The 55,411-nt window shown below is 38.9% G+C and carries 49 protein-coding genes and 1 other annotated feature; of the genes, 16 read left to right on the top strand and 33 right to left on the bottom strand.

What is annotated here, in order from left to right; translation table 11 throughout:
- The first annotated feature begins 165 nt into the window (after positions 1-165).
- From JZO83_RS07590 to JZO83_RS07575, 4 genes are all read left to right on the top strand, one after another.
- Positions 166-2,460: a glycoside hydrolase family 65 protein gene (locus JZO83_RS07590; RefSeq protein ID WP_207115407.1), complete on the top strand. Its 2,295-nt coding sequence runs from the start codon at positions 166-168 to the stop codon at positions 2,458-2,460.
- Positions 2,453-3,118, top strand: a complete 666-nt coding sequence (gene pgmB, locus JZO83_RS07585; RefSeq protein WP_207115406.1) for a beta-phosphoglucomutase — start codon at positions 2,453-2,455, stop codon at positions 3,116-3,118. The genes JZO83_RS07590 and pgmB overlap by 8 nt, the downstream gene beginning before the upstream one ends.
- Positions 3,111-4,121, top strand: a complete 1,011-nt coding sequence (locus tag JZO83_RS07580) for an aldose epimerase family protein (RefSeq protein ID WP_206855771.1) — start codon at positions 3,111-3,113, stop codon at positions 4,119-4,121. The genes pgmB and JZO83_RS07580 overlap by 8 nt, the downstream gene beginning before the upstream one ends.
- Before the next feature lie 74 nt (positions 4,122-4,195).
- Entirely contained in the window at positions 4,196-5,212 is a 1,017-nt protein-coding gene (locus JZO83_RS07575; protein ID WP_207115405.1) for a LacI family DNA-binding transcriptional regulator, read from the top strand.
- A 174-nt stretch (positions 5,213-5,386) separates the two neighbouring features.
- Here the strand turns inward: JZO83_RS07575 and tyrP are convergent, their stop codons facing one another.
- The 3 genes from tyrP to tyrS form a co-directional block, all read right to left on the bottom strand.
- Positions 5,387-6,805: a tyrosine-tyramine antiporter gene (gene tyrP, locus JZO83_RS07570; protein WP_206855765.1), complete on the bottom strand. Its 1,419-nt coding sequence runs from the start codon at positions 6,803-6,805 to the stop codon at positions 5,387-5,389.
- A gap of 245 nt (positions 6,806-7,050) precedes the next feature.
- A complete protein-coding gene (tdc, locus tag JZO83_RS07565; protein WP_207115404.1) occupies positions 7,051-8,925 on the bottom strand; it encodes a tyrosine decarboxylase in 1,875 nt (624 codons plus the stop codon).
- A 291-nt stretch (positions 8,926-9,216) separates the two neighbouring features.
- Positions 9,217-10,473, bottom strand: coding sequence for a tyrosine--tRNA ligase (tyrS, locus tag JZO83_RS07560; protein ID WP_010736393.1), 1,257 nt, complete (start codon positions 10,471-10,473; stop codon positions 9,217-9,219).
- Positions 10,474-10,556: 83 nt separating this feature from the next.
- Positions 10,557-10,760, bottom strand: a binding site (T-box leader).
- A gap of 293 nt (positions 10,761-11,053) precedes the next feature.
- Here tyrS and JZO83_RS07555 point away from each other — a divergent pair.
- Complete coding sequence (locus JZO83_RS07555; RefSeq protein WP_242542504.1) at positions 11,054-12,211, top strand: hypothetical protein; 1,158 nt, start codon at positions 11,054-11,056, stop codon at positions 12,209-12,211.
- Between the two features lie 262 nt (positions 12,212-12,473).
- Here JZO83_RS07555 and JZO83_RS07550 read toward each other — a convergent pair whose 3' ends face one another.
- The 4 genes from JZO83_RS07550 to dhaM form a co-directional block, all read right to left on the bottom strand.
- Positions 12,474-13,232, bottom strand: coding sequence for a Fic family protein (locus JZO83_RS07550; protein WP_207115403.1), 759 nt, complete (start codon positions 13,230-13,232; stop codon positions 12,474-12,476).
- Between the two features lie 648 nt (positions 13,233-13,880).
- On the bottom strand, positions 13,881-14,480 hold the full coding sequence (gene dhaL / locus JZO83_RS07545) for a dihydroxyacetone kinase subunit DhaL (RefSeq protein ID WP_206855758.1): 600 nt from the start codon (positions 14,478-14,480) through the stop codon (positions 13,881-13,883).
- Between the two features lie 13 nt (positions 14,481-14,493).
- Positions 14,494-15,477, bottom strand: a complete 984-nt coding sequence (gene dhaK / locus JZO83_RS07540) for a dihydroxyacetone kinase subunit DhaK (protein WP_206855756.1) — start codon at positions 15,475-15,477, stop codon at positions 14,494-14,496.
- Position 15,478: 1 nt separating this feature from the next.
- Complete coding sequence (dhaM, locus tag JZO83_RS07535) at positions 15,479-15,877, bottom strand: dihydroxyacetone kinase phosphoryl donor subunit DhaM (protein ID WP_207115402.1); 399 nt, start codon at positions 15,875-15,877, stop codon at positions 15,479-15,481.
- Positions 15,878-16,075: 198 nt separating this feature from the next.
- On the opposite strand from dhaM, the gene JZO83_RS07530 reads away from it, so the two are divergent.
- Positions 16,076-16,396 carry a heavy metal-binding domain-containing protein gene (locus tag JZO83_RS07530; protein WP_207115401.1) on the top strand — a complete coding sequence of 107 codons (321 nt, stop codon included), beginning with the start codon at positions 16,076-16,078 and terminating at the stop codon, positions 16,394-16,396.
- A 144-nt stretch (positions 16,397-16,540) separates the two neighbouring features.
- Here JZO83_RS07530 and nagE read toward each other — a convergent pair whose 3' ends face one another.
- The 4 genes from nagE to JZO83_RS07510 all read right to left on the bottom strand — a co-directional run bounded on the left by nagE (position 16,541) and on the right by JZO83_RS07510 (position 21,738).
- On the bottom strand, positions 16,541-18,532 hold the full coding sequence (nagE, locus tag JZO83_RS07525) for an N-acetylglucosamine-specific PTS transporter subunit IIBC (RefSeq protein ID WP_207115400.1): 1,992 nt from the start codon (positions 18,530-18,532) through the stop codon (positions 16,541-16,543).
- 320 nt (positions 18,533-18,852) lie between these two features.
- On the bottom strand, positions 18,853-19,644 hold the full coding sequence (locus tag JZO83_RS07520; protein WP_207115399.1) for an LPXTG cell wall anchor domain-containing protein: 792 nt from the start codon (positions 19,642-19,644) through the stop codon (positions 18,853-18,855).
- 125 nt (positions 19,645-19,769) lie between these two features.
- Positions 19,770-21,425: an FAD-dependent oxidoreductase gene (locus tag JZO83_RS07515; RefSeq protein ID WP_207115398.1), complete on the bottom strand. Its 1,656-nt coding sequence runs from the start codon at positions 21,423-21,425 to the stop codon at positions 19,770-19,772.
- A 1-nt stretch (position 21,426) separates the two neighbouring features.
- A complete protein-coding gene (locus JZO83_RS07510; protein ID WP_207115397.1) occupies positions 21,427-21,738 on the bottom strand; it encodes a rhodanese-like domain-containing protein in 312 nt (103 codons plus the stop codon).
- A 170-nt stretch (positions 21,739-21,908) separates the two neighbouring features.
- Between JZO83_RS07510 and JZO83_RS07505 the strand changes: the two genes are divergently transcribed.
- Entirely contained in the window at positions 21,909-22,169 is a 261-nt protein-coding gene (locus tag JZO83_RS07505) for a metal-sensitive transcriptional regulator (RefSeq protein WP_207115396.1), read from the top strand.
- Between the two features lie 100 nt (positions 22,170-22,269).
- Here the strand turns inward: JZO83_RS07505 and JZO83_RS07500 are convergent, their stop codons facing one another.
- A complete protein-coding gene (locus tag JZO83_RS07500; protein WP_206855734.1) occupies positions 22,270-23,079 on the bottom strand; it encodes a Cof-type HAD-IIB family hydrolase in 810 nt (269 codons plus the stop codon).
- A gap of 76 nt (positions 23,080-23,155) precedes the next feature.
- Here JZO83_RS07500 and JZO83_RS07495 point away from each other — a divergent pair, with 76 nt between their 5' ends.
- A complete protein-coding gene (locus JZO83_RS07495) occupies positions 23,156-24,103 on the top strand; it encodes a LacI family DNA-binding transcriptional regulator (protein WP_207115409.1) in 948 nt (315 codons plus the stop codon).
- 304 nt (positions 24,104-24,407) lie between these two features.
- Here the strand turns inward: JZO83_RS07495 and JZO83_RS07490 are convergent, their stop codons facing one another.
- From JZO83_RS07490 to JZO83_RS07480, 3 genes are all read right to left on the bottom strand, one after another.
- The gene (locus JZO83_RS07490; RefSeq protein WP_206855731.1) at positions 24,408-24,779 is read right to left on the bottom strand and encodes a hypothetical protein; all 372 of its coding nucleotides are present in this window, start codon (positions 24,777-24,779) and stop codon (positions 24,408-24,410) included.
- A 374-nt stretch (positions 24,780-25,153) separates the two neighbouring features.
- Complete coding sequence (locus tag JZO83_RS07485; RefSeq protein ID WP_207115395.1) at positions 25,154-25,708, bottom strand: CDP-alcohol phosphatidyltransferase family protein; 555 nt, start codon at positions 25,706-25,708, stop codon at positions 25,154-25,156.
- Between the two features lie 118 nt (positions 25,709-25,826).
- Positions 25,827-27,743: an endonuclease MutS2 gene (locus JZO83_RS07480; protein ID WP_207115394.1), complete on the bottom strand. Its 1,917-nt coding sequence runs from the start codon at positions 27,741-27,743 to the stop codon at positions 25,827-25,829.
- Positions 27,744-28,159: 416 nt separating this feature from the next.
- On the opposite strand from JZO83_RS07480, the gene JZO83_RS07475 reads away from it, so the two are divergent.
- Positions 28,160-28,537 (top strand): DUF1093 domain-containing protein, encoded by a 378-nt coding sequence (locus JZO83_RS07475; protein WP_206855711.1) that lies wholly within the window; start codon positions 28,160-28,162, stop codon positions 28,535-28,537.
- A gap of 84 nt (positions 28,538-28,621) precedes the next feature.
- Here the strand turns inward: JZO83_RS07475 and JZO83_RS07470 are convergent, their stop codons facing one another.
- Positions 28,622-29,602, bottom strand: coding sequence for a helix-turn-helix transcriptional regulator (locus JZO83_RS07470; protein WP_206855708.1), 981 nt, complete (start codon positions 29,600-29,602; stop codon positions 28,622-28,624).
- A gap of 119 nt (positions 29,603-29,721) precedes the next feature.
- On the opposite strand from JZO83_RS07470, the gene JZO83_RS07465 reads away from it, so the two are divergent.
- The 6 genes from JZO83_RS07465 to fucO all read left to right on the top strand — a co-directional run bounded on the left by JZO83_RS07465 (position 29,722) and on the right by fucO (position 36,539).
- On the top strand, positions 29,722-30,900 hold the full coding sequence (locus JZO83_RS07465; protein ID WP_207115393.1) for an MFS transporter: 1,179 nt from the start codon (positions 29,722-29,724) through the stop codon (positions 30,898-30,900).
- Between the two features lie 34 nt (positions 30,901-30,934).
- Positions 30,935-32,389 carry a rhamnulokinase gene (gene rhaB / locus JZO83_RS07460; RefSeq protein ID WP_207115392.1) on the top strand — a complete coding sequence of 485 codons (1,455 nt, stop codon included), beginning with the start codon at positions 30,935-30,937 and terminating at the stop codon, positions 32,387-32,389.
- A gap of 16 nt (positions 32,390-32,405) precedes the next feature.
- Positions 32,406-33,662, top strand: coding sequence for an L-rhamnose isomerase (gene rhaA, locus JZO83_RS07455; RefSeq protein ID WP_207115391.1), 1,257 nt, complete (start codon positions 32,406-32,408; stop codon positions 33,660-33,662).
- A 236-nt stretch (positions 33,663-33,898) separates the two neighbouring features.
- The gene (gene rhaD / locus JZO83_RS07450) at positions 33,899-34,723 is read left to right on the top strand and encodes a rhamnulose-1-phosphate aldolase (protein WP_207115390.1); all 825 of its coding nucleotides are present in this window, start codon (positions 33,899-33,901) and stop codon (positions 34,721-34,723) included.
- Positions 34,724-34,740: 17 nt separating this feature from the next.
- Complete coding sequence (locus JZO83_RS07445) at positions 34,741-35,382, top strand: sugar O-acetyltransferase (protein ID WP_207115389.1); 642 nt, start codon at positions 34,741-34,743, stop codon at positions 35,380-35,382.
- A 5-nt stretch (positions 35,383-35,387) separates the two neighbouring features.
- Positions 35,388-36,539, top strand: coding sequence for a lactaldehyde reductase (gene fucO, locus JZO83_RS07440; protein ID WP_207115388.1), 1,152 nt, complete (start codon positions 35,388-35,390; stop codon positions 36,537-36,539).
- 104 nt (positions 36,540-36,643) lie between these two features.
- Here the strand turns inward: fucO and JZO83_RS07435 are convergent, their stop codons facing one another.
- The 9 genes from JZO83_RS07435 to JZO83_RS07395 form a co-directional block, all read right to left on the bottom strand.
- Positions 36,644-37,360: an MIP/aquaporin family protein gene (locus JZO83_RS07435; RefSeq protein WP_010736418.1), complete on the bottom strand. Its 717-nt coding sequence runs from the start codon at positions 37,358-37,360 to the stop codon at positions 36,644-36,646.
- 1 nt (position 37,361) lies between these two features.
- Positions 37,362-39,185 carry a type 1 glycerol-3-phosphate oxidase gene (gene glpO / locus JZO83_RS07430; RefSeq protein WP_207115387.1) on the bottom strand — a complete coding sequence of 608 codons (1,824 nt, stop codon included), beginning with the start codon at positions 39,183-39,185 and terminating at the stop codon, positions 37,362-37,364.
- Between the two features lie 16 nt (positions 39,186-39,201).
- Complete coding sequence (gene glpK, locus JZO83_RS07425; RefSeq protein ID WP_207115386.1) at positions 39,202-40,698, bottom strand: glycerol kinase GlpK; 1,497 nt, start codon at positions 40,696-40,698, stop codon at positions 39,202-39,204.
- A 115-nt stretch (positions 40,699-40,813) separates the two neighbouring features.
- Complete coding sequence (locus tag JZO83_RS07420) at positions 40,814-42,274, bottom strand: helix-turn-helix domain-containing protein (RefSeq protein WP_207115385.1); 1,461 nt, start codon at positions 42,272-42,274, stop codon at positions 40,814-40,816.
- Complete coding sequence (locus tag JZO83_RS07415; protein WP_207115384.1) at positions 42,264-43,562, bottom strand: FAD-dependent oxidoreductase; 1,299 nt, start codon at positions 43,560-43,562, stop codon at positions 42,264-42,266. The genes JZO83_RS07420 and JZO83_RS07415 overlap by 11 nt, the downstream gene beginning before the upstream one ends.
- A gap of 130 nt (positions 43,563-43,692) precedes the next feature.
- Positions 43,693-43,965, bottom strand: a complete 273-nt coding sequence (locus tag JZO83_RS07410; protein ID WP_206855682.1) for a hypothetical protein — start codon at positions 43,963-43,965, stop codon at positions 43,693-43,695.
- A 37-nt stretch (positions 43,966-44,002) separates the two neighbouring features.
- The gene (locus tag JZO83_RS07405) at positions 44,003-44,320 is read right to left on the bottom strand and encodes a hypothetical protein (RefSeq protein WP_207115383.1); all 318 of its coding nucleotides are present in this window, start codon (positions 44,318-44,320) and stop codon (positions 44,003-44,005) included.
- 414 nt (positions 44,321-44,734) lie between these two features.
- Positions 44,735-45,082, bottom strand: coding sequence for a type II toxin-antitoxin system PemK/MazF family toxin (locus tag JZO83_RS07400; RefSeq protein WP_207115382.1), 348 nt, complete (start codon positions 45,080-45,082; stop codon positions 44,735-44,737).
- Positions 45,069-45,353 carry a type II toxin-antitoxin system RelB/DinJ family antitoxin gene (locus tag JZO83_RS07395; protein ID WP_206855675.1) on the bottom strand — a complete coding sequence of 95 codons (285 nt, stop codon included), beginning with the start codon at positions 45,351-45,353 and terminating at the stop codon, positions 45,069-45,071. Before JZO83_RS07395 ends, JZO83_RS07400 begins: the two co-directional genes overlap by 14 nt.
- Before the next feature lie 538 nt (positions 45,354-45,891).
- On the opposite strand from JZO83_RS07395, the gene JZO83_RS07390 reads away from it, so the two are divergent.
- The gene (locus JZO83_RS07390; RefSeq protein WP_207115381.1) at positions 45,892-46,491 is read left to right on the top strand and encodes a hypothetical protein; all 600 of its coding nucleotides are present in this window, start codon (positions 45,892-45,894) and stop codon (positions 46,489-46,491) included.
- Between the two features lie 299 nt (positions 46,492-46,790).
- Here JZO83_RS07390 and JZO83_RS07385 read toward each other — a convergent pair whose 3' ends face one another.
- From JZO83_RS07385 to JZO83_RS07350, 8 genes are all read right to left on the bottom strand, one after another.
- Positions 46,791-47,561 carry a Fic family protein gene (locus tag JZO83_RS07385; RefSeq protein WP_207115380.1) on the bottom strand — a complete coding sequence of 257 codons (771 nt, stop codon included), beginning with the start codon at positions 47,559-47,561 and terminating at the stop codon, positions 46,791-46,793.
- A 135-nt stretch (positions 47,562-47,696) separates the two neighbouring features.
- The gene (locus JZO83_RS07380) at positions 47,697-48,557 is read right to left on the bottom strand and encodes an aldo/keto reductase (RefSeq protein ID WP_207115408.1); all 861 of its coding nucleotides are present in this window, start codon (positions 48,555-48,557) and stop codon (positions 47,697-47,699) included.
- Positions 48,558-48,583: 26 nt separating this feature from the next.
- Entirely contained in the window at positions 48,584-49,261 is a 678-nt protein-coding gene (locus tag JZO83_RS07375; RefSeq protein WP_206855672.1) for a type 1 glutamine amidotransferase domain-containing protein, read from the bottom strand.
- Positions 49,262-49,277: 16 nt separating this feature from the next.
- Positions 49,278-50,384 carry an NADH-dependent flavin oxidoreductase gene (locus tag JZO83_RS07370; protein WP_207115379.1) on the bottom strand — a complete coding sequence of 369 codons (1,107 nt, stop codon included), beginning with the start codon at positions 50,382-50,384 and terminating at the stop codon, positions 49,278-49,280.
- A gap of 95 nt (positions 50,385-50,479) precedes the next feature.
- Positions 50,480-50,914 carry a MarR family transcriptional regulator gene (locus tag JZO83_RS07365; protein WP_206855670.1) on the bottom strand — a complete coding sequence of 145 codons (435 nt, stop codon included), beginning with the start codon at positions 50,912-50,914 and terminating at the stop codon, positions 50,480-50,482.
- A gap of 355 nt (positions 50,915-51,269) precedes the next feature.
- A complete protein-coding gene (locus tag JZO83_RS07360; protein WP_207115378.1) occupies positions 51,270-52,889 on the bottom strand; it encodes an alpha-glucosidase in 1,620 nt (539 codons plus the stop codon).
- Between the two features lie 466 nt (positions 52,890-53,355).
- Positions 53,356-54,162 carry a DUF5677 domain-containing protein gene (locus tag JZO83_RS07355; protein WP_207115377.1) on the bottom strand — a complete coding sequence of 269 codons (807 nt, stop codon included), beginning with the start codon at positions 54,160-54,162 and terminating at the stop codon, positions 53,356-53,358.
- A 53-nt stretch (positions 54,163-54,215) separates the two neighbouring features.
- On the bottom strand, positions 54,216-55,411 hold a 1,196-nt coding region (locus JZO83_RS07350; RefSeq protein ID WP_207115376.1), incomplete at its 5' end, for a hypothetical protein.

The following is a 55,411-nucleotide window of genomic DNA, read 5'->3' as shown; positions in this document are numbered from 1 at the left end:
ACAATATAGTATAGACTCTTTATCAATAATAATATATTCACGATATTTTTTTCTTGCTAGTCATTTCTCAACAAAAAGATTCTCGATTTCTCACTTTGCTATTGACTAACGCAACCGGTTGCGTTTATTATAAACCTAAGAAATGAAACATTTAGGAGGAGAATCATGAAACAAATCAAACGCTTATTCCAAATCGATCCTTGGAAAATCAGTACGACAACATTAGATAAAGAAAATTTACGTTTGCAAGAGTCCTTGACAAGTATTGGAAACGGCTACATGGGGATGCGTGGGAATTTTGAAGAAACGTACTCTGGCGATCATCATCAAGGTACCTATTTAGCGGGCATCTGGTATCCCGACAAAACTCGTGTTGGTTGGTGGAAAAACGGCTATCCTGAATACTTCGGAAAAGTGATCAACGCTGTCAACTTTATTGCGATGGACATTTACATCAACGACCAACTGATTGATTTAGCTTCTCTTGATCCAGAGGATTTTCATTGGGAATTAGATATGAAAAACGGGGTCTTATCTCGTCATTTTACGATCACCACAGCAACGAATAAAGTTCGGTTCTCATTTGAGCGTTTCTTGAGTATCGTCAAAAACGAAGCAGCTTATATCCGTGTAACTGTAGAACTACTTGCCGGCACTGGCAATGTAAAATTTGTTTCCAAACTTGATGGGAATGTTCAAAATGAAGATAGTAACTACGATGAACATTTCTGGAATCAAATCGACCGCAGCACAAAAGATTCAATCGGTTATTTGACAACCAAAACGATTCCTAACGCTTTTGATATTGAACAATTCACTGTCACTGCTGGCATGCGTCATTTGATCAACGGTGAAGAAACGATACCTGTATTTGAAGAAAAGACATTAGCGTTACAAGGCGTCTTCTCATTTGACCTAACGCTAAATGAACCGATCGTCATGGACAAAGAAGTCGTGATTTTGACAAGTCGTGATATCCCTGAAGCACAACAAGCCTCAACACTTATAGAAGAATTCAAACAGTTGACTACCCATTACGATGCAGCCAAAGAAGAACAAACTGCCGCTTGGGCAAAACGTTGGGAATTAGCGGATGTAGTCATAGAGGGTGATGACGAAGCGCAACAAGGGATTCGTTTCAACCTTTTCCAATTATTCTCTACTTATTATGGTGAAGATGAGCGCTTGAATATTGGACCAAAAGGCTTTACTGGTGAAAAATACGGCGGTGCCACTTATTGGGATACAGAAGCTTATGCCGTGCCACTTTATCTTGCATTAGCTGACCCAGAAGTGACGAAAAATTTATTGAAATACCGTCATAATCAATTGCCACAAGCTATTCATAATGCCCAACAACAAGGATTAAAAGGTGCCCTTTATCCAATGGTGACCTTTACTGGTGTCGAATGCCACAATGAGTGGGAAATCACCTTTGAAGAAATCCACCGGAACGGTGCAATTGCTTATGCGATTTACAACTATACAAATTATACTGGCGACACGTCTTATCTGAAAAAAGAAGGGCTTGAAGTATTGGCTGAAATCGCTCGTTTCTGGGCAGACCGTGTCCATTACTCAAAACGCCAAAACAAATATATGATCCACGGCGTGACTGGTCCAAATGAATACGAAAACAACATCAATAATAACTGGTATACGAATACGATTGCTGCTTGGGTCCTCCGTTATACACGAGAAAACTATTTAGCTTATAAAGAAGAAGCAACGATCGAGATCACTGAAGAAGAATTAAATCAATGGGCAGATATCGTTGAGAATATGTACTACCCTGTTGACGAAGAGCAAGGTATTTTTGTTCAACATGATACATTCCTAGATAAAGATTTGATGCCGGTTTCGGATTTACCGCTCAGCGAATTGCCATTGAATCAAAAATGGTCTTGGGATAAAATCTTGCGTTCTTGCTTTATTAAACAAGCGGATGTTTTACAAGGCATCTACTTCTTCAATGAAGAATTTACAACAGAGGAAAAACGACGAAACTTTGATTTCTATGAGCCAATGACTGTCCATGAGTCTTCCCTTTCCCCAAGTATCCATGCGATTTTAGCTGCTGAACTTGGTTTGGAAGAAAAAGCAGTTGAAATGTATCAACGTACTGCTCGTTTAGATTTGGATAACTATAATAACGACACGGAAGATGGCTTGCACATTACTTCGATGACAGGTAGCTGGTTAGCAATCGTCCAAGGCTTTGCTCAAATGAAAACTGCCCATGGCGAATTATCTTTTGCTCCGTTTTTACCAAACACATGGAATGCCTATTCTTTCCATATCAACTATCGTGGTCGTTTGATTTTTGTTGCTGTTTCTGACGAACAAGTAACCTTCACATTACTAAATGGTGAAGCACTAGAATTAAGTGTTTACGGACAAAAACAAGCGTTGACTGATCAATTGACGATCCCATTGAGAAAGGAAGATGCACATGTTTAAGGGTGTTCTATTCGATTTAGATGGTGTCATCACCGACACAGCAGAGTTCCATTATCGCGCTTGGAAAAAACTTGGTGAAGAAATCGGGGTTTCAATCGACCGCAACTTCAACGAACAATTGAAAGGCGTTAGCCGGGAAGATTCATTGACGTTACTTCTTGCCTATGGTAAGAAAGAAAATGATTTCTCAAACGAAGAATTCGCTGATTTAGCTAAGCGTAAAAATGAGTACTATCTAGAAATGATCCAAGAAATCACACCATCAGACGTATTTCCGGGTATCGTTTCCTTATTAACGGAATTAAAAGAAGCGGACATCAAGATCGCCTTAGCTTCCGCAAGCAAAAACGGCCCATTGTTGCTGAATAAAATGCAATTGACTGACTACTTTGATGCAATTGCCGACCCTGGCAAAGTAGCAAGTGGCAAACCCGCCCCTGATATCTTTTTATTAGCAGCAAAAGAAATCGGCTTAGCTGCTACTGAGTGTGTAGGTATCGAAGATGCAAAAGCAGGCATCCAAGCAATCATCGCAAGCGGTGCCTATCCTGTAGGCATTGGGCGCAAGGAAGATCTTGGGGAGGAAATTCCGATCGTCGCTGATACGTCTGCGTTAACACTCGACTATCTGCAACAAGTTTGGCGTAAAGATGTCTGAACCAAGCATCTCTGTTCTCCCCATCAAACAAACAAACCTAAAAAAAATCACATTGAAGAACGACGAGCTAGAAGTCGTTCTTCTCAATTATGGTGCTCGTTTACACCAAGTGTTCACACCCGACAGGAATGGTCTCAAGGAAAATGTCTTACTCTCTTACGACAATCTCCAAGATGTTTTATCCGATCAAAGTTTTTTTGGTGCAACTGTTGGTCCAGTGGCAGGTAGGATCAGAAATGGCGAATGGGAAACGCATCAACTCGAAAAAAATAATGGGCATCATCATATCCATGGCGGAACAAACGGTTGGTCCTTTCAATTTTGGGAGGTAGAAGTATTCAAATCACCTCAAGCAGTTGGTGTCGTCTTTTATTTAAAAGACACTTCTTCAGGTTATCCAGGACCAATCACCGCTACTGTCACTTATCAGTTAGAGGGCAACAAATTAGTGATGATCACTAAGGCGAATAGCGTCGTTGAAACGATTTGTAATCCTACAAATCACGCCTATTTCAATCTATCAGGTAATGGAAAGCGAGATATTGATACGCATCAACTTCAAATCCAATTAGATAGCCTGTTACTTCTTGATCATGATAACTTACCTACAGGAGAAACAATCGCTAAAGAGGACTTACCCATCGATTTCCATAAATCGAATCCCTTAACGGAAATTTTGTCTAAGTATCCTATGGGGCTTGATGATGTCTTTTTATTGAATTCACCGAAACTAACAAAAAATAGTTTAACATTATCAGAAGAAACTTCCGGTCGCCAAATGAATATAGCAACTACGAACAAAAGTATGGTATTATTTTCTACAACTGGATTCGATGAAGAGCTACAAATCAATGGCAAAAAAATGCACTCTAATTTTGGTTTAGCCATCGAACCACAAGAAATACCAGATATCGTTCACTTTCCGGCGTTTGGCTCGATTACACTACGTCCTGGACAAGAACGTATCAGCCAAACAACTTATGAATTCAGTACATTCACTTGACCATTTTTGCTTTATTTGATTTTAAGAAGCCAACCAAGACGATGAACGATGAAAAAAGAAAGGTGATTTAATTTATGTCAATTACAGTGAAAGATGTTGCAAAAAAAGCAGGTGTAGCGACATCGACTGTTTCTCGCGTGATCAACGATCATCCAAGCATTTCTGAAACAACGAAAAAGAAAGTACGAAAAATCATGGATGAGCTAGGATATGTGCCAAATATCACGGCGAGAAATCTTGGTAAACGTATATCAAGCGCTGTAGGTGTCATTCTTCCACCACTCGATTCAAAAGAGCGTCTTGGCAACCCGTTTTATCTTGAGATCATGGAAGCAATCAACGAAGAAGCTCGTCATCACGGCGTGACAACAGCTATCGCTACAGCCAAAAGTTTCGACCTCTTGTTAGAGAACGTTCAGCGAATGCATTTGCAAAAACAAGTCGATGGCTTTATCCTTGTTTATTCGGATAGCGAAGACCCAGTCATCGATTATCTCTATGAACAACAGATTCCGTTCACGCTGATCGGACAACCGTATCATCATGAGAACGAAATCATCTACATTGACAATGACAATCAATTGTTAGGAAAACAAGCAACTGAATTCTTGATTGATAATGGTCATAAAAACATTCTTTTCGTGACTAATACCACCCACGAAAGTTTATATTTTGAACGCTATTTCGGGTATCAAAAAGCCATGATGTTAGCGGGGTTGAATGCCCAGCCAAGTGTCACTTTGGAACAAGCCGAAGATTACTTGGCGTTTGATTCGATTTTGAAAAATACGAAAGCGACAGCATTAGTTGTCATCGATGATATTTTCGCGCTGCGCACGATGCAACTCGCTCAAATGTATGGCTATGTCATCCCGGAAACCCTTTCGATGATCAGCTTCAATAACTCGATTTTTTCTACTTTGATGCACCCTTATTTAACGAGTATCGACATCGATATCTCTGAGTTAGGGCGAGTCGCAATGCAAAAATTACAAGAACTGATCCATGAAGAAGTGAGCAATGGCGTGCGCTTAGTGATCCCCCATCGTTTGATCAAACGAGAAACTGTTGTTCCATTGAAAGAAAAATAGGTCATTCATTCCTAGGAAGATCAAACAAAAATAGAGCATTAGAACACGTCTACTTAGCCAAAAGTTGAGACGTCTCTATTTTTTGCTCTTGATTTTTTAAGAAAAACAACACCTACGAAGAAAAAAGTTCTTCATAGGTGTTGTTTTATATTCTCTAAGAGATCGTTTTTCCTGTTATTCTTTTAAGTCTGTTTCAACTTCAGTCAACCAGGTTGCTTTCTTCACGCGATTGATGATCAACGGAATAACGAACATCACGATCGCAATGGCCCCAACAAGCAATGCATCCGCTAATGTTGAAGTTCCTAATGTTGAAACAACAACGGCGATGATTGCCAGCATCAACATACAGCTAACAAGCCAAGCAAAGCCATTTCCTTTTTTACCGATTCGATAAGGACGTGCCAATTCTGGATGGCTAGTTCTCATTTTTAATAATGATACGGCAATCAAGAAATAAACAATGCAATAAATCACGGTTGTTGCATTTGTTAATGTAAGAAAGACCGCACTTACATCATCCATTATGCCATATAGCAATGCAAAGAGTGAGATAACTACTGATTGTGTCAATACAACATTTCTCGAAACACCATATTCGTTTTCTTTATGGAAACCAAATTTTGGTGGTAAGAACCCTTCACGAGCCACTTGGATGATCGTTTTCGAAGGTCCAGTTACCCAAGCAGATAATTGTAAAAGAACACCAATAAAGACCATAAAGCTGAAGATATTACCAATGATCGTTGGCAATCCTAAAATATCACAATAGATCAATACTGGTTGTGTGATATTTGCCAATTCCATCGTTCCTTCTGGTACGACATTTGCGACAAACAAAGCGTTGATGACATTCAATAAGACAAGTCCGATCAATGCAATGAAGACCCCTTTAGTATAGTTCTTCGTTGCATCTTTCAAACGAGGCATATAGACTGAACTCATTTCGATCCCTACAAAGATAAATGTGATCCCTGCCAAATATTTCAACGAATCACTGTGTTGTAGATCAGGCAATGCTTTCGACCATGAGAAATCTCCTAGATAGCCATTTGAAACAAGTCCCACTTTGAAAAACGCTAAGATCCCCAAAACAAACATGATCACAACAGGAATATATACCCCTAGCCAAACACCAATGTTCCCGCCGACTTTCGCCATGTCAAACTTCAAGTTGAGCAAGGTGATGATCCAGTAGATGACCAAGATACAACCTAAAACAAAGTAGTGATTATTTCCAAGAGACGCATTTCCAAATGTATTTCCTAATAATGGCCCTAAGGTAGAAGCGACCATTACCATTCCCGGAAACATTTGCACCCATAGCAACCAAGCAACGACAAAACCCCATTTACTACCTAGTGCTGTTTTTACCCAAAGTTGTGGGCCTCCTTCTTGTGGAAGCATCGTTGATAATTCACCAGAAATCATTGAAATAGGTCCAGCAAAAAACAAGACGGCAAAAATAGTGTAAAAAATCAATGTCCAACCAACAGCTGACAACGTTGGGATACTACGAACAGTGGCACATAGCGCCATAGTCAAACCAATAAATGTTCCTAGCCCCATTTTACTTACTTGAGCTTTACTCAATTTTGACACTCTCCTTATTAATGATTAAATAGGCGTGTCTTTGAAACTTTTTCATTAATAGCAAATAAAAGCAAACGTACGGACAACTTGTGCTTTGAGTATTTTTGCTTGGATCATCAAGCTTCAAAGGCACTCCAACATGAAATAAATGAGTTGAGAGAGGAAGCTCATCCTTCGTTCTTTTTGAACGAGAGATGAGCGCTCATTTCGACTCCCTTTCTCCTCACTCATCCAAAGATTTACGTTTATTTTGTTTCGTTTGCCACTAACTGATCTGCATAGATTTTTTCTAGTTTACTTTGAAGTGCTGCTTTGATTTTTTCTGCATATTCTTCAAAATGTTCTGCTTTATTCATATATGGCGTCATGACACTAGCACGTAAGACTGTGACTTTTCCAGCGCGTTCCCATTCTTCTTCTGTAAATCCTAATTGTTTTACAAATTGTAATGGGCTATTGCCATAATCTGGAATCGCAAAGTCTGTATGAGAGGTCAAGAATTCATTGCCATAGATGCTTCCTTTGACATAAGAAGAATAATCATACACATCATGGTTCAATTGATTCATTGCTACCAGATCATCATTGCCTTTTTCTTTGAATACATAATCGACCATATTGAAATCTGGATAAGTCAATGGATGAACTTCGATTTCTTTATCGCCCACTTTGAATGTTAAATTATTCAAGAAATTGAAGAAACGATGTGCACCTTCGATCGATGCCCCCATCAATTTACCGTAACCAGTCACATTCAATGGTAGTACATGATGTGCTGCCCAAACACTTGCGGCAGTTGCTCCCGCTTTTGATCCTTCTAAGATATAAGCACCAAGTAACGCTGGGATATCTGCTCCTTTTTCAAATACATACGTTGCAAAGTAAGAGATCACATCGCGCATACGAATGTCTTTGATTACGATTCCTCCAGCAGAGTAAGGAACATAGCCCATTTTATGTGGATCGATCGTTACTGATTCTGCTTCTTCAATTGCTTGATACGCATGATGCACTTCTTTTAAAAGATAGTCTTTATTTTCTGTGAAGACATGATGTTTTGCGTGTACTTCTTTCAATTGATCAAATGGAATGAACTCATTGTTTTCATCAAGGAAGATCGCACGTCCGTAACCACCGTAAGCTGCATCTACGTGTAGATAGAAATAAATACCTTCTTTTTCTAGTGCGCGACGTAATTCAACGATTTTGTCGATTTCATCGATTGCACCTTCTTCGGTAGAACCAACGACACCAACGACACCTAAAACTGGTGTTTGTTCAGCAGCCAATTCACGAATGATCGCTTCAAGTTCATTGATATCCATGCGGTAGTTGTGATCGACAGGCACTGGGATCACTTGATCTAGACCGACACCAATGATGTCTGCTGCTTTCAACCAAGAGTAGTGTTTTGTTTGTGGTACTAACCATTTACCTAATTGTTGCAGATGTTTCCCACTGCGTGCAGAATGTGCTTTGATCTCATCGATTTTTTCTGGCACTTGATCTAATAGATCGATGATTTCACGCGTTGAAAGATTCATCAATTCCCAGTCTGTTTTTCCGGAAACCAATTCAGGTGTCACTTCTTTCATCGCAAGTGGCAATGATTTGATGTTACGTGCATACCATAGACCTTCCAAGTTAGCTAATGAACCATCTGCGACGATGTGTCCCCAGCCATTTTTGTACCCCATCAATGTAGCAAATTCCATTCCTACTTCTTCTTCCATTTGACTCGTTGCTGGAGAAGATTCATAAGCGACATTATTTCCGTTCCATAACATCGCAAAATTATAAGCCAATAATGATGGCATCAATGTTTCAGAGTTCATATGTCCCCAATAACGTCCTGCATTATGCCATGGGACAGAGTGCGTACGCATCCGCGTAGAGATTTCTGCTAACACGTCTTTTGTTTTGTTGATCGTGTGAGCGAAGCTTTCACTGCTTTTTTCTTCCGGCGTAATGATCGGCATATCTTGTGGCATATAATTTTGACGCCATCCTAAGTGTTCGTCCACTAATTCATTTAACAAAGCTTTATAGATTTGGCCATTCTCTGCTTTGTCTCCAATGAATAGTGCATTTAAATTTAAATCATTTACATTTGATTCCATGAAGAAACCCTCCTAAAAATAATTATTTAAATTTTGTCGAGGCTTAGGTTACACCTGTTTTTTATTTCTGTAAATATCATTTTTTCTATTTTCCTCATTTCATTTTAATGTTTTTAATTGTTTGAATTGTTGGTACAATTGATAAAAATTAAAAAAAGGAGGGAATTTACAAATGTAAATTCTCTCCTTTTGATTGTATTAACGACAATCGGCGTAACTATTAGGATAAGTTTCAAAAATTGGAATTTTGTAATGGAATAGACCTTTTACAAGGCAAAAAATTACTAAATTCTAATCAACTACTTTGGCCAAAAAGTAGCGTTTTTTCCCTTTTCTGATCACTACGAATTTACCATCAAATTCTGTAGCTGGATCAATGACAAAATTTAAATCGGTTACGCGATCACCGTTAATACTTATAGCTCCGTTCGATACATCTTCACGTGCTTGACGTTTTGATGGCTCGATCTTTGTGGAAACAAGTAATTCCACGATATTTTCAGGGGTACTTGAAATCTCGACATTCGGCATATTTCCAAAGCCTTGTTCGATTTCTGAAGCGTTTAGTTCTTTGATATTTCCAGAGAATAATGCAGCTGTGATTTTTTGCGCTTCTTGCAAATCTTCTTCGCTGTGGACAAAACGTGTCACTTCTTCGGCTAAACGGCGTTGTGCCTCACGTTTCTCAGGTTCTGTCTCCACTTTTTTCGCTAATTCATTGATTTCTTCTTGTGATAAGAAAGTGAAGAATTTCAAGTATTTTACAACATCACGATCATCTTGGTTCAACCAGAATTGGTAGAATTCGTAAGGTGATGTTTTTTCAGGATCTAGCCAGATCGCACCGCCGGCAGTTTTCCCAAACTTCGTGCCATCCGCTTTTAGCATCAATGGGATCGTCAATCCAAAGGCTTCTGCTTCTGGTCCTTCCAATTTACGGATCAAATCTAAACCAGCAGTGATGTTCCCCCATTGGTCAGCTCCACCGATCTGTAACTGCACGTCGTACGTTCTGTGCAAGTGTAAGAAATCGATCGATTGCAAGATTTGGTAAGTGAATTCTGTGAATGAAATACCGACTTCCAAACGACTTGCTACGATATCTTTTGCTAACATCGTATTGATGTTGAAGTTTTTTCCGTAGTCTCTTAAAAATTCCAGTAAAGAGATATTTGATAACCAGTCATAGTTATTCACGAATGTGATATTTGCATCTTTCCCAAACAATTTACGCATTTGGTTCGATAAAGCATCTACATTGTGCTGTACTTGTTCCATCGTTTGTAACACACGTTCGCTCGTACGGCCACTTGGGTCACCGATGGTTCCAGTTCCCCCACCGATCAAGATATATGGATGATGTCCTGCTAATTGGAATCTTTTCATCATCATAAATGGGATCAAATGACCAATATGCATCGAATCGCCTGTTGGATCAACCCCGCAATAAAGGGAAATACTCTTTTCTTCAACAAGTTCACGAAGTCTTTCTTCGTTCGTTTGTTGGTTAATGGCATCACGCCACGTTAATTCATCAATAATATTCATCGAATCACCCTCCATAATTTTTTATCAAAGCAGAAGATCTGCTCGTTGTTTGATTGAATAAAAAAAGTCCCTTGACTAATCAGTCAAGGGACGAAAATTCGCGGTACCACCCAAATTATATGTTTGCTTCCAAAACATATCTCTCAAACATTTAACGCTGTCGCGTGGCATCAAGCCATAGACTCCTAAAATGTAATTCGCGTTAAAGCATGTACTAGTTCGCAGCAACCACTAGTTTTCTGAAACATTGGCTTTAATCACTACTTCGTTTTATTCATCGTCTAATTCTTTATTCATCTATCTATTATCTTAGAACGCACTGTTTTTTTTGTCAACCAAAAAATTTTTTGATTTTTCAAACTAAAAAAAATGAGACACGGGCATACTTGTTGAATGGATAAAAACCTTGATCCTCGCATCAGGGATGAATGATCCATTATTTCTGTCTGCATTGCTAAGCAGCGATTTTTCTGTGGGTGCCACTTTTTCTTTAATTCTATAATTATCGTTTCGTCGATAACTCGAACAGCTGTTATATTGTACTTGTTATACAATTATTTTTTAGAAAGAAGGTAAAGAAATGAAATCCATTGTTTTGAAAACCGCATTATCCGCTGGTGTTTTTTTGTGTGCAATCTCTTGCTTGGGTGTCTCTCAACCTGTCGGTGCTGTACAAATGCAGCCAACAGTTAGCGACACAGATTTTATCGGAGCTTATGCAATCAGTGCATCTAATGTTGAATTAGCAGTAGGTGAAACATCTAACGAACAGATTTTAATCGCCTCTCATGCACGGATCACCAATTCGATTGGCGTAGAGATCACGCCAATCATCAAAACAAGTAATGTACAAGATCGCCCTGGTATCTACCGAGTGACGATTGGCACGACGAATATCTCTTCAGTAGAAAAAGTAATCACTATCACAGTAGGCGACACTCTTGAAGATTGCCCGAGTTACGGTATTTATCAATTAACTGCTGAAGACGCAACTGTTCCTGTCGAGAACACAGACGAAGCGTCGATTCTTCAAGCAGCAAGAGCTCAAGCAACGACATCTTCCGGATATCCAGTAGACGTTGTTATCAAGAAATCAAATGTAGTGAGCAATACCCCCGGTACGTATCAAATCGTTTTAGGAATCAAAGAAGAACCAAAAATCCGTAAAACGATCCAAGTCACCGTGACAGACAATAAAGGCGAGGAGGAGGAGGAAGATCTTTACTTTGTTTACGCCTCTGACGCTACTGTCTCGATCGACCAACTAGACCAACAATCCCTGATCAGCATGACAAACGCCAAGGCAACTGATATTTTAGGGAATCCCTTGCCTGTAGAAATCAAATATTCCACGATCAAATTTGAACCAGGAAATTATACGGTTACTTTCGGTCTAAAAGGTGACTCAACATTCGTTACTAAAACTGTTAATATTACAGTCACTTCTGACAATTATGTTCCTTCCATGTTTTTCCTACAAGCATTCGATGCTACTGTTCAGTTGGGTGAAACGGATGACTCATCGTTGATCCAAGCAACTGGCGCAACTGCGACAACTATCCTTGGTCAAAAAGCGAACGTCTACGTGAAACGTTCCACGATTGAAGCAAACAAAACCGGCAATTTCGCTGTGACTTTTGGTGTAACAGAAGATCCAAGAGTTGAAAAAACGGTAACGGTCTCCGTCGTGAATGAAATCAACTGTCCAGGAATAGGTGGCGGCACTGGGAATATTTAGGTATCAGCAACTAGTTTAACAATCAGAGGATCGGACATAATCCATAAATGGTATCTGCTAAAAATCGCCTTCAAAACGTAAAAATTAGTTTTGAAGGCGATCTTTTTGTATCGAACATTCTAGTGAATTTTTCCTCCCATAAAGATAAAAAGAGCAGCTGAGACAAAAGTAAAATTCACTTTTGACGTATACTCCAAAACCGAATAAACGGTGGGAGCAGAAGTAACCTCTTAGAAAGAGCACACTCTTTCCTATCCAACTTTTATAACTCTAAGTCGTGATCTTGTACTTTTTCTTTTGCAATGAATTGTTCTTGTCGTTTTTCTTCCTTAGCCATTTGTTCAAAGGCATACTTCGTTAACCCTTTAACGTTTTGTTCAGCTAATAACTCCAAATATTGGCCCTTATCTTCCGTTTGAATCACTAAAGGCGGAAATCCCTCTTTTAGTAAAGAATAATTCATGATTAATCGGCCGGCGCGTCCATTCCCATCACTAAATGGGTGTATACGTTCAAACTGGATGTGAGAATCTAAAATTGCTTCTAGTTGTTCACCTTCGGTCGTTGCAGTATCTAAACGATAATTCAGATTATCAACAAGTTGTTGCATTAACAACGGCGTTTCCTGTGGTGAAGCCGTGTTAAAATCTGCACCTAATATTGCATTTTCATTCGATTTGAATCGACCACGATCAACAATCAGTTTATCCATCAACCGTTCATGGATATCCTTGATCAAAGATACTGATAACTTTTCTTTTTCTTGTACTTTTTCAAGCATTAACGCAAAAGCACCTCTATGGTTCTCAATCTCATACAACTCTCGTAGTGAAGTTCTTTCTGGAACCGTATTATACAAAATGATAGAAACAGTCTGTGGTAACGATATGGTGTTTCCTTCAATAGCACTTGAATGATAAGCGAGTCGTACTAAAATATCATCTAAGTATTCTGAAGGGAATTGTTGGTTATGGAATTGATTACGTGCGATAGAATACTCATCATAAAAATTGTACGTCATTTTCTCACCTCTTACTCTCTTTCTAAGGTACATGTTACTAGCATATATTTTTTTATTTAGGCGAATTTTCTTTTACTCCTGAGTATGACGTTCGCTTTAGCCTATGTCATTTTTTTACTCTAATCATGATCATTGTTACATGTGCATCGTAACAGATGGCTTCAAGCCTTACAGTTTTGCTTGTGGTGCTAACTCACTCTCTTTAAATCAAACACCTTCACAGCGGAATTGCAGCACCATACTCAACATCACTGTAATTATAACATTTATTTTGACGGCTTTCGAGTGACCAATGATCACCCTCAGACCGAACGGCATCCATCTTCCAACTAGAGAGGATAGGTGACTTCTGCCTAATTGTGTTAATTTTTAAAACATTTATTTCCAAATGCTAATACCATGACACACAGATTTTCGGGTTCTCCATTTGTTCCAGTCGTTACATTTTCTGAAATCATTATTGACTGACTTGTATTTGATTCCGTTAATGTTGCTTTCTTTTTTTGACACCACAGGAGAAAAGGAATCATCACAATACTGAAAAAAATCACCTTCAAAACTATTTTTCAAGCTTTGAAGGCGATTTTTATTAACAGAGACGTGTTATGTTTTCTGTCCCATTCTCTTGTTTCTAGTAATTATATCTCGTTAATCCATTACCTCTAATAGTGCAGTAAACAAGATTGCACTAGAAGCCGCACCCGGATCAATATGACCGACTGAACGTTCACCCAAGTATGAGGCACGTCCCTTTTTCGCGATCAATCCCTCGGTGTGTGCTTTTGCTTGTTCGATTATCTCTTTCGTTAGATTCCCTGATTTTAGTGCCTCTGCTACAGGAAACCAAACATCTAACATCGTTTTATCTTCTTGCTCCGCTTTCCCTCTTGTTTTGATTCCGTTAGCTCCTTCAAGAATGAGTTCCCCTAATTGTTCTTGCGAGTCGATACTTTCTAATCCTTTTGTTGCTTTCATCAAGTTCATGAATGCTGTTCCATACAACGGACCAGAAGCACCGCCAACTTTTGAGATCATCGTCATCGAAAACGTCTTGAACGTGTCGCTGATCGTTTCAGGTTGCTCTTTTTGGAAAGCTTCTTCATAAGCAGTTACGCCTCTTGCCATATTATTTCCGTGATCGCCATCACCGATCGGCGTGTCCAAATCACTCAAATAAGCTTTATTTTCTTTGATTTCTTCTGAAAAACGATCAAGCCATGCTTGAATTTCTTTTACCGTCAGTTTCATGTTTATCCACCCTTTACCAAGAGATTGTTTGTACATCACTAGTTAACGCAGTTTGCCAATTTGTGGCCGTTAAATCGATCAGTGTCAGTGACAATCCTTGCATATCTAAGGAAGTCATCAAATCACCGACTTTTTTGAAAGTCACAGATACTTCCGCTTCTTCTAATAAGCCCAACACATCATTGATGAACACAAACTGTTCCATCAACGGTGTTCCGCCCATTCCATTGACTAATACGCCGACTTCTTTCGGCTTTTCTGTATAATCACTTAGGATCTTCGTTACTAATTCTTTCGCTAGTTCTTTTGAAGGTTGCAGCTTTTCTCGACGATAGCCTGGTTCACCATGGATCCCAACACCATATTCGATCTCATCTTCTGCCAATTCAAATCCAGGTTTACCAACTTCTGGAACTGTTGCCGCTTTTAGCGCCACGCCAATCGTTTTGATTGTCGCAACGACTTGATCGCCTAATTCTTTCAATTCAGACAATGAAGCGCCATTTCTAGCTGCATCGCCTAGAATCTTATGCACAAGGATCGTACCGGCTACACCTCGTTTTCCAGCGGTGTACGTGCTATTTTCTACTGCGATATCATCGTCAACAACTACTTGTTCCACTGCGATATCGTCCATTTCTGCCAGATCTTTCGCCATATCAAAATTCAAAATATCGCCAGTATAGTTTTTAACGACCATCAAGACGCCTTCGCCTTGATCTGCTGCTTTGATCGCTGTGTGGATTTGATCGGGGGTAGGAGAAGTAAACACGTCCCCTAAAATCGCCGCACTTAGCATGCCTTCGCCAACAAAACCAGCATGAGCAGGCTCATGACCACTTCCTCCACCAGAAATAAGCCCTACTTGTTTTTGCTCTTGGTTTTTCGCAATGACACGTGAGTCTTCGACACGATGGACCAGCTCAGGATAGCTTTTCACGATCCCCTCTAACATTTCCTCTACGATCATTCCAGGTTCATTCATGATTTTCTTCATACTATTCCCACCCTTTCTTACCAGATTGTTGTGCTTCTTGAATGATTTGTTCGATATCGTCTGTATTTCCAGCAGTGATTGCTGCGGCAAAAGCGCCTTCAACAAACGGTGCGTCGACGAGTCGATACTTTTCTTGTTGTGCTTCTTCAAGCAGATCTTTAGCTAATTCGGCATTCAAAACCGCACTTCCGATATCAGCAAACACTAAATAGGCATCAGAATCTGGCGATTGATTGATTGCCTCAACGATCTTAGTTGGATCAGAACCGATTTGATCATCTTCGATCCCACCTAGAGAATAAATGGCCACATCCTCGGATCGTTGCATCTGTTCAATCATTTCTTTGATGCCATCTGTTACTTTTTTGCTATGTGAAAGCAGTAAAATACTTTTCTTCAACTCGTATTCCTCCTTTGCAACATCGACATGTTTTTTGTAAGGGGTTTCTTTCGTTCTAGTTTTAGTATAGCGCATTCTTATCGGTTAATGAAATAAAGCGATATGAGCAACATCAGTTTTTTTATTATAGTCACAGCTAAAAGTACTATTTCAATTGTAACTTTGCTATACTTTGCTTAAAAGAAAGGAGTGATCAAAATGATCATTACAACAACAGGTAGTGTGGAGCACCGCCCAATCGAGGCGTATCAAGGGATTGTTTTTGGTGAAGTTATCACAGGGATCAACGTTTTAAAAGACATCGGTGCCGGATTTCGCAATGTCTTTGGTGGACGTTCAAAAAGTTATGAAGATGAATTATTAGTTGCTCGAGAAGAAGCTCTTGCAGAAATGGCGCGCCGAGCGGAAGATTTAGGTGCAGATGCTATCATCGGTATGAAAATGGATTATGAAGTATTAGGTAGCGACAATGGTATGTTGATGGTCACATGTAGCGGAACTGCTGTTAAATTGATCTAACGTATTCACGCACTCGCTCTTTCAACGTCGAACAAACAGTGTCAAAAAAGTGATTTTTCAAGAAAATAAGCCGTGAAACCCAAAATTTGAAACATCGCTTTCGGGTCTCTCGGCTTTTTTGCGGATGACTTTTGTCATCACTCTTTATTGTTCATTCGTTTTTTTTACTATTTGTCCAACTACTTCATTTGCTTGGACTGCTGAACGTTTGTCTAGTTGCAACTTATCTATTTCTTGACTATTAGTGAATACGACAAGGATATCTGATTTTTTACCTGCTTTTTCTAACATTTCCAAATCGACTACAGCAATCAATTGTCCTCGTGCTACTTTTTGCCCTTCATTGATAAATAGCGTAAATGGCTCACCTTTCAGCTCAACAGTATTGATTCCCATATGCAACAAGACTTCTGTGCCATTTTCTGTCTTGATGCCAACCGCATGTTTGGTTGGGAAAATATTGATGATCGTACCAGCAACCGGGGTGAATACTTCGGCTGTTTGCGGAATCACTGCGTAGCCATCCCCCATCATTTTTTCGGAAAATACTGGATCAGCTACTTCAGTGATCGGTACTATTTCCCCTTTGGATGGTGCATAGATCACTACCTCTTGATCAAGAAGCTCCTTTACTTCTACTGGTTCTTCTTTTTTCTTAGACACTGGTGTTATTTGCCCCTGTTGCAAGCGTAGCATTTCATCTGCGACAAATTGTACTTGTGTGCCAACGATCACTTGAACGTTGGTTTTATCGATGATTTTCATCCCAGGGACACCTGTCTGTTTGATTTTATCTGCATCGATCATTCCTGTATCTTGGACTTGTAACCTTAATCGTGTCGTACAGTTATCGATGACGGCAACATTTTCACTACCGCCTAAACCTTCATAAATCTTACTTGCTAGATCAGTAAAGTCATTTTCACTAGGAGCTAAATCTGGCGTTTCTTCTCCAAGAGAGGCTTCTCTTCCAGGCGTCATCAAGTTGAACTTACTGATTGCAAAGCGGAAACCAAAGTAATAGATCAGTGCAAAAACTATCCCTTGAAGGATCAACATCAGTGGCTGGTTAGCGACTGGATTCTTCAATGACAAAAAGTAATCGACAAAACCGGCACTAAAAGCAAAGCCAGCTGTCCAATGGAAAAAGGCACTGATTGCTAATGAGATACCCGTAAAAATGGCATGGATGACATATAATGGCCATGCGACAAACATAAATGAAAATTCTAAAGGTTCAGTCACGCCTGTGAAGAATGCGGCAAAACCCGCAGCAAGCATCAAGGAAGCAACTTGTTTTTTCTTTTCTGGGCGCGCACTTTGGTAGATAGCGAATGCTCCAGCAGGTAAACCAAACATCATGACTGGGAAAAAGCCCGCTTGATACATACCTGTTTGACCAATCACCGCTGTGCCACTATCTAAAGCTTGTTGACCTGCTAAAAAATTACCGATATCATTGATTCCTGCCACATCAAACCAAAAAACAGAGTTCAGCGCATGATGCAATCCTGTTGGAATCAACAAACGGTTAAAGAACCCATAAAGGCCCGCACCAACAAAACCTAATTGCGAGATTCCTCGACCGAAGGAAACAAGTACATCGTAAACACTCGGCCAAATAAATAATAAAACAACAGAAATCACTAACATACTTAAAGCCGACATGATCGGCACTAATCGTTTGCCACTAAAAAATGATAAAGCCATCGGTAGTTTCACTTGACTAAATCGGTTATACATCGCAGCAGCTACTAGACCGGCGACGATCCCTACAAATACATTGTTGTCCATTGTATTGAAAGCTGGATTGACTTCAGTTATATCTCCTAACTGTAATAAACCTTGTACTGAATCTGCAGATAAAACAGTTTGTGGTATCAAGTAAGCGACCAATCCCGCCAAAGCAGCTGAACCGTCTTTATCTTTTGACATACCTAATGCCAAACCCACCGCAAATAATAAGGCAAGGTGGTTAAGAATCGCCAATCCCGCATTCATCAAGAAAGTCGTTCCTACATTACTGATGCCTACCCCTACTAACCAGTTGGCAATCCCAACAAGTAAAGAAGCTGCTGGCAACACAGCTACCGGTAACATCAATGATCGACCCATTCGTTGCATATATGCTTTCATTCTCCCACTCCTATTTCTTGCTTAAAAAAGCTTTTCTTATTTTTGAAAATTTTCTAGAAAATATCTAAAAAAACAACAAAACGAGTATACCATTTATGAACAAAAATAGGAAGAAGAAATTCATACCCTCTAAAAGTCAAACAAAACTAGCGTAAACAACAAACAAACATATGTAAACTTATTTCCAAACCTACATTTATGATATAGACCAATAATTAAATATAAACTCTATCAAATAATTAAATATAAAAAAAAAGTTCGAGATTTATGGAATCACCCTAAAAATTAGATTTTTAGTCTAACTTTTAGGGTCACTACATTTACTCAAACTCTTTTTTATAAACTGCGCCGACAAAAGCAACAAGAAGCAACATACTTCCTACTAGAGGCAAATAACCTATCTGTCGATCATTCGTTTTAGGTAATGTCTTTGCAGAGTGTTGTTCCACTTCTTTGGTTTGCGTTTCAGCAACAGTTCCCGCCTGAACCGACCGTTCCCCAGCAGAACGCAAGGTCGACTTGATTCGTTGGATACTGGCAGATATATCTGCTTTTCTCGTTTCAAAATCAGCCATTGCCTCTTGAGCTTCTGTTGCTTTTTCATGGATTTCCGCACTTGCAGCTCGAATATCCGCCTGCGTTTGATCCAATGAAGTAACAGTAGCGGTTGCTAAATCTTGCAACTCCGTCTGCACTTCGTTTGCTTTTTGGGTAGCTGTCTCGATTTTCTGTTTCGCCGCTTCCGCTTTTGCGCGACTTTCAGCTAATTTTTCTTTCAATTGATCACGATCATTCTCTGCTTGTGTCGCTAGATCCTGTATTGCTTGATCGATTTCCTCTTGTCTTTCGAGCAACTGTTTCTTTGCTTGATCCAATGTCTCTTCGACTTCTTTACGATGTTGTTCCAAATCCGCCAAACGACTTCTTTCCTCGGATGAAGCTTCCGGCTCAGTTTCCGCAAGAGGTGCTTCTGTCGAGCTTAGGGACTGATTAGCGACATCCTGTGACTCACTCGTTTCTGCCACTTGAGGACTTTCTTCTGCACGTACCTCCTGACAGAGGCAAAAACTACTGGCAACTAACACAGTTAAAAATACTTTTGTTTTGTGCATACCTGCCTTCTCCTTTCGCTTTCACTAATTGTTTATTATAGAAAAAAACAAAGGAACGGCCTATAAACAATTGACTTGATTTGTCTAATAAATGTGAATAGGACAGATAGGCTACCAAAAAAATGCTATGCTTGAGGATAACTTAATTCTTCTGGCCGGATTGCTTGGTATAGATAAAAGGCACCATCTAGATTTTTTACAGTGAAACCATTTTGTTTCAAGATTCTTTCTGCTAAATAGCTACGCAACCCACTATGGCAGCTAACAATATATTCTTGCGCTTTGTCCAACTCGCCTAAACGATGACGTAGTTCTGATAAAGGAATATGAACTGCCTCTGGGAAATACCCTTTTTGCCACTCTTCTTTATTTCGAACATCAAGTAATTGTTTACCTTGCGCTAGTTCAGTTGGTAACTCATGCCACTGCACCATCTCACTCAATCCTTCGATGACGTTCATCGCGATATACCCTAACATATTCACTGGATCTTTCGCTGAACCAAAAGGTGGCGCATAAGATAATTCTAATTCCGGAAGATCGAAGACCGTCAAATGCCCTTTAATAGCTGTAGCAAGAATATCGATTCGTTTATCTACACCTTTTTGACCGATTCCTTGGGCACCATAAATCTCCCCAGTTTGTGGATTGAAGACCAATTTTAACAACAAGTCCGTCGCATCAGGATAATAACCAGCATGGTCTTTCCCTGAAGCATGAACTACTTGAAACGATAAACCTGCTGCTCTTGCTTGGCGCTCATTGATTCCGGTTGATGAAGCGGTTTGATCAAATGCTCGAACAATCGCAGTCCCAAGGCTTCCTTGATTGATCCTTGGATGCCCAGCCATATTATCAGCGACTTGTCTTCCTTGACGATTTGCAGGCGAAGCTAATGAGATCAATGCAGGTTCGTTCGTGATTTGATGTTTTACGAGAATCGCATCGCCTACTGCATAGATGTCAGGGTCACTCGTTTGATAATGCTCATTTACGACGATGCCCCCACGTAATCCTAGTTTCAAGCCAGCCATTTCAGCCAAACGACTATCCGGTTGAACACCGACTGAAAGAATCGTCAAATCGGATGCTAAACTTTTACCGTTTGCTAAACGAAGCACATTTCCTTGTTCTTCAAAACGAGTAACGGAACAATCAGTCAAAACCTGAACATCATTACGTTCTAGTTCTTTTTGGATAAAACAAGCCATCTCTTCATCCAGCGTCGGTACGACTTGTGGTGTACGTTCCACGATCGTTACTTCAAGGCCACGTTTTTTTAAGTTTTCTGCTACTTCGATCCCAATAAAACCTGCACCGACAACTACTGCTTTACGGGGGTGTTCCTTTAATTTTTGCATGATGACATCAACATCTGGAACATTTCTCACAGTAAAGACATTTCTTGCTTCAGATAAACCTGTGATTTCTGGAATAAAAGGTTTAGCTCCTGGAGAAAGCAAAAGAGCGTCATACGATTCTCTATGAGATTTTCCTCCATGAGAAACTTCTATTTCTTTTGTTTCTGGAAAAATCGCTGTCACTTCATGTTCCACGCGTACATCTAAGCGAAAGCGTGCAGCTAAACTTTCGGGGGTTTGAATCAATAAGTTTTCTCTTTCGCTGATTTCCCCAGAAAGATAATACGGAAGACCACAGTTAGCAAAAGAAACATACGAACCTTTTTCAAAAACAATGATTTCTGCATCTTCTTGCAAACGTCTTAACCGAGTAGCCGCAGACATCCCACCGGCGACACCGCCAACGATCACATATTTCATCTTATTTCCCTCCAACTCTTTGTCCAAGCCATTGATTCATTCCACCACGGACATTGATTGCCTGATACCCAAGTTCTTTCAATTCTTTTGCCGCTTGTTTACTACGGATTCCGGACTGACAAATCACATACACCGGGTCTTGTTTATTACCTTTATAGTTAGTAATTCGATATAAAGGAACATTTTTCGCTTGTTTGATATGCCCTCCCCGGTATTCTTCTGGCGATCGCACATCCACCAGTTGAATGTCCCCGCTTAATTTTTCTTGTAAATCCTTCGTTGTCACTGATTGACCAAATTGAAATAATGCCATATTAAATATTCTCCTTTTCCCACCTCATAAATACCTTACGGGGTATATTCAACACGAAAAAACCTGGATTGTCAACTATTTAATTTTTATCCAAAAATAAAAAACAGTCTATATTTGCAAATGATACCTATATAGGGTATTATTTAAAAAAACTAAGTTGGAGGCCCATGATGACTATTGATAATAAGACAATCCTAAATCGTTTAAAACGTACGGAAGGACAAATTCGTGGAATACAAAAAATGATTGACGACGAAAAAGAATGTATCGATATCATTACTCAATTAAGCGCTGTTCGCTCTAGTATCGATCGTGTGATGGGAATGATCGTTGCTGAAAATTTAAAAAATTGTTTGGAACATCCAGAAAAAAGCGCCGACGAACAAGCAAAAAAAATGGAACAAGCCATCAATATGATTATCAAAAAATAACCACGTACTTCCAAGAAACAAGCACCACAAACCAAAATAGAAACCTATTTCGGTTTGTGGTGCTTATTTCTTGTAGTCCAGTAGACTAACAGAATATTTTTTAGCTTTCCTCTATGATTGCTTGGATCGTATCAAGAACAGCTTCTGTATTATTTGAACCAATAATCGTTGAAGCTGCTTCTTTGATCTTTGGTTGTCCATTTTCCATGGCAAAGCTGTGTTTGATTTGTTGGATCATTTCAATGTCATTCCCACTATCACCAAACGTCGCGATCTCATCATCAAGGATCCCCCATTTTTCCCCTAACAACTGCAACCCATTTAATTTATGGACACCAGGAATAATCAAATCGATATCTCCATGACCACTAGAAACTGGAATCAAGCCCTCACCTAAAGACTGTTTCAAGGCTGATAGTTTTTCTGCGGCTTCCTGCTCATCAAATGATAAAGCAAACTTGAAAATCGTATCTTTCTCTTGAGTCAACGCATATAGATCCGCTACTTTTTCTAGCTGCGGGTAGTAAAAACTTGCACGTTCAAATAATTCTTCAGACACCGTATTTGAGATATATGCACTCTGTTTTCCACATAAAATCAAGTTCATTGGCGCTAATTCCTCCAACACGTCTAACGTCTGCACGATCTTTTCGTGACTTAGTTCTGCGTTGTACACATGGTCTTCACCAATTAAAATATTTGCCCCATTTTCGGCTACGAATGCTATACTTTTATAAAGCTCAGGGAAGAAAGAACGCAACTGAAAGTACTGATTGCCACTTGCTACAACAAATCGTATGCCTTTCTCTTGTAATTGTTGAAAAAGTCGATTGAATCGAGGTTCATTGTATTTTTTTTGATCATTCAAAAATGTTCCATCCATATCTACTGCTATCATTTTGATTGACATTTTATTACCACCTTTCAAACCAAGTATACCTACTGGGACGCGTCCCAAGTCAAGAGAAAAAAGGAGGGAAATCCCCATCGTTACTATTCGAGAAATCGCAAAAATATCTGGCGTATCCAAATCAACTGTTTCAAGAGTACTCAACAATGACCGCTACGTATCCAGTGAGTTGAGAAAAAAAGTCCAAACTGTCATTGAAGACACAAAATATGTAGTGAACGGCAATGCTGTCAAGCTAAGTAAAGGAGAAACGTTTACTTTAGGAGTCACCTTACCTTACAATAGTTCTTGCTATAGTCAACTAGTGGACAGTATTTTGTATCAGGCAAAAAGTAAAGGGTATCAAGTATTATTACTCCCTACTTATTACGAAGAAGAAACAGAAAGCAATTATTACACACTCCTAGAGCAAAAAATGATCGACGGACTCATACTGACCTCACGAACAAAAAATGATCATTTACTCGAACCGCTTCGCTTCAAAGGGAAAATCGTCTCTACTGAAAAAATGGACAATGAAGAACTAACGATGATTTATCCAGACCGAAAAAAAGCCTATGATCAATTATTTTCCACTTTGCATACTCGTGGAATCTCTAAGGTCATGTTTACCACGAAACGCAGCGCTGACCAAAGCCAGACAACCAAAAATAAATTGGCTGCTTATGAAGCTTATTTTGGCAAAGCAATCGAAGGCGAACATTACTTCACTACAATCGAAAACTATGAAGACGGGCGAGCATTAGCAGCAGAAATTTCTGCTAGATCCTCTATTCCCGAGGTGATCTATGTCAATGGCGATGATACGGCGGCCGGAGTTATTTTTGGCATGAAACAAGCCGGCTTCATCCATAAAAAAGATTTCACGATCATTGGCGAAGGAAATCTACCTTATAGTGAGATCTTAGCGTTTTCAACCATTGACTTCGCTCCTCAAAAAATCGGCGCCTCTGCGGTAGATTTCCTCTTATCAGAAAGTGAGAGACTCGTGCAACCAGAAGAGCCAACGATTATTTGGCGGTAGTGATCATCGCTTTCATTACTGCTAAAAAACAAGCGATTCATATGATAAAAAGGGAGAAAGACAGAAGCAGTTCCTTCAAAAAGAAGCATGAAACTCCAAAATTTGAAGAACAATTTTCGGGTTTCATGCTTCTTTCGGGGCTAAGAACTTCTGTCATAACCTCCTATTTGTCGTTGAATCTATCTCAGAATATCTGGTGATCATCACAAGATTAGGTCGAAAACAATCGCTGATGCTATGCATTGTAGCTATGTCGGATCTACGTAGACCTGAATACCTCGAATCATATAAGTAAAATTGATTTTTATTTTTCACTCAGATAAATCAAACCACGTGGAATCGGATCTTTTTTCGTTAGGCCTACTCGCTCTCTATAATAAGATTGGCTGTCGTTCTTGATCATTTCGATGATTTTTTCTTCATTCATTTCAAATTTCAGCATTTCTATATATTCTGCCATTTCATAAAGTATCTGTAACTGGGCATCGATCACTAACAATTCGCGTAATTGGTCAAATATGGGACTGCCTTTTTTTGACGCGACAGTTAAAAAACGAGTATGTAGTTCCTTATAAAAAGAATTTAGCAGTGGATAATCAGTCGAAAAACTTTTTTCCGTAAATTCCCGATAATGTTTTAAGTATTCCTCACTCGATTGAATATCAGTTAGTTCCATCAGTCACCGTCCTTTCTAAATTTTTTCTTTTATCGTAAAACTTAACCTATGTACGTGCGATCGTTTGTTTTGAGAACTTACCTTGTAAACTACCTATTCCTCAAATAGATTACAACAAAATCATATAATCTTATCTGTCTAAATTCAACTCCACATATTGCCTAACTCCTTGAAATATTCGCTCTTGAAACCTAGCTACATCTATGCTTGGATATCTCAGTACCTAGTTTCAACTAATTTCGCCGTTTCCTACTGGAATCAAACAAAAAAATCAATCTTAGTCAGTTTCGACCTCGATTGATTTTCTGTCTATTCTTTTACTTTGAGTTTGTTCCGACCTCAAATAATGATGCGCCATCAGTAACTTCAATACATCACTTACGCTTTAGCATTCTACGATATTCCAAGGCATACAACACAAAGGACTGAGCCAAGAAGTACGTAATGAGCCCAAATATCACCATGACCCATCCTTCAGGAATATTCGGGAAAAGTAACAGCAGGATTATTCCAATGTAAATCACCGCTGTTGCCCATTTACCATACCACTTTGCTCCATCCAATTTGATCTGTTTGCGCAACCCGACGATTCCCGCAATCAACATAAACGCTTCTTTCACAATAAACAATACTAGAACCAGCCAGATATAAGGTCGTTCCCATGCCATTGAGATGATCAGCACTAATTGTGTCAGTTTATCACCGATTGGATCAAGCACTTTTCCCAGTTCAGTGACCTGATCAAATCTTCGTGCAATAAAGCCATCTAAAAAGTCAGTAACTCCTGAAAAAATGATGATCGATCCAGCCAAATAGAAGGATTGCTTGCTCATAAAATACAAATAAAAGGGCAATAAAAGAATTCTTATAATCGATAGGATATTCGGAATCGTGCGAATCTCTTTTCGCCAATCAGATGTTCCATTCATTACTTAACAACTCCCATCATGTCATTTCATCTATTTTACCTTATTTTCTATCATGAACCAATTAATTCCCTATATGTGACTGTCCGATCATGTTCATTCAACGATCTAAATAGACGATTTACTTTTTATCCAACGTATCATTTCGTTCAGCCTGACGCTGACGTGCTTCTTTCAATAACTTTTTCTGCGCTTTTTTTGAGCCGCGATCGATGTCTCGTTGCCATTTTCTGTCTTTGAATTCTGTAAACAAATGATCGATCTCATACCCCACAGGATACAACTCTTCTGCGCTCATTTTCAAAACGACACGTTGTCGCAGGACCGTTTCTTTTTGCTTATCGATAAAAATCACGATCGTATCTTCACCGGTATCTTCGAAGACTAGCGCTTCTTTTTGGAATTGTGTTGCATATACTCGATCGCCTTTTGAAAATAAGACTTTCTCCTCTTTTGGCGCTTCTTGATTTTTCTTTTTCTGTTTGAATGATCGTTTTTCGATTGAATAATTTTTCGTTGTAAGATACTGCTGCGCTTGCTGGATCAAGATCTCAGACATCTTCATTTTTTTAGCGATCCACAACGCTTGGCTCTCTCCTGTTTTCCCTACTTGTAATTGGTATTTCGGTTGTAAGGCTTCACGGTCAAAGGCCATCGCTGCGGGGACAAAGTCTTCATGCTTTTCAGCAAACTCTTTGATTTCACCATAATGAGTCGTTGCGACCATTAGCGCACCTTTTTCATACATGGCGGACATGATCGCAATCGCTAAAGCCGCCCCTTCAGTCGGCTCTGTTCCACTGCCGATCTCATCAAGCAGGACTAACGTATTTCTACCTACTTTGTTCAAAATCTGCGCGACATTTTGCATATGTCCTGAAAAAGTACTTAACGCATTCGCTAGATCTTGTTGATCGCCTACATCAACGAATACTTCATCGAACACAGCAAGCTCAGTACCGTTTTTGGCTGGTACTTGTAAGCCAAACATCGCCATCAACGTCAGTAATCCGACGGTTTTCAAGACAACAGTTTTACCGCCAGCATTAGCGCCAGTGATCACCAATCCGCGATAATCCGCACCTAAATCAAAATCTAAGGGAACAGCCTTTTCTGACAACAATGGATGTCTCGCCTGTTTCAGGTGGATGCGCTCTGATTTGTTGACGATCGGTGTGATGCCATTGATTTCTCGACTATATTTTCCACGTGCGAAAATGATATCTAACACAGTGACTGTATCAATGATTTGATCGATCGCCTGTTCATTTTCAGCTAAAGCACCAGTCAAACTAGCTAAAATTTGGTATTCTTCAGCAATTGCTTCTGCTTTTAGTAATTGATGTTGCGCGCTTGCTTTGGCAACTGCGGTTGGTTCGATAAACACCGTCGTTCCTTTATTCGATTGCTCGATGATCGTTCCGGCTACTTTATTTTTATAACTCGCTTTGATTGGGATCGTCGCATGTTCTCCCTTTTGAACGATCATTCTCTCTTGGATCATCTCTTTATTCGATGGATGACGTAAGAACTTCGTTAAACGATCTTGGATCTCTTTTTCGATCGTTTGGATCTGTTTACGTACTTTACGCAGATTTTTTGATGCTTCGTCTGCGACTTGCTGGTTTTTGATTTGCTCGTAAATCAGTTCCTCGACAGATTGTAGATCTGGTAGATACTTGCTATAAGCATAGAGTAACGGGGTCTGATATTGATTTTTTTCAAAAAAACGTGTGATCATTCGACTGCTTCGCAAAAAATCAGCGTATTCAATTAATTCAGCCGGTGTTAGTATGAACCCTTTTTTTACTTGATCCGTCAATGCAGCAATTCGCGTCAGCCCCATAAATGGCACATGCTGATTGCTCTCTAGGATCGTACGGGCTTCTTTTGTTTCTGTTTGCCTTGTTTCTACCGTCTGCAGATTGGTCGGTATGGACATCTCTGCCAGACGTTTTTTTGTGTGATCGCCGATTGCTCGAGAAATCACTTCTTTTCTGATTTGTTCAAATTGTAATTGTTCGATTGTATGATTCATATTCTCTCCTTTTCTTGAAGAGATACCTATCTCCAAAATAAATAAAGACCTAAAAATAGAATAAAAGGGCAGGACACAGCTTAAATAAGACATGTCCTCCCCTTGATTTGATTACAGGAAATTGTTTCAGACAGGTATCATCTATAAGCACACCAAATAAGCCTACTGCTTTATTGGCTATTCAACTTACTCGATTAAATACCTGCTACACTCATCAAAATACCTCGTTCATCTAGGTTTTATTTATTTTTCCTTTTTACTATAGCAAGCGTTTACCAGATTGTCAAATGAACGCCCAATAAATAACAACCGAACTTTTTAGTGATATTTCAAAACTGTCACTTTTTTCGCTTTTCAAACGAGGAAGCAATCAGCGATAATCTGGATAGATCAATCAACAGAAAAGGGTGTATGAGATGAAAAAAATGATTGGAGCAATTGCTCTCTTATTGTTATTATTTGGTGGTTACAAAGGTTATCAATATTATGATCAAACCTACAACAGCCAAGTGGCCTATGCAAAAGTCCCAGAAACAGTACCACCATTGACCGATGCGTTGAGTGATAGCGGAGAGAAGATGTGGAATTGGAAAGCCTACGACTATGAATTGACCTTTGTCACTAAAGATGGCAAAACGATCAAATTACCTTATACGGTTGCCTCAGAAAATCCAACGCCATTAGAACCAAACAGCTTTGTCAAAGCGGAAGTGAGTCAAAAACGAGTGACCTCTGGACCAACATCGATCGATGAGAGCCAAGTACCAACCGCTGCTTTAGCTAAGTTGAAATAAATCACTTTTAACAAATAAAAAAAGCCAACGACGATTCACGCTTTATCAGCGTTTCGCAGTTGGCTTTTTATGTATATATATCATTCAACGACGTTTCCGAACGGCAATCGGTGTGTCACCAAAGTATTCTCGATACTTTTTGTAAAAATGAGTCTTATTGGAAAAACCGACACTGGTCGCAATTTCTTCGATTGAAAAACGTGTAGATAGAATCAGATCATGCGCTTCGTGTAACCGTTGATTTGTGATCAGTTGTTTAAAAGACTTACCGGTCTGTTGCTTGATCAGATTAGACAAATAATTTGGGTTATAGCCTAATTCTTCTGCTAATTCTTTGAGGTTCAATGTTTGATATTGGCTCTCGATTCGTTGCAAGATCTTGATCATCAAATTGCTTTGTCCATCTTTTTTATAGATTTTTGCTAATTGCGAATGATACACCCTAGAAAGCTGTAAAAATAACACTTGAGAAAAAGCATTCATGATTTCATTGCCTAAATGCTTTTGGGAAAAATATTCTAAAATCATTTGATCCAGTGTGAGTTGGATCTCAGGTTCTTTTGCTAAATGTAGCAATAGATGGGTTTCGTTATAGCCGGGTTCTAAGATTGCGTTCATTAAAAAATTATAGGTCAAGCCCCCGCTCCGATTATCGATTTTTTTAAGAAGATTGATGTTGATATCATTCGTCTTGAATAAGAAATTCAGCAAGATATCTTTTTCACCTAAAGGCAATAATTCATGGCGGCTATTCGTATCTAAAAGTAATAATTGTCCTTCTTTCAACGTGATAGGCAAATCGTTGACGATTTGTTCGGAAGTACCGGAATACATATAATTGAATTCTAAAAAATGGTGAGAATGTAGTGGATAATGAGCGAAGCGTCGATGTTGTCGAATCAAAATATTGTTTTCTTGGAAAAGATGGTGGTCGTCTAATTTAAATTGTTGGTCTTGTTCGTCTAAATTTTCTCCTTCAAATTCCTTGATCCATTGTCCTGTCTTTTGTTGCTCTAACTCTTCTGCGGTAAACGGCATAAAGATTTTTTGCACGTATGGATTCATATTCCTCCCCCTCTATATGTAAATTTGACACCAATATAGTAACATACTGACATTGTTGTGAAAAGGGTTACAAGATATGATGAGTGCAACAAATACATCTTCATCTGGAGGAACAAGCTATGAGAAAGACCTGGTTGATGAAACTGTCGCTGTTGTCCATTTCCTTAGTCTTAACGTCAAATACCGCGATTGCTTCCGCTTTACCGATGATGTTGGGCTACTTCAACGACCAATCCGCTTCTTCTGTCGAACTACTGATGACGATCCCTCAACTGACCGTCGTGATTTTTATTGCTTTAAGTAGTTTGATCGCAAAAAGCATTGGACAAAAGAAAACAGTCTTGCTCGGATTACTGCTCGCTGGCGTTGCTGGCGTATTTCCTGTCTTCACAGCCAATTTTTACTTATTGATGATTTCTCGCGCAGCATTAGGCGCTGGATTTGGTCTATTCAATTCGTTGGCAGTTAGTATGATCAGTGAGTTTTTTGAAGGCGAAGAAGCCGCCACATTGATTGGTTTCCAATCCGCTTTTCAAGGTCTCGGAGCTGCGGTCATGACCTTTACTGCCGGACGTCTTCTTACTTTTGGCTGGCAAAAAGCATTCTTAGTTTACTTGATCACCATCCCGATCATCTTCTTATTTATGGCTTTCGTACCCGAACCGTCAAAGAAAAAAGAAACTACTAGTTCTGAAAAAGAAACAGCAGCAAAAGGTACACTTCGACCTACTACCGTCATGTATGGCATTTTGATTTTCTTTCTCTGCATTTTCTATATGATCGTTGTCGTCAAGCTTTCTACGTTCATCGTGACTGAAAATCTCGGAACAGAATCAGATGCAGGCACACTCCTTTCCTTTATGCAGATCGCAAATATGGTCGCTGGCTTCTTATTCGGTTTGATTTACAAAGGATTGAAGCGTTGGACATTACCCATTTCTTTTTTCATCATGGCAACAAGCTTGTTCCTCATCTTGACAGCCAATCATTTATGGATGATCGGTATAGGGGCAGCACTCAATGGTATCGCATTTGCCTTATTTGTTCCTTACATCTTCAACGATGCCACTCGTTTAGTGCCACAGTCAGCAAAAGCAAGTACCACTTCTTTTATTCTCGTTTTAGCAAATATCGGCAATTTTGTTTCGCCGTATGGTCATCAATTATTGGAAACATTTGGTATCGGTTCGGATGCCTTACAAAATATCTTTATCAATGGCTGTATTTTGATGACCGGGTTAGGTATTCTTTTTCTTCTCCTTGCTTTTAAAAAGGATCCGCTCCCAAATGAAGCCTAGCTTTCAATGATTTAGTCAAAAATAAACTGGAGGAATGTTGATGAATTATCTTGCAATCGATATTGGCGCTTCTAGCGGTCGCTTGATCCATGCCAATCTGAACGAATTAGGCAATTTTGAGTTACAGGAAGTCCATCGCTTCAAAAATGGATTTGAAAAAGTCGATGGTGTCGCAAAATGGCCATTGACACATTTAGTCACCGAAATCTTAAAAGGATTTGAAAAAGCCAAGCAACAAGGAATCACCGAATGTTATGTAGGGATCGATACTTGGGGCGTTGACTATGGCTTATTAGATGCTGATGGCAATTTGCTCGAAGCACCGACGAGCTATCGGGACGACCGCACGAAAGAAGCAATTGCGCACTTTGACCAAAAGATGCCACTAGACAAACTCTATCAAAAAACAGGCATCCAACTACAACCATTCAATACAGTTTTCCAATTACTCGTTGAAGAAAAAGAAACGTTAGCAAATGCCCATCGCTTATTATTGATGCCCGATTTACTCGGCTATCTGTTCACAGGAAAAGCGGTCACTGAAAAAACAAATGCTTCGACCATGCAGCTCCTGAACTTAAAAACGCGGAAATGGGACCCCGATATTTTAGCCGTTTTAGGTATCGATGATACGCTTTTCCCGCGGATCACAGAACCAGGACAGATTCTAGGCGAATTGCAAACCGAACAATTTCCTAAATATGATCTGCCAAAAGCCACTTTTATCACGATTGCATCTCACGACACGGCTTCAGCAGTCGTCGGCACACCAGCAACTGGCAAAGATTGGGCATACATCAGTTCTGGCACTTGGTCATTGATGGGCGTGGAGATTCCTGAAGGGATTTCCACGAAAGAAGCTTTTGATGCTAATTTTACAAATGAATGGGGCGTCCAAGGAACCATTCGCTTCCTAAAAAATATCATGGGGATGTGGTTGATCCAAGAAGTAGCCCGCCTGCAAGATGGCGCCTACAGCTTTGCTGAATTAGCAGAAATGGCCGCACAAGAAGCGCCTTTCCAACAGTTGATCAATGTCAACGACCCACGATTCTTGAACCCTAAAAATATGATTCAAGAATTACAAGATTATTGTAAAGAAACAAACCAAACAATACCTCATACCCCTGGTCAGCTGGCTCGTTGTATCTATGACAACTTGGCTTTGTGCTACGCCGTCGAACTAGAGAACTTAGCACGAATCACCGGAAAAGAATTTCATAAATTACACATTGTCGGTGGGGGTTCAAACAACACCTTCCTCAATCAGCTGACAGCCGATATTTGCAATATCGAAGTCGAAGCAGGACCAGATGAAGCGACTGCTATTGGCAATCTCATGGTCCAAATGATTGCTACTAAGGGCTATGGCACGTTGCAACTTGCACGTGAAGCAATCAGAGATTCCGTTTCATTAACCACGTTCCACCCTCGACACACAGAGGAAATGACACAGGCACTAGCTAGATATAAAGAATTTTTAATATAAAAGGAGAGATTGAATCATGATGAATGTCAAAGAGCGTTACGAAGAAGCCAAAGCAAAATATGCGAGTATCGGTGTCGATACAGAAGCCGTCCTAAAAAAACTCGCAGAAGTAAAGATTTCGATGCACTGCTGGCAAGGCGATGATGTCAAAGGATTTTTAACACCAGATGGAGAGTTGACGGGTGGTATCATGGCGACTGGTAATTACCCAGGTGCCGCACATACGCCTGAACAATTACGTCAAGATTTAGAAAAAGCATTTTCATTGATCCCCGGCAAGCACAAATTGAATTTACATGCCATGTACTTAGATACAGATGAACCAGTCGACTTGAATGAAATTGAGCCAAAACATTTCGAGAAATGGGTCGCATGGGCAAAAGAACAAGGTGTAGGTCTTGATTTCAATCCAACCTTCTTCTCTCATCAAATGATGAAAGACGGATTGACACTTGCTCATCCAGACAAAGAAGTTCGAGATTATTGGATCGAGCATGGGAAACGCGCTCGTAAAATCGCCGAGTATATGGGGAAAGAAATCGGTCAAACATGTATCGATAATTTCTGGATGCCTGACGGAATGAAAGACAATCCAATCGATCGTCTGTCTCCACGCCAACGCCTGATGGAATCTTTAGATGAGATCTTCTCAGAAGAAATCAATGAAGAATATACACAAGATGCTGTCGAATCTAAGCTATTTGGGCTTGGTGCAGAAGCTTACACCGTTGGTTCACATGAATTTTATATGGGCTATGGATTGACACGTAACAAACTGATTTGTCTAGATGCAGGCCACTTCCACCCAACCGAAGTCATCTCAAACAAACTGACTTCTTTAGCCCTATTTTCTAAAGGAATCATGCTTCACGTCTCTCGTCCTGTACGCTGGGATTCAGATCATGTCGTGATCATGGATGACGAATTACAAGAAATCGGCAAAGAGTTAGTTCGCAACGACTTACTCGGAAAAACAGCCATCGGTCTTGATTTCTTCGACGCTACCATCAACCGGATCGCCGCTTGGGCAATCGGTACGAGAAATACACAAAAATCATTACTGAAAGCGATGCTTGAACCAATCGCAGAATTAAAAGAAGCCGAACGCAACTTCGACTTCACCAAACGTTTAGCCTTCACCGAAGAATTAAAAGACTTCCCGTACGCAGACGTTTGGAATTACTTCTGTGAAATCAACAACGTCCCAGTAGGTATGGACTGGTACCAAGAAGTCTTACAATATGAGAAAGAGGTATTGAGTAAGAGGTTGTAAGAGGAGCGGTCTGACCTGAACAGTAAGATAGAAAATTTAAAAATAGCTCCTCATATTTTACGATTTTTTAGCTTAATGTTGAAGGTCAGCTCCTTGCACAACACTCACCTCCATCTTCCTAACAGAAGCCTTTGCGAATCTGTTCAATGGATTCCCAAGGTTCTTCTGTTTATTTACAAGATAAAAATACGCTACGCTCCTTCTATCATAAGAATAAAAGAAAAGAGGTCTCACTCGTGAAAAAATTAGCGATGCTCCATGCTCCTTTTGTAAAAGAAATGATTCAAGCGACAACTAATATGTACCGGCTAGGCTGGGATGAACGTAATGGTGGCAATATCACCTATTTACTAGAAGAAGCGCAAGTATTACCTTTTATCGATCCTGCAAAAATCTTACGGACACTGCCATTGGCTTTTGATGCCCGACAATTAGCCGGAAAGTATTTTTTAGTGACTGGATCTGGAAAGTACTTTAAAAATGTGCAAGAAGCGCCCGAAGAAAATCTTGGCTTGATTCGTGTGACGGGTGACGGACATGCGATCGACATCTTATGGGGATTAGCACCTGATGCTGTTCCGACTTCTGAATTACCAAGTCATTTCATGAGCCATATCGCTCGATTAAGTGTCGATCCAGATAACCGCATCGTCATGCACTGCCATGCGACACATTTGTTAGCAATGACTTTTAGCCATCCACTTTCTGAACGAGAATTCACTCGTACCTTATGGCAAATGTGTACCGAGTGCTTAGTTGTTTTCCCTGAAGGTATTTCAGTCATTCCATGGTTAGTTCCGGGTTCAAATGAAATCGGTGAAGCAACTGCTGCAAAAATGAAAGAAACACGTTTAGTCGTTTGGCCACAACACGGGATCTATGGTTCTGGGAAAGACATGGATGAGACGTTTGGCTTGATTGAAACAGCCGAAAAAGCTGCCCAAGTCTATACGATCGTCATGGCACAAGGTGGGATCAAACAGACGTTAGAAGATGACAATTTGAAATTACTTGCTGATGCGTTTGGAGTTGTCCCACGTACTGATTATTTGAACGATTAGCAATCGTGAGGTGACGAATGAAATCAACTGTCGAAAAAATGATTGCTGGTGAGGTCTATCGCCAAGAGGAAGAATTATTGCAGCTTCGTTTAACTACGAGAGATCTGCTTTATGAGTTCAATCATATCCATCCCCGAAAATTAGCGGAACGTCAGCAATTGATCAAAAAAATGTTTAAACAAACAGGGGATGAACTCTTTGTGGAACAACCGTTTCATTGCGATTATGGCATCAATATCACCGTCGGAGAAAATTTTTTAGCCAATAATAATTGCACATTATTAGATGTTGCGCCGATCACGATCGGCAAAGATGTCTTACTCGCGCCAAATGTGGGGATCTACACCGCAGGACATGCTTTAGATCCCGTTTTACGGCAAGAGTACAAAGCAGAGTTTGGGGCAGCGGTGACGATTGGCGATAATGTCTGGATCGGCGCAAATACATCTGTCCTTCCTGGTGTAACGATCGGTGATCATGCTGTTATCGGCGCCGGAAGTGTCGTCACGAAAGATATCCCACCCAATTCTTTAGCAGTAGGCAATCCATGCCGTGTCGTGCGGAAATTTGATCAGCAAGATCGGATCTATTATTTCAAAGAACTACGTTACCCAGCGGAATATATGATTCCTGAAACCGATACACGTAAAGGAGAGTAAATCAAATGGCAAACCGAATGATTTTAAATGAAACATCCTATCATGGAAAAGGCGCAATCGCGGCTATTCCAACAGAGATCCAAGCAAGAAATTTCAAAAAAGTGGTCATCATCACTGATAAAGAATTAGTCAAAATCGGTATAGTGACCAAAGTGACGGCATTATTAGATGAGGCAGAAATCGCCTATGACATCTATGATGGTATCGTGCCTAATCCAACGATCGAGAATGTAAAAGACGGCGTGAGTTTCGTAAAAGAGGCGAAAGCCGATGTAATCCTGGCAATTGGCGGAGGTTCACCGATCGATACAGCGAAAGCGATTGGGATCATCGTGACAAATCCAACGTTTTCTGATGTCCGTAGTTTAGAAGGCGTGGCAGATACGAAACAGCCAAGTTTACCAATTTTAGCTGTTCCAACTACTTCTGGTACGGCGGCTGAAGTCACGATCAATTATGTGATCACAGACAAAGAGCGTTCACGTAAATTTGTCTGTGTCGACCCCCATGATATTCCAATCGTTGCCTTTGTTGATAGCGATCTGATGATGGGGATGCCGAAAGCCTTATGTGCGGCAACTGGTATGGATGCGATGACGCATGCAATCGAAGGTTTGATCACTAAAGGTGCGTGGGAAATGACCGATATGTTCCACCTCAAAGCAATTGAGGTCATTGGTCGTAGCTTGGCCGATTCCGTTGCGGGTGATCCAAAAGGTCGGGAAGATATGGCATTGGGGCAATACCTTGCAGGGATGGGCTTTTCAAACGTCGGCTTAGGTCTTGTCCATGGCATGGCGCATCCTTTGTCTGCATGGTATGACATTCCCCATGGAGTCGCTTGTGCTGCCTTATTGCCAACGGTCATGAAATACAATAAAGAGTTTACAGGTGATAAATATCGGGAAATTGCGAAGGCGTTGAAAATCAAGGATGCAGCGTCTCGTTCAATCGAGGATATCCGTGATGCTGCGTGTGAAGCGATTGATGCTTTATCGAAAAAAGTTGGCATCCCTGCCACGATTTCTGAATTAGGTGTCAAAGAAGCGGATATTGCAAAAATTGCAGAAGATGCGTTCAACGATGTCTGTACTCCAGGAAATCCAAGAGAAACGAATGTGGAAGAGATCATCGCTATCTATCAAAGCTTGATGTAGCTGGCTCTCTTCTTACTTTGACTAAAAAATAAAAACGATTCTCAACTGTCCGCGAATAGCGAACGATGAGAATCGTTTTTTTTTCATATAGAAAATCTAATTCATTAAACCATCAACGTGTACATACCAACTGCGACGATTGCACCAACCATTGGTCCAGCAATCGGTACCCATGAATACCCCCAGTCAGAGCCACCTTTGTTAGCGATCGGTAAAATCGCATGAGCAATACGTGGACCTAAGTCACGAGCTGGATTGATCGCATATCCTGTCGATCCACCTAATGATAGCCCGATAGCTAAAATCAATCCGCCAACAGCAAATACATTTGTTCCACCAGCAAATTCAGTTTGACCGAATGCTAATAATCCTAAAACTAACACGAACGTACCAATCAATTCTGTGATAAAGTTAGCTGGATAGTTGCGGATTGCTGGTCCAGTCGCAAAAGTTCCTAAGATTGCCCCTTGGTCTTTTGTTGCTGACCAATGTGGCAAGTAAGATAACCAAACGAGTACCGCACCAACGATTGCGCCTAGTAATTGGGCAATGATGAATGGAAAGACTAAGTTCCAACCGATTGCGCCTGTCATTGCCATTCCAAGTGTTACCGCAGGATTTAAATGAGCTGGTCCCATGAATCCTGAAATAAAGACTGCCATCGTTACAGCCATTGCCCAGCCAAATGCAATGACGATCCAGCCAGAAGCTTGCGCTTTACTTTTATTTAGATTAACTGCTGCACATACGCCGTCCCCTAAAAGGATCAAAATCATTGTTCCAATAAATTCCCCCATGATTTGGGTCATGTCTGCATTCATTTTATTTTTCTCCTTTCAGGTCACGCAAGTCTGATTCAGCGATCAGTTGTTCTAAATGTTGCGTTTCCCGTTCTTTTTCTTCGTCTGTCCAATCAAAGTATGCAGCGATCGCATCAATGATCGGTTGTTTGATCGCATCTAACTGATCTCTTTCAAATAGGAGATGGTTCGTACGACGAATCAAGTAATCACCTGGAGCTAAGACCATTTCATTTTCTAATCCATAGCGTAAACGTGCAGATTCTGCCAAGGTCAATCCTGGATAAGGACTCATTTCTTTCGCTAATTCAAAGATATGTTTCGCATTTGTTCCGTAGAAGTCTGCGATATATGCAGCGTCTTTTTCATCCAGACCAGCTTCCACACCGATTTTTGTATATTCTTGGACCATTTCTTCTTGTTTCGTCGGATCAAAATCACCGCCTGAGATCGAATAGGTCTTCGAATCGATTTCTTTCGCTGTTACGCCATATTCTTCTTTTAATAGTTGGCGGATCAACTTCATCGCACCTTCTGCCATTTTGCGATAATCAGTGATTTTACCACCAGATAGAGTCACTAGTCCGTCTGGTTCACGTTCCAATGAGCTACCACGTGAAACTGTCGACGGTGCTTTTTCATCACGACTGCTTTCTAAATGATTCAATACATCTTCCACTTCTACACGGGATACTTTATTTTCTTTAAAATCTGTCACTGTATCCACGACTTTACGGAAGCTTTTATCGGAAATCGAACCGTTGTCTCCTCCGTTGTAGTCAGAACCCGCATTCCCGATCAACAATGGACGTAAGCCTGCCCAACTTGATTCGATATCCGCCAAAGTGATGTTTGCTTCTGGATAACGATGATTGATCACGTCTAGTAAGTAATCCACATCTTCTTGTGTCACTTGAGGGTCCGTAAAATCACCTTGATAATCAGTATCTGTCGTTCCAAAATACGTTTTGTTTTCACGAGGGATCGCAAAGACCATGCGGCCATCTTGTTTTCCTGTGTCAAAGTAAGTTGGCTGTGGCACAGGTAATTTCTTCGCGTCTACGACTAAATGTACCCCTTTTGTCGGACGCATTTTTGGTGAGATCGCCCGTTTGAAATTCAAGTTGCGGATCTTATCTACCCATGGGCCGCTTGTGTTGATCACGATTTTTGCTCGGATCTCAATCACTTCATCACTTAACAAGTCACGAGCTTTGACACCGATGATTTGATCGCCATCATAGATAAAACCAGTGGCTTTCATTTTGCTGACCAAATACGCTCCGTCTTCTGCCGCTTTTTTGATATTATCGATCACTAAACGTGCATCATTGTTACGGAAATCCAAGTAAACTCCAGCACCTGCTAACCCATCTTTTTTCAAGAATGGCTCGCGCTCTAAGACTTCTTCCGGCGTTAGCGTATAATTTTCAAATTTTGTTCCTGTCACGTTGGCTAACTTATCGTACAAGTCCATCGCAACTTTTACTGAGAACATGTTGAAGGTTGTGGCACCTTCTCCTTCATAAATCGGTAATAACATCGGATCTGGTTTAGGAATATGCGGAGCGACACTTTGGACTACTGCTCGCTCACCTACTGTGTCTGCTACTACTTCAACATCAAACGTTTTTAAATAGCGAATACCGCCATGTACTAATTTGGTTGAACGTGAAGAAGTTCCTTCCGCAAAGTCTTGCATTTCAATCAAACCGGTTTTGATACCTGAAGCAGCTGCTTGGATCGCTACACCTGCACCAGTGATTCCTCCACCGATAATCAAAAGATCTAATTCTTCTTGTTTCATGTGGTCAATGTTAGCTTGTCTTGTTTTTCTTGAAAACATCTTGTGTTCCCTCCCTTTACTCAAAAGCTTGAGTCGCTTTCACAGCTTTTTTCCAGCCAGTGTAAAGTTTTTCTCTACGCTCTTCTGGCATTTCTACTTCGAAAATTTTGCCTGCTTCATAAAATTCACGAATTTCATCTGTATCTTTCCAATAACCAACTGCTAAACCTGCAAGGAAGGCAGCGCCTAATGCTGTCGTTTCCAAGTTACCAGCACGTTGGATCGGTACATTCAAAATATCTGTTTGGAACTGCATCAAGTATTCATTGTTCGCTGCACCACCATCGACTTTTAACACAGGGATCTTGATACCTGTATCATCTTGCATCGTATCGATGATATCGCGAACTTGATAAGCAATGGATTGCAAGGTTGCTTTGATGATATCTTCTTTCGTCGTTCCTCGTGTTAGACCAAACATTGAGCCACGTGCTGCTTGATCCCAATAAGGTGCTCCAAGCCCAACGAAGGCAGGTACAACATATACTTCATCTTCACTTGTCGAACGCTTCGCTGCATCTTCTGAATCACTTGCTTTTTGTAGCATTTGTAAGCCGTCACGCAACCATTGGATGGAGGAACCAGCGACAAAGATACTTCCTTCTAACGCATAGTAAACCTTTCCATTTATTCCGTAACCAATCGTCGTCAACAAATTATTTTTAGATAATTGTGGTTTTTCCCCAGTGTTCATCACAATAAATGAACCGGTTCCATAAGTGTTTTTGACCATCCCTGGCTCAAAAGCCATCTGACCGAATAATGCGGCTTGTTGGTCACCAGCCATACCAGAGATTGGTGCTTCACTACCATAGAAGTGATAGCCTTGTGTATAACCGTAAACTTCTGAGTTTGATGTCACTTTCGGCAACATCACTCGTGGAATATTCAATAAATCTAAGATTTCTTGATCCCAATCCAAGTCATGGATATTAAACAACATTGTACGACTTGCATTTGAGTAATCGGTTACATGCGCTTGTCCATCTGTCAATTTCCAAACAAGCCAAGAATCGATCGTTCCAAACATCAACTCGCCTTTTTCCGCTCGTTCTTGTGCGCCTTCTACGTGATCTAAGATCCAACGAATCTTAGTAGCAGAGAAATACGCATCAATGACTAAACCAGTTTTTTCATGGAAAAATTCTTGGTGTCCGTCTTCTTTTAATTTGTTGGCAATATCTGCTGATTGACGTGATTGCCAAACCACTGCATGATAGATCGGACGTCCTGTGTCTTTTTCCCAAATCACTGTCGTCTCACGTTGGTTCGTGATACCGATACCTGCGATTTGTGTTGGTTTGATACCGGATTCAATGAATGCACCAGCGATAACTGACTGTACGGAGTTCCAGATTTCATTCGCATCATGCTCTACCCAGCTTTCGCGTGGAAAATATTGAGTGAATTCTTTTTGCGAACTACCGATGTGTCTTCCTTTTTTATCAAAGATAATCGCTCGTGAGCTTGTCGTCCCCTGGTCAATTGCCATGATATACGTAGATTCTGTCATTATGATCTCCTCCATTTTTCTGCAAACGCTTTCTTTAACTACTTTTATGGTACACCCATTTAAGGAATAGAAACTGCCAAAAAAATAGCAATTTACCTTTTTTTTGACAGTTTTTTTAATTTTTAGCTTTTTTGTCACGCTCAATTTTGCGCTTCAACCTTGATATATCATAGCTTGAAGCAAATTCAGACAGATAATAATACTCCTGTCCTTTTTTTTCCTGATTAAAGGTGATCACAAAATCATAGCTTTTTTCTGGTTGGACTTCTTCGATCACGATCCCACTGATCCCCTTTAGTTCTCGAATCAAAAATTGTTGAAAAGCGATTCGATAAATCGGTAAGGATTGCAGGTCGATGCCAATGACCACAGATTTTTCAATATAGAAATCAATCATCATCAAAATATTCGCATATTGACTCATCAAGTTATCTAGAACTTGATCAGTCAATTTTTTCATAGGCAGCTGCTCAATGGTAGTCGTTTTCAAGCGATCAAGTAATTGACTCAATGAATCTCCCAACATACGCTGTTGCTGCGTGAGTAGATGTTGTTGATCATAAATCGTTAAATAGCCGGAAAAAAAGTATAATTCATTATTGATTTGTGCCAAATGATACCCGATCGTTTTTTCTTCTTTGATTTTTAGTCGTCTAGGTCGATAATGCCATAGCATCGTTTCGCGAATATACGTATCCAAAACAGCTGTTGGTAACTTTTTACTACGAGTCAAGTCATATTGATAAAATGTTTCCTCCTCTAATACAGAAAAAGAAACAAGAAAACTATAAAATAGCATAGACTCATAAGCTGTGACATCAGCGGCCGTTCGGCTGAGATACAATGAAATGACCGGATGAATCGTTTGGTACAACTGATCATTTTGGTATAAATCTTTTTTTTCTTTTGTTGCATGAAACTTCATCTTATCTGACAGGAGTCTTTTTCTTGTAATACCAATCCATGTCGCGATCTTTATCGATGATTGGGGAGAAAAACTTGTATTGAGGACATGCGCCAATCCTACCGTCAACGGGCGTTTATCCGGTGTATCTTGTAAATATTGCGGTCTTTGTGATTCTGGGAAAAATTGAAACAAGGAATAATAAAAATAGCGGATCTGTAGCTCTTCTCCTTGGATCTGTCCATTCTTGATCTGCAAGGAGAACTCTTTCAAGAGATGATTCAATTCTTTGATCTTTCTAAAAACAGAAGATTCACTGATCGTAAAAGCTGTTGCCAAGCGAACACTGGAAGCTTGTTGATGTTCAAGTAAATACGTCAGGATCTGATATTTCACACTTTGTTGGACTAAAAAAAGCATGATTTTTTCTAGACTCGTCTGCTCGTCTAAATCAAGCACCACTTGGAATTCATTTTTTCGGACAGAAATTTTCGTTTTCATCATACGACCGATCATTTCAATGTCATCAATATACTGGTCGAAGGCAGATTTGGATAATTTCACATGAGATCGCAGTTCATTGATTGAGGCAGAACCACCTTCTAATACAAGCATTCGTAATAGTTCAATCTGAATCTGTTCTTTTTTTTCTAAAAATTCCTCAATCTTCATCGAAAGGATCAACCACCTTTACAAGAGCTGTTGGCGCTCGAAACTCAGGTTGAAAGAAGAATTCGCGCGCTTCTAGATCTGCGAGTGTCCATCCTTCCTCAACTGCTAACGTCAGTCGGTCTAAGAGATAGAAAATCACAGCTTGACTATGGCATTGCGCGCCGATCAGTTTTCCATCTTCCGTCAGCAATACTTTTATGTTGATCGATTCCTGATTCGTCGCCGAGGCTCTAGTCGTTAAATAGTGTATTTTTATTTTACCAGGATAAAAAATACTTTCACTCTCTGTTAACCCGACACTGCCAAAATAATGGCCAAACCAGTGATTGCCGATTGGACGATAGGTGCCTAGATCTTTCTTTAGTTGCCCGCTGATATTTTTACTAGCGATTTTCGCCGTTCGGATCGCATTGTTCACTAAAGACACGTACATTTTTTCTTGTGTTGGTCGATAAGTCACTTGGATCGCATCGCCGATCGCATAAATATTTTCCTGTGACGTTTGAAGGTAGTCGTTGACCCAGATCGTCCCATCGTCATTCAATTGAAGTGACTCTTCCCATAATTGATTATCAGGACGAGTGTAATTCGCTAACAAAACCAAATCATACGTTTCACTTCTATTTTCCGTGAAGATTTCTGTTTGCTCTGTTTCAATGATTTCTTGTACTTGTTCATTTAAGAAAAATCGGATCCCTCGATCGTTCAGCTCACGATACAGTGGCTTGATCATTTCTGGATCAAAATAGCGGAATAAAACCGTCGATTGGCTTTCGTATAGATGAAGTTCTTTTCCTAAGTTCGCTAATCCTTCAATCAACTCCAAGCCTACTTGTCCTGCACCGATTACTGCGATTTTTTTTGCATTTCCGATACGTTGTTGGAATTGTTGCGAAGTTTTAGGATCTTTAATCGTCCAAATCGTATCATTTTCTTGCGTACTAAAACGGAAGCGTTGTTGTGAGCCTGTCGCAATCACAAGATAATCAAAGTGAAGCAGCTCACCGTCTTGTAATTGGATTTGATTTTTATCGCTATTCAAAGCAACCACTTCTGTTTCTGTTCGTACCTCTACTTGATGATCTTGAGTCAACTGTTCTTTTGTCATCCAATAATAATGCGCTTCTTCGTGGAATTCCCCTTTTAAGATCAAATTGACACTATTCGGGATAAAACCTATCCGCCCTTGTTTTTCAATAATGATTATCTCACTTTCCGGACAGTCGTTACGCAACGAAACAGCTGCCTGAATGCCCGCAAATGAGCCACCGACGATTACGATCCTCATATGATATTCCCCTCTTTTTCATCTGTTATCCTTAGAGTATCATTTCTTAGAAAACGTTTCAATCAGTAAAGGAAACAGCGAGTATAAACAGTGTGCCAATTGCTTTATTTATATTCTGATGGTGGCTTTTTTATTCTTTCTTTAATTGCGTATAAAGCCTGTGGCTCTTTTTAAATTCGATATCTGCTAGTTTCATCACCTTTTTTATTACTTCATCTGAAGAGTCAAACTGATACTGTCTCCTTTCAAACCCATCTTCGACAATACTGTATCGTGCTTGGTCATACGTGATGCGTATCGAGCGATCTTTTTTGAAGGTAAGGATTTTTAAAGTGACACAGTCCTTTGACTTAACGTTTCTTTTCAAAAATTGTTTTAATTGCTTTTTATAAATCATGTTCATTTTACTATTTCTCTACCTTTTTCATAGATTTAGTCACTCAGTGTTTTTTGTTTGAACGAACAACTATTTTATTCACTTCTTTATCAAATCGTTCTTTTTTCAACGTTTGACTAATATAAAAAACCTGAACCTTTTTCTCATTTATCCTAAAAGCAATACGGAAATTTTCCTTTCCTAAATGGATTTTCATTTCATAAATCGTTTCTTTTACAGACATCTCAACGGGTTTGATTCGATAAAAATCGTGCGTCAAATACTCATGTACTTTATAGATAATTATTTCTTGATACTTTTTTGATTGATTCGCCGTAAATACATTTCGAATTGCCTGACTGACTTCAACCTCATATTCCATAGCTATTCCTTCTTTATTCGATTATTTATGTAGATAGAGACCTCTCTAAAAAATAGGTATGTAAATATTTATATAATACGCTTGCATTATAAACTATATTCACCCTATTTTTTATTCGTTTATTTTATATCAATTATTTTTATTTATTTTCGTTAATTCTACTAGAAGAATAGCCATCTGAAGGCGCTGGGTCAATCGTGTTTTCCCTCACTTATTATTATACTTTCTTTTGTGATATTCCCTAGCTCAGCTACTTTAGTAGAAAAAATTCTGGGACATTAGTCACCTTGTATACCCTAAAACCGAATAAACGATGTTCCAGAAGTAGCTCCTACAGAAATAAGCGTGAAACCCAAAAATTTGAAGAGCAATTTTCGGGGCTTCACGCTTATTTCTCGGAGTTGAGCACTTCTGTTACAACTTCTCGTTTCGTTGTAAATTTTTGATGAATTCAATCAATCGAGATCCGTCTTCTTTCGTTAGCGTACCTACCTTGGCGTATTTTATTTTTTCATTTCCTTTAGGTATTGCTCTTAGCATACCAACATCTATCCAAGAAGCCTTATGCAGACCTGACTTTTTCCAATCTTTGATAGGAAAATATACTTGTTTTATCTTTTTTGACTTATGTTCATATTGGCTAGTGATACTAAAAAATTCAATACAGTCATTTTTATCTCGTATAACCAATATAGGTCTTTTCTTTCCACCTTCTTTGTCAGCGTAAGCTACATAAACTGTGACTATTTCATTCGTATTCATTTAGCCACTCATTTAGCTTTTCATCTGTATCAAGCAATGTAACAGGCATACTTTGTGTTAATTGGCGCAACTTGATTGCTTGTCTTTCTTCTTCATTCAATTTTATTTCCATTGGAAACTCACCTCTTGATACAACTTGTTTATATAAGATGGTGATTGCTGTTGTCGCATTCAAACCAAGTTCTTCTAATATTTGTTCTGCGTTTTCTTTTAGCTCTTTATCAATTCCGACTTGTATTCTTCCTTTTTTTGCTTTCTCTTTTGTTTTCACACTATCTCCTCCTATTGAGTGAAAGAACCTCAAAATATTTCGATATCACCATTTATTTGATTATATTATACTCATAAAAGAGAAAAGTTGCAAAAAACAGCAGCTGATTTTCTTAACCACTTCTTTGCTATCTCTCTTACTTTGGAAGATATGATTTGTTGCTTTTTACAACCTTTAATTTAGCCGACATGCTTATTTCTAAATTTAATAGTTTTTGGGGACTAATTTTCAACATTTTTTTCACCTATTCACTACTGACCTAACTTCTTGGAGTGGGAGGTTCTAAAAAAGTTTATACTTGCAAAAGCTTGCTCTGGTGATTTCTAATACTTCGATTTATTTTCTGCAAGAGTCACTTTTTTGCCGAAGCAAAATAGAAGAAGACGATTATATGATTACATAGAAACAAATTCCATCGGATGAGGAACTGTGACATTAGTTTTTTCTCTCCCTGTGAAACCGTATAAAGGGTATTGTAGAAGTAGCTCCATTTACAAGGAAATCCTTAAATATATGTATAAGAAAGAGTTGATTAATTATGAATGAACTAGTTTATATCAAAGAAAATTTCAACATCGTAACCGTTGCTTTTGTAAAAAATGGAAAAATCATGAAAAAAATTTATGATTGGTATCTCCCTTATCATTATCAGAATAAGATCCATATCCATACGAATACCTCTATTCATATCAATGGTCAAAAGGAAAAAGTTTTTATTGTGAGTTTGTCTTATCATCCTAATGCACAAAAAATGTATAAGCAATTTCCACTATCACACTCGCAACCTAGCTGGCAGATACAACTTATTGCTCAAATACTTAACTCTAAAAATATTCAGTATTATCGAGAGCGGACGTTCAAAAATCTTACCACAATCGAGAATCGTCCATTAAGAATTGATCTTTCCTTTCAACAAAATAATCAATGGTACTTTATTGAATACCATGGTGTTCATCACTACTTCAAGAAAAGTGCTACTACTAAACGTTTTCAAAACATATTAAGAAATATGGAAATAAAAAGACAGTGGTGTTTAGACAACAAGGTTCCTTACTTAGAAATTCCTTTTTTCAAGCAAAGTGAAATTCAAGTTTTAGTTGAATATTTTCTAAAATCTTCGTTACTTGATACTCACTGATGAAAATATTTTTGATCATGCAAGGAAATCCCCCCTTATTCGATAAATATCACACTCATACAAATCAAAGTAGTTCGGAGAGTGGGACAAAAATAAAATTCATTTTTGTTTCTAACCTTAAAACCGAATGAACGGTGTTCCAGAAGCAACTCCTTCGGAAATAAGCCGAGAAACCCAAAAATTTGAAGAACAATTTTCGGGTTTCTCGGCTTATTTCTCGGAGCTGAACACTTCTGTCACAACCTCTTGCAGTTCATCCAACAATTCTTTTGGATCACTACAAGTCTCTATTCTCATCTTTATTCTCTTGCTACATCTGGTTTACTCAATTGCTCTTTGATGCGATACGTACTCACATCAAAATTTTTATTTTCTTGAATAGGTGCATGTAATGCCAGTTCTCTTTCTTTAGGTGAGGGTAGTGTGTCTAGCATACGTTCAAACGCTTTTTCTTCCTCTGTTGGTGTCTTTGCTTGGTAATAACGCATCAGATTCAATGTAAATTCCACTCGATCCAGATCATTGAAAGGAAGAGTGAGGTAATTTTCATTTTCAAATGTTCCATAGGCCGAGTTAGCTGCAATTAACGCAGTTCGCTTGTTGCCATCTTGAAATGCTTGAAGTTTTGATAACCGGGCAAAGACACGCCAAGCATCTTTTTCTTCCTTTTTAGACTCATTAAATCTTTCTACGATTTGATCGATATCAACTCGTGTGACAATCTCAGGTGGCAAATAAGCTTCCTGACTTTGTTGATCGATAATAATAGCGATACGATCCTCTTCATTGTAATAAGCATTTCTCAAATGACCGGGCAAACCAGGTTGTTCATTTGATGGTGAATCAAACTGTGTATTTACTGCAATGATCCCATCTGTTGAGAATCCTATTTTTTTGATTACATCGATTCCTTTTAATGCATCTGTAAAAATCGCGATATCGTCTTTGTTTTGTCTCAGCGGTTTTGTCGATTTTTGATCAAGTGCTTTTTTCGTTTGTAAAACCGTACTACCATAATTATTTAAACTACCTAATGAGGTAATAAATCTTGCAAGAGCTGTATTATCCATCAGCTTTCTCTCCTTGTTGTTCCAATCTTTGTGCCTCCTAGTATACTATGAAAATTAGATACACAGTAGAAAAAATCAATTTGAAAGAAATAAACGGAGTTCATACACTCTCTTTTGAACGCATCAACATAATACTTATTTATTTGCTTGATCAATCGAGATATTATGCAGATTTTCAACTAATGTTCGATGTTCACGAGGGCCAGTTGACTCTGGTGCTTGATCGAGCTGTTCGATCAAAGTCAATTCTTCTTCTGATAATTGGAAATCAAAAATGGCGATATTTTGCTTTATACGATCCACATGGACAGATTTAGGGATCGTGATGATCCCTAGTTGTGTTTGCCAACGTAAGATAATCTGTGGAACAGTTTTATTGTATTTTTCAGCTAATTCTTTCAAAACTGGTTCATCAAAGATCCCATCTTTTCCTTGATTGAACGGACTCCATGCTTCCGTTGCGACGTCAAAGTGTGTGGCTGTTTCTCTTTGTTGTTTTTGTTGACGGTACGGATGTTGTTCGATTTGATTGATGACAGGTTTGATGCGGTGATTCAAAATCAAATCGGTCAAACGACCAGTGGAAAAATTGGAGACTCCGATCGCCTTTACTTTACCTGCATCATAGAGTTCTTCCATAGCACGCCATGCGCCGTAATAATCATTGTAAGGTTGGTGGATCAAGAAAATATCAATGTAGTCTACTCCTAATTTTTGTAAAGAACGCTCATACGCTTTATAAGCACCTTCGTAAGAAGCATCAGTGACCCATAGCTTTGTTGTAATGGTGATTTCTTCTCTGGGAATCCCACTTTTTTTGATTGCCCGACCAACTGCTTCTTCATTGTTATAAACAGCCGCAGTATCGATCAGCCGATAGCCAGCATTTAGCGCTTCTAAAACGACTTGCTCACATTCCTCTTGATCCCAGATTTGAAAGACCCCAAATCCAAGTATAGGAATCGTCAAACCATTGTTCAAGGTACGTGTTTCCATCATTGATCCCCTCTCCAAACTTCGCTTTATTTCGTCAACGCAGTAACGACTTTTTCTCCTAATAGGTGTGCAGATTGAGGGTTTTGTCCTGTTAATAAACGCCCATCTACATGAACCACTTCAGTAAAAGCTTTTCCTGCCTGATAATCTGCTCCTTTTTCTTTCAATGAATCTTCAGTCAGGAATGGTACATTATTCGTTGTACCGTTCGCTTCCTCTTCTTCATTACTGAAGCCAGTCACTTTACGTCCAGCTAAAATAGACTGACCATTTTCGTCTACGACAGGCAATAGCCCTACGACGCCATGACAAACCGCTGATACGATGCCATTCTCTTTGTAAATCGCAGAAGCAACCTCTGCTAATTTTTCTGAGCCTGGGAAGTCCCACATCGTTCCGTGACCACCCGCATAGTAAATAGCTGCATAATCTTTTGGATTCACTTCATCAGGACGCAACGTTTGTCCTAATGCACGGTTACGAAAATCTTCATCTTGATAATAGGCCCAATCCACTTGATCCATATCTAATATACTTTTTGGTTCCAAAGGCACATAGCCGCCATTTGGGCTAACAAAGTCAGCATCGATCTTGTTTTTGACTAATACATCATAAAAATGAGTCAATTCACTTAACCATAAACCTGTTGGACGCTCAATATTGTCGTATTTCTCTACATTTGTCAAAACAATCAAAACTTTCATTTTCTCAGCTTCTTTCTTAGATATTGATGGTTGATCGATAACGTTGATCAAGGAAATTATACAATGGACTTGGTAAATACAAGTCTTTGTATGCTTCAGAAAATGGTTTCGTCACAAATTCATCATCCCGACCTTCTAATAACTTGACTGCCCATTCAGGATCTACCAACATTTGTTGGCCAACTGCCACGAGTTCAGCATGAGCTAACACAGACTCGACATCTTTACGGTTACGGACATTCCCGACACCGACTAGCGGGATTTTTCCTTGAATCGCTTCATGGACGTATTCAAGAATTGATTTTTCATTATACGTTTCAGAGCGAGCTACACGGTCATACGTGTTCAAAGAAACATGTAGATAGTCTAATTTCGTTTCACGTAATTGTTCCATCAACCAAATCGTTTCTTCAAAACGGATACCTGGTGTTTCAAATTCTTCTGGTGAAAAACGATAACCAGCGATAAATGGTTTCTTAGCGTGTGTTTCAACTGCTTGAAAGACAGATTTCAATAATTCTTCAATAAAGTGGTAACGTTTCTCTAACGTTCCGCCCCATTGGTCGTCACGACGATTAGAATGAGGAGAGAAGAATTGTTGGATCAAGTAGGTATTCGCTCCATGTAATTCCACGCCGTCAAATCCGGCTTCGATTGCTCTGCGTGTTGCTTCTCCAAATGCTCGGATCGTTTCGCTAACTTCTTCCTCACTTAATGCCCGAGGTGTTTCGGCATCTGGACGTTCTGCTGGAATAGCACTAGCAGATACTGTTTGTTCTCCGGATAAAGTCGCACGACTCGTCATACGTCCGCCATGGAAGATTTGCACGATCGCCTTAGCACCTTCACCTTGGATAGCTTGTGCTAATTCACTTAAACGAGGGATCATTTCGTCGTGTGCAATACTTAATTCACCTGGCCAACCTTTTCCGATATCTTGCACATTGGCAGCACCAGTGATCACTGCACCTAATCCTTTTGATCGTTGTGCATAGTATTCGATTTCATCTTTTGTGATTACTCCATTAAAAAAGCTAAGTTCTGTAGTCATTGGTGATAGCATCAACCGATTTTTTAGCTCACTACCTGATGGAAATGTGATTGATTCATTGAATTTTACCATTCTTCTTCCTCCAATATGACGAATGTCACTTATTTTTCTCGTATTTATTTAACCATACGTTTAGTTGTACATGCAACTGTTATGTTTAAAAAATTTTATTTTTTTTGTAATTTATTGGTCGCCTCATTCAGCTCTTGTGAAAGGCGTTCGCTTTCAGCAGCGCCTAAAACAACTTTATAGGCTTGATGAAGCTCATCCCAACTACTGTCGATCTCTTTGACAAATTCACGACCTTCATCTGTTAAATAGACGAGAGAAAGACGTCCCTCTGTCACTGTTTTGACATAGCCTTTATATTCTAACTTTTCTACGAAACGTGCAATTGTGGAAGGTGCAGAATACAGCATTTGTGCAATGTCCTTTTGCGGAATCCCATTTTTTTCTTTCAGGATCAGCAAAATAAATCCATACGTTGGCGCAAGCCCAGTTTTTTTGAATGCTTCATCGGCCAATTTATTTAAGATGCGATCTAGTTTTTTTACACTGAAAAACAGACATTCTTCTAATGACCGTTCAATTGATTTCCCCATTTTTACACCTCCTGTTAGCGTACATATCATAGTATGATTTAGTTGATTTGTCAAAGAGGAGGATAGGTGTCTAGAACAAAAATAAAATTAATTTTTATTTCAAACCTTAAAACTGAATAAACGAAATTCCAAAAGCTGACCTTCAACACTCACCTAAAAATGCTTCTTTCACGATCTCCTTTGACACTATTTCCAAGGAAGTCCTTCACTAAAAAAAATGGATAGATGATCTGCTTAGATCACCCATCCACTATTACCATCTTCTGCTTGGTTTTTTCATATACATACGATAGCATATATGCCGTCAAAAAGTAATATGCGTGGTATCCATTTTCTAGATGTGACACTCAATCCATCACTCAATTTTCACCACAAACGCTTCATAAGGACGTAATTCAACTTCTCCCATAGGCACTTCTCGGTCATAGTTTGCAATGATCAGTTCCGTTGTTTCTTGTGGAACGGTCAATTCATGTGTTTGTTCAGATAAGTTACAGATGATCAACCAACGTTCTTCATTGAGTGTCCGATAATATGCGAAGACTTCATCTGGAGTTTCTGCCAACAATTCATATTCTCCCCAGACAATGATTTCATTGTGTTTGCGTAACTCGATCAAGCGTTTGTACGTATGGAAAATCGAAGATGGATCTGCCACTGCTTGTTTCGCATTGATGCTTGGATAGTTGGGATTGACGGATAGCCAAGGTGTTCCTGTCGTAAATCCGCCATGTGCTGTTTCATCCCATTGCATCGGCGTACGCGCGTTGTCACGACCTTTCGCATTGATAGACTGCAAGATCTCTTCTTTATGATAGCCAGATGCAAGACGTTCGTGATACATATTGATCGTTTCGATATCTTTTGCTTCTGAGATGTTCTGGATTGGTGCATTTGTCATGCCTAGTTCTTCCCCTTGATAAATATAAGGAGTCCCTTTCATCATGTGCAATAAAATAGCAAACATTTTCGCGCTTTCTACGCGATATTCCTGATCATTCCCCCAACGTGAAACAATTCTCGGCAAATCATGATTATTCCAAAACAAGCTGTTCCAGCCTTCATCACCTAACGCTGTCTGCCATTTTGACAAAACTTGTTTCAGTTCAGAAACATCTAAAGCTTTTAGATCCCATTTATCCTTACCTTCTTGTTGGTCCAAACTCATATGTTCAAATTGGAAGATCATGGATAGTTCATTTCTTTTCGGGTCTGAATAAAGCTTCGCGATTTCTGTCGTTGCGCCCCAAGTTTCTCCTACCGTCATCAAATCCTTATCGCCAAAGGTTGCTTGATTCATTTCTTGTAGGTATTCGTGAAGCCGAGGTCCATTATTGGTGATTTCTTGATCGGGTAGTTTGCCGATCGTATCGATGACATCCATGCGGAATCCACCAATTCCTTTGTCGATCCAAAAATTCATCATGTCATAGACTTCTTGTCTGACTAGCTCGTTCTCCCAATTCAAATCAGGTTGTTTCTTGCTGTATAGATGCAAATAATATTGACCAGTCGTCTCATCAAATTCCCAAGCAGGTCCACTAAAGATCGAACGTAGTGAATTAGGAACGTCACCATTGACTGGATCACGCCAGATATAATAATCTCGATGCGGATTGTCTTTGCTTTTGCGTGATTCGATAAACCATTGATGTTCATCTGATGTGTGATTGACGACTAAATCTAATATGATTTTGATGCCAGATTTCTTGGCTTCCTCAATCAGTTCATCCATTTCAGCCATGGTTCCAAATTCAGCCATGATTGCTTCATAATCGCTGATATCATAGCCATTGTCATCATTTGGAGATTCATAGACCGGGGAAAGCCAAATCGTATCGATCCCTAGATACGTTAAATAATCTAACCTTGAAATAATCCCTCTTAAATCACCGATTCCATCCCCATTCGTATCTTGAAAACTACGTGGATAGACTTGATATACCACTGATTGGTGCCACCATTTTTTCTCCATATGTTCCTCCATTTGTTTTGTCCTATTCTTATAGAAATTGTAACGCTTACAAAAACAAGAGTAAACAGACTTGAGCATGTTACCGATAACATTAAAATCCGGGATTTTGAAATAAAAAAGAGCGTGGGGAAAGTTTCAATCAATGGATTAGCGCCTTAAAACAGAAACTATTGATTGAAATAAGTACAAATTGCTATCAACATGTCCATTTAGAGTGTACTCCAAATTCACAAACAAAACAGCAGTTAAATTTAGTAGTTTTATCTGTAATTTAAACGCGTAAATTAAGCCTTACAATACTTCATTCGGAACACTGCCACACTTTTTACTTTTCTATGTATCCCTATACGGTGATCACAGAAACAATCTCTACGAAAATAAGGTGACATTCACAAAAAAATGGAAGAACAATTTGTCGTAGATGTCACCTTATATTTTCGAGGATAAAAACTTATACCTCCGCTTCTTATATATTTGATTGGCTAGTTAGAACTATATTTTTAATTTCTTGAATATATGAGTTTGTTTCCTGATTTAATTTATAATAAGTAATTACTTTATTAGTAATATCAAAAATATGCCCATTCAACATAGAAAGTATTATATCTTTGTCATCAAACGATTCAATAGCTAACAATTGAGGAGAGACTCTGAGCTGTCCTAAAACACTTAAACCATGAGAGGACGGAGAATAGCGAGAATAAAAATTATCATATTCTAATTCATTACCCATATACTCAAAAAGCTGTCTAATGGTTCGATGATTTCCATCCTCATTAAACCAATTTTGTCTATCCCTTAACTTCATTTTATTTGTAAAGCAACTATTTATTTTACCTTTTATATATATTTCATATGAATCTAAGTTCTGATAAGAAGAGTTATTTTGTTTTTGTAATGCAACATCTATATCATTTTTGTATCTTTCTTTTTGAGAGACTTCTAAATGGTCAAATGTTTTCTTTAAATTTTTAATACCAACATGTTTTTGCCAATAAAAACACGCTTTCCCTCTTTCTTTAGTATTTTTTTCCAGAATATAGCTTAAATATATATAAACTTCTAAGAATGAACGAAATATCATACCAATATTATCAGTTAGCCCAACTTTATATAAATAATTTATTGTTTCCGCTTTATCTACTAAATCGACGTATAGTGATTTTATTACCATATCATGAATGTCTAATTCGTTACTATCCTTTGGATTTGCTTTAAATACTTGCATAGAAATACTCTTATAGATTGGTATAACTTCTTCTTTAAATTCCATATCTTTGATTCCTTTCTATTAAAACATAAGTTTCTACTTGACAGATATTTGAATTAGATGTCTAACTTATCTTCGAACTCATTAATAGTAAATTTTTCATCTGATATTTTAGTCAGCATAGGAGTAATTCGCATTGCTGCTTCAGGGACACCTTTGATTTCTAAATCAGTCAAATGATTATATTTTTTTGTACATACGCTTATTACTTTCGTTTTCCAATTAATTTTAATCAAGCCAAGTTTTTTTAAAATATAAATAAATTCTAGGTAGTTTTCCTTAAATATTATTTCTAATGCGTCCCAGTACTGTTTTTGCCATTCAAAATTATCCCATTTTTGATTTATAGTTAATACAACAATAAAATACATACTTTTCTTTTTACCATCTATGAAGTCCAAGGATTCTAAATCTAGATTAGGAAATAATATAGCAAGGTTTGCAAAATTTATTTTCAAATACTTCTCAAAAAAGAATAGTTTTTGTGTAAAATCGAAAGAATGAGTATTTAAAATAGTTTCCCATTCGTCAATAACAGCCTCAAAATCAATGGTTTTTATTTTGTTTATAGTTATTTGTTTTTCAAACAAAATGATTTGCTCCAACAAATATGAAGATTTATTATTGTAAATGTTGTCTAAAGTCGCATCACGTAATTTTGTTGTAATTTCACGATCAAGTTTTTTATAATTTCGTAAAATATACTCGGAAAGTTCATCATTTAATGAGCCATAGGAAATAAGGTGCTCATTAATATTGGTATCATTTAAAAGCTTTATTACTTCAGAATACTTCAGTTTTAATACTTTCTCATAAAGATAATATCCTTTTCTATTTCTTATAAAAGGTGATGGATATTCATCATTGTCATTTAATAAACTTTTAATCACAGCCGTAAATTCGTTACAATGATCTTTAATAATAGTGATTCCCCCAGTATCAACTAATTCTTTGTACTCACTATGATAAAATAAATATAAATAGATAACTATTAATTGTTGCTCGATTTGGACAATATCTTTCTTATTTCTCTTTTCTAATTCCTCTATCAAATAGTAATGAAATATTTTTCTTTCTCTAAGGTTTCTTTGTTCTTTAATAAAGAGTTCAATTAGATTTACAGAAATATTTATCGAAAAAGTAGTTTCAATTTTTTTAAAATAGTTGGTCCATATATTACTAGGATGTAAGCTGTAAGGTAACTCAATTTTTTGATTGATAATTTTTTGCAGGTACTTATCTTCTTTAAAAT

It is taken from the genome of Enterococcus sp. DIV1298c (genome assembly GCF_017316315.1).
In the GTDB taxonomy this organism is placed as follows: domain Bacteria; phylum Bacillota; class Bacilli; order Lactobacillales; family Enterococcaceae; genus Enterococcus_B; species Enterococcus_B mangumiae.
This window is presented reverse-complemented; position numbering and strand designations above follow the sequence as displayed.

What these genes read in the sequence shown, in the direction of transcription:
- JZO83_RS07575 (WP_207115405.1), top strand. Translation starts at nt 4,196, where the DNA reads ATGTCAATTACAGTGAAAGATGTTGCAAAAAAAGCAGGTGTAGCGACA.
- tdc (WP_207115404.1), bottom strand. Translation starts at nt 8,925, where the DNA reads ATGGAATCAAATGTAAATGATTTAAATTTAAATGCACTATTCATTGGA.
- JZO83_RS07490 (WP_206855731.1), bottom strand. Translation starts at nt 24,779, where the DNA reads ATGGAACTAACTGATATTCAATCGAGTGAGGAATACTTAAAACATTAT.
- JZO83_RS07365 (WP_206855670.1), bottom strand. Translation starts at nt 50,914, where the DNA reads ATGGGGAAATCAATTGAACGGTCATTAGAAGAATGTCTGTTTTTCAGT.
- rhaA (WP_207115391.1), top strand. Translation starts at nt 32,406, where the DNA reads ATGATGAATGTCAAAGAGCGTTACGAAGAAGCCAAAGCAAAATATGCG.
- JZO83_RS07475 (WP_206855711.1), top strand. Translation starts at nt 28,160, where the DNA reads ATGAAAAAAATGATTGGAGCAATTGCTCTCTTATTGTTATTATTTGGT.
- JZO83_RS07410 (WP_206855682.1), bottom strand. Translation starts at nt 43,965, where the DNA reads ATGAACATGATTTATAAAAAGCAATTAAAACAATTTTTGAAAAGAAAC.
- rhaB (WP_207115392.1), top strand. Translation starts at nt 30,935, where the DNA reads ATGTTGATGAATTATCTTGCAATCGATATTGGCGCTTCTAGCGGTCGC.
- JZO83_RS07370 (WP_207115379.1), bottom strand. Translation starts at nt 50,384, where the DNA reads ATGGTAAAATTCAATGAATCAATCACATTTCCATCAGGTAGTGAGCTA.
- JZO83_RS07420 (WP_207115385.1), bottom strand. Translation starts at nt 42,274, where the DNA reads ATGAAGATTGAGGAATTTTTAGAAAAAAAAGAACAGATTCAGATTGAA.
- JZO83_RS07530 (WP_207115401.1), top strand. Translation starts at nt 16,076, where the DNA reads ATGATCATTACAACAACAGGTAGTGTGGAGCACCGCCCAATCGAGGCG.
- JZO83_RS07480 (WP_207115394.1), bottom strand. Translation starts at nt 27,743, where the DNA reads ATGAATCATACAATCGAACAATTACAATTTGAACAAATCAGAAAAGAA.
- JZO83_RS07390 (WP_207115381.1), top strand. Translation starts at nt 45,892, where the DNA reads ATGAATGAACTAGTTTATATCAAAGAAAATTTCAACATCGTAACCGTT.
- JZO83_RS07415 (WP_207115384.1), bottom strand. Translation starts at nt 43,562, where the DNA reads ATGAGGATCGTAATCGTCGGTGGCTCATTTGCGGGCATTCAGGCAGCT.
- JZO83_RS07445 (WP_207115389.1), top strand. Translation starts at nt 34,741, where the DNA reads ATGAAATCAACTGTCGAAAAAATGATTGCTGGTGAGGTCTATCGCCAA.
- JZO83_RS07485 (WP_207115395.1), bottom strand. Translation starts at nt 25,708, where the DNA reads ATGAATGGAACATCTGATTGGCGAAAAGAGATTCGCACGATTCCGAAT.
- JZO83_RS07590 (WP_207115407.1), top strand. Translation starts at nt 166, where the DNA reads ATGAAACAAATCAAACGCTTATTCCAAATCGATCCTTGGAAAATCAGT.
- dhaL (WP_206855758.1), bottom strand. Translation starts at nt 14,480, where the DNA reads ATGAAACTGACGGTAAAAGAAATTCAAGCATGGCTTGATCGTTTTTCA.
- JZO83_RS07555 (WP_242542504.1), top strand. Translation starts at nt 11,054, where the DNA reads ATGAAATCCATTGTTTTGAAAACCGCATTATCCGCTGGTGTTTTTTTG.
- JZO83_RS07550 (WP_207115403.1), bottom strand. Translation starts at nt 13,232, where the DNA reads ATGACGTACAATTTTTATGATGAGTATTCTATCGCACGTAATCAATTC.
- JZO83_RS07515 (WP_207115398.1), bottom strand. Translation starts at nt 21,425, where the DNA reads ATGAAATATGTGATCGTTGGCGGTGTCGCCGGTGGGATGTCTGCGGCT.
- JZO83_RS07360 (WP_207115378.1), bottom strand. Translation starts at nt 52,889, where the DNA reads ATGGAGAAAAAATGGTGGCACCAATCAGTGGTATATCAAGTCTATCCA.
- JZO83_RS07505 (WP_207115396.1), top strand. Translation starts at nt 21,909, where the DNA reads ATGACTATTGATAATAAGACAATCCTAAATCGTTTAAAACGTACGGAA.
- nagE (WP_207115400.1), bottom strand. Translation starts at nt 18,532, where the DNA reads ATGAAAGCATATATGCAACGAATGGGTCGATCATTGATGTTACCGGTA.
- JZO83_RS07405 (WP_207115383.1), bottom strand. Translation starts at nt 44,320, where the DNA reads ATGGAATATGAGGTTGAAGTCAGTCAGGCAATTCGAAATGTATTTACG.
- pgmB (WP_207115406.1), top strand. Translation starts at nt 2,453, where the DNA reads ATGTTTAAGGGTGTTCTATTCGATTTAGATGGTGTCATCACCGACACA.
- JZO83_RS07580 (WP_206855771.1), top strand. Translation starts at nt 3,111, where the DNA reads ATGTCTGAACCAAGCATCTCTGTTCTCCCCATCAAACAAACAAACCTA.
- JZO83_RS07355 (WP_207115377.1), bottom strand. Translation starts at nt 54,162, where the DNA reads ATGGAATTTAAAGAAGAAGTTATACCAATCTATAAGAGTATTTCTATG.
- JZO83_RS07375 (WP_206855672.1), bottom strand. Translation starts at nt 49,261, where the DNA reads ATGAAAGTTTTGATTGTTTTGACAAATGTAGAGAAATACGACAATATT.
- JZO83_RS07465 (WP_207115393.1), top strand. Translation starts at nt 29,722, where the DNA reads ATGAGAAAGACCTGGTTGATGAAACTGTCGCTGTTGTCCATTTCCTTA.
- JZO83_RS07385 (WP_207115380.1), bottom strand. Translation starts at nt 47,561, where the DNA reads ATGGATAATACAGCTCTTGCAAGATTTATTACCTCATTAGGTAGTTTA.
- tyrS (WP_010736393.1), bottom strand. Translation starts at nt 10,473, where the DNA reads ATGAATATTATTGATGAATTAACGTGGCGTGATGCCATTAACCAACAA.
- JZO83_RS07520 (WP_207115399.1), bottom strand. Translation starts at nt 19,644, where the DNA reads ATGCACAAAACAAAAGTATTTTTAACTGTGTTAGTTGCCAGTAGTTTT.
- JZO83_RS07510 (WP_207115397.1), bottom strand. Translation starts at nt 21,738, where the DNA reads ATGGCATTATTTCAATTTGGTCAATCAGTGACAACGAAGGATTTACAA.
- JZO83_RS07435 (WP_010736418.1), bottom strand. Translation starts at nt 37,360, where the DNA reads ATGAATGCAGACATGACCCAAATCATGGGGGAATTTATTGGAACAATG.
- glpO (WP_207115387.1), bottom strand. Translation starts at nt 39,185, where the DNA reads ATGTTTTCAAGAAAAACAAGACAAGCTAACATTGACCACATGAAACAA.
- JZO83_RS07470 (WP_206855708.1), bottom strand. Translation starts at nt 29,602, where the DNA reads ATGAATCCATACGTGCAAAAAATCTTTATGCCGTTTACCGCAGAAGAG.
- JZO83_RS07500 (WP_206855734.1), bottom strand. Translation starts at nt 23,079, where the DNA reads ATGTCAATCAAAATGATAGCAGTAGATATGGATGGAACATTTTTGAAT.
- JZO83_RS07380 (WP_207115408.1), bottom strand. Translation starts at nt 48,557, where the DNA reads ATGGAAACACGTACCTTGAACAATGGTTTGACGATTCCTATACTTGGA.
- JZO83_RS07400 (WP_207115382.1), bottom strand. Translation starts at nt 45,082, where the DNA reads ATGAATACGAATGAAATAGTCACAGTTTATGTAGCTTACGCTGACAAA.
- dhaK (WP_206855756.1), bottom strand. Translation starts at nt 15,477, where the DNA reads ATGAAGAAAATCATGAATGAACCTGGAATGATCGTAGAGGAAATGTTA.
- fucO (WP_207115388.1), top strand. Translation starts at nt 35,388, where the DNA reads ATGGCAAACCGAATGATTTTAAATGAAACATCCTATCATGGAAAAGGC.
- glpK (WP_207115386.1), bottom strand. Translation starts at nt 40,698, where the DNA reads ATGACAGAATCTACGTATATCATGGCAATTGACCAGGGGACGACAAGC.